We start from the raw sequence: 57,671 nt of genomic DNA, 5'->3' as shown, positions 1-57,671 counted from the left end.
TGTTTGGGTATGGGGAAGTGAATCAGTACAACCGCCACAGTACACTCATGTCAGCCTATAAAAATATTAAAGATGAAAACTTTAGATACTATATTTTAAAGCAAAAAGCAGACGTATTTCATGCGATGAAAAGCTTTTTTAGAGAAGAATCAGGTGAGAAAATGGCATAACCTCTTTTAAAGAGGTTATTTTTTTGTAAACTTTTTATTTTTCCATTTGACAATGATAATGAAAATCATTATCATTTATTCGAGAAATGATTACATTTCGAATTATATATTTCGGAGGAGATGTAAAGTTGAAACAAAATAAAAGAAAACGTATAAATGCAATGATTATAGTGGCGGCGTTATCACTTCCGTTTGCTGTTTATTCAACACCTGCTTTAGCGGCAGTAGCAATTGAGGCGAATAAAACTGGACAAGGTTTAGAAGATGGTACATATGACGCTGTAATTAAAGCGTATAAAGATAAAACGAATGAAGAGTCTATGGCAGCTGTTTATATAAAGGATCCGAAATTAACAATTGAGAACGGAAAGAAAATTGTAACAGCAACGTTAAGTGATAGTGATTTCTTTCAATACTTGAAAACAGAGGATATTCATAATCCAGATGTGTTTCATGATGTGAAAGTACTATCAGAAGATAAAAAGAAAAATGGAACGAAAGTGATTCAGTTTGAAGTAGGGGAATTAGGGAAAAGGTATAATATGCGGATGCATATTTATATTCCAACAATGGCCTATGACAATAAGTACCAAGTACAGTTTGAAGTAAATACATTGAATTTAGAGAACAAAGTTCCAGAAAAACAAAAGGAAAATAAAGAGGAACAACAAGATGAGAACGGAAATGTAATATTAGATAAGCAATTACAAAAATATATTAATAAATATAACTTAAATAGAGATAATGTAGATGCGCCAATCACAAAGAAAGATTTATTACAAATTAAAACATTATCCATTTATTCTGGTAAAGGAATAAATGAAATAACTGGTTTAGAGTATATGACAAATTTAGAGAAGTTGACGTTACGAGAGTCTAATGTAAAAGACATATCAGCCATCTCGAAATTGAGAGGTTTGAAGTACGTTGATTTAACGTCTAATTCAATTGAAAGTATTCACCCAATTGAGCAGTTAGAGAATATTAATAAGCTTTTTTTAAGAGATAATAAAATTTCTGATCTTACACCATTAAGTAAAATGAAAAAAATTAAAACATTAGATTTAATCGGTAATAACATTAAAGATATCCAGCCATTATTTATATTATCAACTATGAAACAATTATACTTAGCAAATAATCAAATCAGTGATCTTACGGGAATTGATCGATTAAATAATGTGGAACTATTATGGATAGGGAACAATAAAATTAATAATGTTGAATCTATTAGTAAAATGAGTAATCTTATTGAACTAGAAATTTCTGATAGTGAAATAAAAGATATATCACCATTATTTCAATTAGGAAATTTACAAGTGCTGAATTTAGAAGAGAATTATATCTCTGATATATCGCCGTTGAGCACCTTAACAAATTTACATGAGATAAATCTTGGAGCAAATGAAATTTCTGACGTAAGGCCTGTTGAGGAATTAGGTAAGCAAATTTCAATTGACATTCAAAGACAAAAAATCTTTTTAAATGAAGCAAGCGTAGATGAAGAAATAAAAATCCCAGTATACAACCTCAAAGGAGAGCCACTTCAAAATATTAATTTACAAAGTGAGGGGGCTACTCTGAATAACGGATTTATAAAATGGAATAGTCCTGGAGAAAAAATATATAAATTTAAACTAGATACTAATTCTACTGAAAGTAGAATTAGATTTAATGGCATGGTTATACAGAATATAGTTGAAAAACAAAAAGAAAGTCAAAATGTAATTCTCGATAAAACTTTACAACAACATATTAATAAAGAGAATTTAGGTAGAGAGGATTTAAACGCCCCTATCACAAAAGAAGATTTATTACAGATTAAAAAACTAGAGATATTTAAAGAAAAAGGAAATGAGATAAAAGATATAACAGGTTTAGAGTACATGACGAACTTAGAAAACCTTACTTTAGAAGGAGTAGGTCTGAAAAATATTGAGTTCATTTCAAACTTGAAACAATTGAATAATGTGAATGTATCTCATAATCAAATTGAAGATATAACACCACTATCTTCATTGGAAAATTTACAGTGGTTAAATCTTGCGGACAATCATATTAAAGATGTAATGGTTATTGGTTCCATGTTAAACTTATTTAGCTTAAATTTAGCTGGAAATGAGATTCGTGATGTAAGGCCATTAATACAATTAGGTCAGTGGTTTACAATTGATGTTAGAAGGCAAAAGGTCATTTTAGATGATGCAGAAATAAATAAAGAAGTGAAAATCCCTGCATATGATTTAGAGGGAGAGCCAATTGAAAAGATTATACTAAAGAGTGAAGGTGGAACGCTTACTGATGAGGGAATCATTTGGCGTACTTTAGGAGAAAAAATATATGAATTTGATTTAGATGCAGATCATTATGAGACTGGTATATTATATAGTGGCATCGTCATGCAGAAGATAGTAGAAAAATTAATATCGACAGAAGAAGTAAAAGAACCGATAAAAGAAGTTGAAGAAACAAAAGAAGAAGTGGACGAGCCAACGAAAGAAATTGAAGAAACAAAAGAAGAAGTGAAAGAACCGGTAAAAGAAGTTGAAGAAACAAAAGAAGAAGTGAAAGAACCGGTAAAAGAAGTTGAAGAAACAAAAGAAGAAGTGAAAGAACCAGTAAAAGAAGTTGAAGAAACAAAAGAAGAAGTAAAAGAGCCGGTAAAAGAAGTTGAAGGATCGAAAGAAGAAGTGAAAGAACCAACAAAAGAAGTTGAAGGATCGAAAGAAGAAGTAAAAGAAACGGCAAAAGAAATTGAAGGTTCAAAAGAAGCAGTAAATCCATCTGAAGTAGTCCAAGAACAAAACATGAATAATCAAGTTGTGAAAGAAAATAAACCAGTTGCTAATAAACAGGAAGAAAGTAAGAAATCATTAGGAGCAACAGGTGGACAAGCGAATACATCAAAGTTACTTTCAGGCGTAGTATTAGTTCTTTCAGCACTGAGTATGTTTGTATTTAGAAAGAGATTATTTAAGAAGTGAATAACGTTTTATCTTATTATATTGTAAATTGATTGTATAAGTTTTTGAGAAGACATTATCATGGCAGTTTCATTTTGAAATAGGCTTATGATAATGTCTTTTTTAAGGAGGATATAAATGGAAAAGGTGTTGGAGAGCGGTTATTATAAGGGGCAATTCAGTATATTTTCTCTTTCCAAGAGATGAAAGAGATAGAACTATGTTTGAATACGAATAATGATTGTGCGATGAAGTTGTACAAGAGAGTAAGTTTTGAGGAGAAGGCATGTTTACAAAACTATATAATAGAGTAAAAAACCCATTCATATGAATGGGTTTTATTAATTTATTTTTTCCTCATTTATCACGAATTTAAAAGTAATTTGATTCGCCAATCGTTACATAACTTTTTTTATTTTTTGAGATACTTCTTTCGTTTGCGAATTAACATCTTCTTTTTTTAACTCTTTAAAGAGCGAAGTGACCATAAGAATGACTACAATAGAAAATGGTAGCGCAGCAATTATAGCTGCGATTTGTAGTGCATTTAATCCTCCAGATTGTAATAAAATAGCGGCAATTATCGCGATTGTTAATCCCCATATAAGTTTTAAACTATTTTTCGGTGATAAGCTTCCGTTACTCGTTTGCATTGAAACAACAAATGTTGCTGAATCGGCAGAAGTAACGAAAAATGTGGCTACTAAAATTAACCCGATAATCGTTAAAAATGTAGAGAATGGTAGATGTGAAATAACAGCGAATAATCCAATCTCTGTACCATTTTTTGCAATTTCATCAGCTATTCCAAGCGATTGGAACATTTCCATATGGATTGCGGTACCACCAAATACTGCAAACCAAAATGTACAGATAAGAGTTGGGACTAATACAACTCCAAAAATAAATTCTTTTATTGTGCGTCCTTTAGAAATACGTGCGATAAATGTGCCGACGAATGGAGACCAAGAGATCCACCATCCCCAATAGAAAATAGTCCAGTTTTCAATCCAAGAAGAAGATTTTTCACTAAATGCTCCTAAATTTAATCCCATACTAGGTAAAGCCCCGATATAAGAACCGAGTGTAGATGTGAAATATTTCATAATAAATACAGTTGGGCCTAAAAGTAAGAAAGAGACGAGTAAAATACCTGCAAGAGAGAAATTCAAGTTACTCAAATATTTAATCCCACGATCTAAGCCAGTTTGTGCACTTGTTAAATATAAAACAGCGAAGATAGCTATAAGTACGAGCTGAGTAAGTAAAGTGTTATGAATGGAAGGGAATAAATAGCTTAGTCCTCCAGCAATTTGTTGAGCACCAATCCCAACAGATGGTACAATGCCAAATACTGTGGCTAAAACAGCTAAAATATCAACTGTTTTTCCGATACGGGAATTTTTCGATCGATTAAATAATGGAGTAACTGTAGCCCCGATAGTGCTACCTTTTTGTTTGCGGAATGTGAAATATGCAATTGTTAAAGCGACCATTGCGTATAGTGACCACGGAAAGAGTCCCCAGTGGAAAAATGAATATTGCATAGCAAGTTTGGCGCTTTCTTCTGTACCTGCTTTTCCTGTTAACGGATCTGTAAAATGTGAAATCGGTTCAGCGATTCCATAAAAAAGGAGTCCAATTCCCATTCCTGCCCCAAACAACATGGATAGCCAAGATGGATAATTATATTTTGGCTTTTCTCCATCTTTACCAAGACGAATAGAACCGTACTTAGAAAATGCTAAATAAGTGGCTAAAATAATCATTGCGGTCATAAGTAGAGAGTAAAACCATCCAAATTTATTGAGGATAAATGAATTTAAGGAAGAGGTAACACTTTGTAAATCATAGCCTTGTATCCAACTTACCGGGGTAATTCCCCATATGATGAATAATGTTGTTAGCAAGAAGGAGATATAAAATACACTGTTTTCTTTTTTTATCATAGAATCCCACCCTTATTTAATAAAGTTAACAATTATAATAATCATAACAATTAAGTTTTTAATTGTCAAAAAATTTCCTTTTTATAATGTGAAAGGATGCAATTTGTTTTAGGTAGGTAAAGAGCAATGTGTTCACGATATGTACAAATTATAGGAAGAAATAATATGAAATATTGCATTTTATATTGTTACATCCAGATTTTATGTTAAATTCTTGAATGGAATATTAAAATAGGGGGCAAGGATATGAACAAGAAATCAAAGATCAATAAAGTGATGCTTAGCATTAGTACAATGGCTTTATCGTTAGGCGCACTTCAAACTCATGCAGCAGCGGAAGAAAAAGTACCGTATAACGTGTTAAAAACGAAACCGGTTGGAATTGAAAAGTCGGTAGATGAAGTTGGACATATTTCAAAAGTTGATGAAACTTTATCATTTCAAGAACGTTTAAAAGTAGGAGATTTTTCACAGCGACCAGCATCTATTACGAAGAAAACTGCAGTAAAGCAGGTTAAAGAAAGCTATTCAATGGCTGATTTAAACAAAATGAATAACCAAGAATTAGTTGAAACGTTAGGCAGTATTAAATGGCACCAAATTACAGACTTATTCCAGTTTAATGAAGATGCAAAGGCTTTTTATAAAGATAAAGGAAAAATGCAAGTCATTATAGATGAATTAGCTCATAGAGGTAGTACATTTACGAAAGATGATTCAAAAGGAATTCAAACGTTTACTGAAGTGCTGCGTTCAGCTTTTTATCTTGCATTTTATAATAGTGAATTAAGCGACTTAAATGAAAGAAGCTTCCAGGATAAATGTTTACCTGCTTTAAAAGCAATCGCAAAAAATCCAAACTTTAAGCTTGGTACAGTTGAACAAGATACAGTCGTATCTGCGTACGGTAAATTAATTAGTAATGCTTCAAGCGATGTTGAAACGGTTCAATATGCATCGAATATTTTAAAGCAATACAATGATAATTATACTACTTATGTAAATGATCGAATGAAGGGACAAGCAATATACGATATTATGCAAGGTATTGACTATGATATGCAGTCGTACTTAACTGAGGCTCGTAAAGAAGCGAATGAAACGATGTGGTATGGAAAAGTAGATGGGTTTATTAATGAAATAAATCGTATTGCTCTTCTAAATGAAGTAACGCCAGAAAATAAATGGCTCGTTAATAATGGCATTTATTTTGCTAGCCGTTTAGGGAAGTTTCATAGCAATCCAAATAAAGGATTAGAGGTTGTTACACAAGCAATGCATATGTACCCGCGCTTAAGTGAACCGTATTTTGTTGCGGTAGAACAAATTACAACAAATTATAATGGTAAAGATTATAGCGGGAATACAGTAGATTTAGAGAAAATACGTAAAGAAGGAAAAGAGCAATACCTACCAAAAACGTATACATTCGACGATGGATCAATTGTGTTCAAAACAGGAGATAAAGTATCAGAAGAAAAAATTAAGAGACTATATTGGGCTGCGAAGGAAGTAAAGGCACAGTATCACCGTGTAATTGGAAATGACAAAGCGTTAGAGCCAGGAAATGCGGATGATGTATTAACGATCGTAATTTATAACAGTCCAGAAGAGTACCAATTAAATAGACAATTGTATGGATATGAAACAAACAACGGTGGAATTTATATTGAAGAGACAGGTACATTCTTTACATATGAGCGTACACCAGAGCAAAGTATTTATAGTTTAGAAGAGTTATTCCGTCATGAATTTACTCATTATTTGCAAGGGAGATATGAAGTTCCTGGTTTATTTGGAAGAGGAGATATGTATCAAAATGAAAGGCTAACTTGGTTCCAAGAAGGAAATGCAGAGTTTTTCGCAGGATCTACTCGTACGAATAACGTTGTACCAAGAAAGAGTATAATTAGCGGATTATCATCTGATCCTGCAAGCCGTTATACAGCAGAGCGTACACTATTTGCTAAATACGGTTCTTGGGATTTCTATAATTACTCGTTCGCATTGCAGTCTTACTTATATACGCATCAGTTTGAAACATTTGATAAAATTCAAGATTTGATTCGTGCGAATGACGTGAAAAATTATGATGCATATCGTGAAAATCTAAGTAAAGATCCTAAGTTAAATAAAGAGTATCAAGAGTATATGCAGCAGTTAATTGATAATCAAGATAAATATAATGTACCGGAAGTAGCAGATGATTATTTAGCTGAACATGCACCGAAATCGTTAACTGAAGTGAAAAAAGAAATTAGTGATACGTTGCCTATGAATGATACAAAAATGACAAAACATAATTCTCAATTCTTTAATACATTTACATTAGAAGGTACGTATACAGGTAGTGTCACAAAAGGTGAATCAGAAGATTGGAAAGCAATGAGTAAAAGAGTAAATGAATCTTTAGAACAATTGGCGCAAAAAGAATGGAGTGGCTACAAAACTGTTACAGCATACTTCGTCAATTATCGTGTGAATAGCTCAAATGAATTTGAATATGATGTAGTCTTCCATGGAATCGCAAAAGATGATGGAGAAAATAAAGCTCCAACGGTTAATATAAATGGCCCTTATAGCGGTCTTGTAAAAGAGGGAATTCAATTTAAAAGTGATGGCTCAAACGATGAAGATGGAAAAATTGTTTCTTATTTATGGGAATTTGGAGATGGAAGCACAAGTGTAGAAGTGAATCCAGTACATGTATATGAAAGAGAAGGTTCTTATAAAGTATCGTTAAGAGTAAAAGATGATAAAGGCAAAGAGAGCAGAAGCGAAACAACTGTTACGATTAAAGATGGAAGTTTAACAGAATCAGAACCAAATAATCGTCCAGAGGAAGCAAATCGTATCGGGCTAAATAGTACGATAAAAGGTAATCTTATTGGCGGGGACCACACTGATGTTTATACATTTAATGTAGCATCAGCGAAAGATATCGACATTTCTGTTTTAAATGAGTATGGAATTGGGATGACATGGGTACTTCACCATGAATCAGATATGAAAAATTATGCAGCTTACGGTCAAGCCAATGGGAATCATATAGAAGCGAAATTTAATGCAAAACCAGGCAAGTATTACTTGTATGTATATAAATATGATAATGGCGATGGAACGTACTCATTATCAGTAAAGTGAAACTTTAATCATTCATCCCCCAATGATTATTAGCCCACACCAATCGGGGGAAAATAAGTGATTTTCCAATGTATGTTTAACTTTACTTTTTGTGGAAAATAGTATATTATATAGATATATAATATATCGGTTATTTTCTAGGAGGAGCCTGTCACAATAGGTTTCTCCTGTTCTTTTTTAGGGGCCTGTTTTACAGGCTTTTCTTTAAAGAGTAAATAACTGAAAATTAAGAACTATAATCTTTGAAAGAGGTGGGGCATACACATAACAAAAAAGGGATTGTTTAAGAAAGGGGGATAAGAAATGGTCTTGTTTGGTTATCCACTTGAAACAATTTATTTATATGGATTTATTATTGCTACTATACTCACTGTTATTTATATCTTCTTTGGAGATATATTTGAATCGATATTTAGTTTTGGGGGCGGATCTGTATCCGTTGTTACTTTATTACTTAGTTTCTTCGCCATGTTATGTGGGCTTAGTTATATAGGAGAGTACTTATTTTCCTTTAATAGTATTACTATTTTCGGGGCTGCATTTGCTATATCTTTTATCGGTGTTTTCATCATGAAAATACTAATTTTAAAACCGATTGCAGAAGCAGAACAAAATACCGTACAACGTATGGATGAATTTATCGGTTGCAAAGGAGAAGTCATTACGACAATTCCTACAGAAGGATTTGGTGAAGTATTAATTTTATCCCAATTTGGAAGTAATGCAATCCCAGCTAAAACTGTTGGAAAAAAAGATATTTCGCAAGGAACAGAGGTTATTATCGAGGGAGTCCAAGATGGTGTTTTACTTGTACAAAACATCGCTTATTCTTTAAAAAAACCAAAATTATAAGGGGGAATTTACATGACGATTCCATTAATTATCGGTGGAGTTTTACTGGCAATTTTAATTCTACTCATTTTAGTATTCATTACGAAGTATCGTACGGTTGGTCCAGATGAAGCGTTAATTGTTACAGGGAACTGGCTTGGTGGAGGAAAGAATGTTGTTACCACTGATGATGGAAAGAAGATTAAGATTATCCGCGGGGGCGGTACTTTCGTAGTTCCAATTATGCAAAGAGCAGAGCCTTTAAGCCTATTAAACTACAAATTAGAGGTTGGTACACGTGATACGTATACGAAGCAAGGTGTTCCAGTTACAGTAAATGGTGTTTCTATTATTAAAGTAGGTTCTACAATTGAAGAAGTATCTACTGCAGCTGAGCAATATTTAGGAAAAGAAACAGAAGAGTTAAAAGTAGAAGCAAAAGAGGTTTTAGAAGGTCACTTACGTGCAATCTTATCTTCTATGACAGTAGAGGATGCGTATAGTAATAGAGAGCAATTTGCTCAAAAGGTACATGAAGTAGCTTCTACAGATTTAAAGAAGATGGGACTTCGCATTGTTTCTTTCACAATTAAAGAAATAATGGATAAAAACGGATACTTAGATGCGCTTGGTCAGCCGCAAATTGCGACAGTTAAGCGTGATGCAACAATTGCAAATGCAGAGCGTGAAAAAGAAGCACGTATTGAAAAAGCACGTGCTGAAAAAGAGGCAAAAGAAGCAGAATATCAACGTGATGCACAAATCGCTGAAGCTGAAAAACATAAAGAATTAAAAGTACAGTCCTATAAGAGAGAACAAGAGCAAGCACGTGCAGATGCGGATCTTTCTTACGAATTACAACAAGCGAAAGCACAACAAGGTGTTACAGAAGAGCAAATGCGCGTTAAAATCATTGAGCGTGAAAAGCAAATCGAGTTAGAAGAAAAAGAGATTGCGCGTCGTGAAAAGCAATACGATGCAGAAGTTAAGAAAAAAGCAGATGCAGATCGCTATGCTGTTGAGCAATCAGCAGAAGCAGAAAAAGTAAAACAAATTAAAAAGGCAGATGCGGATCAATATAAGATTGAAGCTGAAGCGAGAGCTCGTGCGGAAGAAGTACGTGTGGAAGGTTTAGCGAAGGCGGAAATCGAAAAAGCGCAAGGTCAAGCGAAAGCGGAAGTACAAAAAGCGCAAGGTACAGCAGAAGCAGATGTTATTAGATTAAAAGGTTTAGCAGAAGCAGAAGCGAAACAAAAAATTGCTGAAGCATTTGAATTATATGGTCAAGCGGCAATTATGGATATGGTTCTTAAAATGCTTCCAAGTTATGCGAAGGAAGTTGCAAGTCCGCTTAGTAATATTGATAAAATCACAGTTGTCGATACAGGCGGCGGTGGTAAAAATAGCGGGGCCGGAAAAGTTGCGGGTTATGCGACTGATTTAATGGCAACGATGCAAGAAACGTTAAAAGCTTCTTCTGGCATTGACTTAAAAGAGCTATTAGAAGGATTTGCAGGAAAAGGAGCGGTACAACAATTATCAAGCGATAAACCTGTTGTATCTGTAGTAGAAGATGAGAAAAAAGAAGTAGATAAAGAATAGTAAGGTGGAAAGAACCTCTAGTAAGTGAAATACTAGAGGTTCTCCTATGAATTATAATATTTCGAATAATATACATTTTTATACATTGTTTTAATTATTTAATTTATATAGAATGAAAAAGATATGTATCAATTCTTTAGATGTATAAAAAGATAGAGAGTCTCATTGATACATTTAAATCGTATTATTTTTATAGAAAGATTAAATGTTAATTAATTACATTTAAAACGGTATGGAGGGGTAGAAGTATGTTTCAAGGGAAATTAAGGAGTAGTAGTTTAAAAACAAAGTTACTTGTATCATTTATTATTATTTTAATTCTTCCAAGTATTGTAATTGGTTGGACGTCTTATCAACAGGCGAAGACGAATTTTAATGAAACGATTTTAAACTCGGCGAAAGATAATATAAAAATTTTGGATAATGTAATTAATAAGGAATTGGATAGTAAAAAAATAGATGCAACTTATTTTACGAAATTATTTACACAATCAAGTTACCAAGCAGATCAAATTCAAAACATACAAAATAAACTAGAAGAATACAATAAACTGCATCCAGAAATGGAAGCAATCTATACAGGATCTAGTAATGGACAGTTCATTCAATCACCAGCTATTCAGATGCCAGATGGATATAATCCTACAGAAAGAGATTGGTATAAAGAGGCAGTGAAGAAAAGCGGAGAAGTAATTGTAACTGCTCCATATAAGTCAAAAACGACAGGAAATATTGTTATTACACTAGCAAAACAAAACGAGGATAAAAGTGGAGTTCTTGGGATTGACTTAATCATTAATGATATTGTTACTACTTCTAAGATGGTTAATATCGGTAAGGAAGGATATGTAGCGATATTTGATCAAGATAAAAATGTAGTAGCGCACCCGAAAATGAAGCCAGGAGAGAAATTAGAAGAGAAACTTAGTAAAGAATTGTATAAACAGGAAGCTGGGGATTTTCATTATTCATTAGATGGTGAAGATCGCAATATCACTTTTAAAACGAATAAGAAAACTGGGTGGAAAATAGCAGGAATTATGCCTTCCAAAGAAATTATCGAAGCGGCTGAACCTATTTTCTATAAAACAATAACTGTTCTTGGAATTTCACTAATAATCGGTGGGATTGTAATTTACTTCATAATTGCGTCTATTATTAAACCGTTAAAACAACTTGTCATATCATCGAAGAAGATTAGTGAAGGTGATTTAACAGAGTCAATTACAGTTCATTCTAAAGATGAAATTGGACAGCTAGGAGAAAGTTTTAACGAGATGGCTGCATCGTTACAAAGTGTCATTTCCAATATAAACACTTCAGCAAGTCATGTAGCGGCATCTTCAGAAGAATTAACAGCTAGTATGAAGCAGACAAGCGAAGCAACGGAACAAATTACACAGGCGATAGAGCAAGTATCAAGTGGTGCAGAAATACAAACGAAAGAAGTTGAAGAAGGAGCAACATTGTTAGAAGAAGTTACAGAAGGAATTCAGCGTGTTGCAGATAGTTCTTCATTAGTATCTACAGCCTCTATGTATACGAAGAAAAAAGCTGAAAATGGTGGGAAGTTAGTTGAACAAACTGTGAATCAAATGCAATTAATTCATGAGTCTGTTTCACAGTCAGACAAAATCATTGGTTTGTTAGACGATAAGTCGAAACAAATTGGAGCAATCCTTGAAGTGATTCAACATATTGCAGAACAGACAAATTTATTAGCGTTAAATGCGGCAATTGAGGCTGCGAGAGCTGGAGAGCAAGGAAGAGGATTTGCAATTGTAGCAGATGAAGTGCGAAAGCTAGCAGAACAATCAGGACAGTCTTCTACGGAAATTGGGAAACTAGTGAAAGAGATTCAATTTGATATAAAAGAAACAGTAAGCTCTATGAATCAAGTTGGAGCAGAAGTACAATCAGGACTTGTAGTTGCAAATGAAACGAAGCAAAGCTTTGCCGAAATATTGAAGTCTACAAATGATACAGTTGTACAAATTGATAGCATGGTAGATGTAGCAAAACAAATGACGGTAGATGCAAAACAAGTAAGTGCATCTATTAATGAAATTGCAGCTACAATTGAAGAAAATGCAGCAAGCGTTCAAAATATTGCTGGTTCTTCAGAAGAACAATTAGCTTCAGTAGATGAAATAAATGCAGCAGCAGTCCATTTATCACAAATGGCAGAAGAATTACAAGAGATGATTAGTAAGTTTAAAGTGTAATAACAAATATTAAGAAACGAGGTAATAATTTTACTTCGTTTCTTTTTTTATGAAGAGAAAAAGAAAGAAATATAGAGTAACCGTGTTATGATTAAGTATAATTAAAGAGACTGTATATTCTTTAAATTCTATCTTTAATCATGTTAGGGGAATGGTTTTGAAATTTAAAAAATTAAAACTCCAACCGAGAATTACATTAACTATTAGTACACTTATTTTAGTGGTACTTCTGCTAACGAGTTATTTATTTTATTACATATTATCTGAAACGGTAGAAGAGCAAATTGGGAAACGGGCTTTGCATGTTGCGAAAACAGTTGCCGCGATACCAGAAATTCAGGAAGCTTTTCAAAAAGAAAATCCAGCTTCTATTATTCAGCCAATCGCAGAAAAAATTCGAATGGATACAGAGGCTGACTTCATTGTAGTTGGAAACAAAGAGGGGATTCGTTATGCGCATCCTGAACGAGATAAAATAGGAGAAAAAATGGTTGGCGGAGATAATAAAGGCGTTTTATTAGAAGGAAAATCATATGTTTCGAAAGCAACTGGATCATTAGGCCCTTCATTACGCGGAAAAGTTCCAATCCGTAATCAGGAAAATGAAATCATTGGTGTGGTGTCTGTTGGATTTTCAATGGCTGATATTCATGGAGCGGTAGAAGTGTATGGAAAGCGTGTATTTTGGATTACAATAATAGGGCTATTAATTGGAGTAATTGGCTCTATATATTTAGCGGCAAGTATAAAAAGAATGATGTTCGGGATGGAACCAGAAGAAATTTCATCTTTATATGAAGAGCATAGTACAGTGATTCAATCTGTACGTGAAGGGATTATTGTAATCGATAAAAATGGCATGATTAGTTTAGTCAATCAAGCAGCTTATGATATTCTTTCGCTAGATAAACAACAAAATATTATTGGGGAATTTATTTTAAATGTAATTCCTAATTCAACGATACTAGATGTACTTCAAACTGGTGAAGAACAGTTTGATCGCCAATTAAATATAAAAGGACAGGCTGTTATTGCGAACCGTCTACCTATTAAAGTAAAGAATAAAGTAACTGGCGTTGTATCGAGCTTACGTTTGAAATCTGAAATGGATCAGTTAACAGCAGAATTATCTCAGACGAAGCAATATACAGAGGCATTACGAGCGCAAGCGCACGAATATAATAATTTATTGTATACGCTTTCAGGTCTTATTCAATTAGAATCATACGAAGATGCTTTAGAGCTTATTCATAAGGAAACAGCGGTATATCAAGATTTTGTTCAATTTATTATGAAGCGGATTCAAAATCCATGGCTAGGTGGAATTTTAATTGGATTTTATAATAGAGCACGAGAGTTGAAGATTGATTTTATGCTAGATAGAGAAAGTGGTTTAGAAAAATTAAGTCCACATATTGAGAGTAATTATGTCGTTTCTATTTTAGGAAATTTAATTACGAATGCATTTGAAGCAATTGAAAAAAATGAAGAGAATGATAAGAAAGTAAGGATGTTTGTAACTGATATTGGAGAAGAAATATTAATTGAAGTGGAAGATTCAGGGCAAGGGATTCATGATGAAATAATTACTAGCATATTCTATAAAGGCTTTTCGACGAAAGAAGGAGGAGAGCGAGGATATGGATTAGCAAAAGTGAAAGAGTTAGTAGAAGATTTAAATGGAAGTATTGCAATTGAAAAAGGGGATTTAGGTGGTGCATTATTTATTATTGCACTACCGAAAGAGAGAGGCGAATAGTAATGGGTGAGGAGATAGAAGTATTAATTGTAGAAGATGATATTCGGATTGCTGACATTCATCGTCGTTTTACTGAGAAAATTGAGGGATTTAAAGTAATTGGAACGGCAACGACTGGAGAACAAGCGAAAGAATGGCTAGAGCTTGTGAAGCCACAGCTTGTTTTATTAGATGTGTACTTACCTGATATGCAAGGAACGGAACTTGTCACATATATTAGGCATCATTTGCACGATACAGATATTATTATGATTACAGCGGCATCGGAAACAGATGTAGTGAGGCACGCCCTGCGGGGCGGAGTAACAGATTATATCGTAAAGCCACTAATGTTTGACCGATTTAAAGCAAGTCTGGAAGGCTATCAAAAAAAGATTATACAGTTAAAGAAAAATAATCAATTATCTACGGAGCAAATTGAATATTTATGGTCTCAAAGAGGGGTGAAGGGAGATCAAATAGAATATGCCCCGAAAGGGATAGATCCTTTAACTTTAGCGAAAATAAAAAAGCATATGTTAACAGTTAATGAAGAAGGGATTACAGCAGAGGTGCTAAGTTCAATGGTAGGCGTAAGCCGATCAACTGCAAGGCGTTATTTAGAGTATTTGATATCTGGGAAGAAAGTCCACGCAGAGCTAATATATGGAAGTGTTGGGAGACCCGAGAGACGTTATTTTCTTGTTTCTTCATAATAAAAAACAGTAGAGGATTTTATTCCTTCTACTGTTTTTTTGCATCTTATATTGGAATAATCCCAATTACAATTCCGGTAATTAACATAACCATTGTCGTTCCAACGGCCCACAATAAAGTGAAGCGTTGATGTTCACCGAAATCAACTTTTGCCATTCCGACCAATAAATAAGTGGAAGCGACAAGAGGACTTAATAAGTGAACGGGTTGCCCAAGTAAGGAAGCACGTCCCATTTCAGCTGCACTAATTCCGTAAGTAGCAGCAGCTTTCGTCAAAATAGGTAATACCCCGAAGTAAAATGCATCATTAGACATGAAAAATGTGAATGGCATACTGAGAAGTGCTGTAATAATTGGCAATTGTGGTCCAAGTGCATCTGGTATAAGAGTTACTACACTGTTAGCCATTGCATCTACCATTTTTGTTCCAGATAAAATACCAGTGAAAATACCGGCAGCAAATACGAGAGAAACAACTGCTAATACATTCCCAGCATGAGAAGCAATACGTTCTTTCTGTTGCTCTAAGTTTGGATAGTTAATCATAACAGCGATAGCAAAAGCGACTGTAAATAAAACAGGTAATGGCATAACTTCTAGTATGAGACAGACAAGTAATGTGGCGGTTAATAAAAAGTTAATCCATAGAAGTTTAGGGCGTTTATGCACTGCTGCTTCGACAGTTGCAGCTTGCTCATCCATTGTTTGCATTTGTTTTAAATACTGTACATCCATAATTCCTAAACGTTTTCTTTCTTTTTTTCCAAGATAGTAGGCAACGAAAACAACCCAAATTGCACCAGCAATCATTCCTGGAATAAGAGGTGTAAATAATTCGGAAGCCTCAAGCCCAAGTGCGCTCATAACACGAGCTGTGGGTCCACCCCAAGGTGTAAGATTTGTTACCCCTGCCCCTAACATAACAACTCCAGCTAATATGAGGGGGTTCATTCCAAGGCGCTTATATAGTGGATACATTGCGGAAACTGTAATCATGTATGTTGTTGTACCATCACCATCTAGAGAAACGATAATAGTTAATATAGCCGTTCCGACAACGATTTTTAAAGGATCTCCTTTTACAAATTTTAAAATCTTACTAATGACAGGATCGAATAAACCGCTATCAATCATAATCCCAAAATATAAAATAGCGAACATAAGCATAATACCAGTAGGTGCTAATTTTTGGATCCCCTCTAACATCATAGGCCCCATATCGGCATAGAATCCGCCAATTAATGCAAAAACACTCGGAATTAATATTAATGCTACTAGCGCTGACATACGTTTCGTCATAATTAAAAACATAAAGACAAATACCATCGCAAATCCAAGTAGTGCTAACATGTAATTTCCCCCTCAAAAGAATGATTGCGCTTTCAAAATAGAATAAAAATTCAGAAAAAGGTTTTTTATTTATAATAAAAGCATCTATTCAAATGGTAAATAATTTGAAAAATAACATCATTAGAAGCATAATTTTTATTTTGTTCATTTTGTTCACGGTAGTTAATTTGAATTTTTAAAAAGTAAGCTGCTTCTCGTAAGAATGGTAGAATAAGATGAAAATAGTGAAGTGTGAAATAGGGAGTAGATGTTATATGAAAACGAGAATTGAAGAGATTTATAGCTCTTATGAAGGAAAAGTAGAGGAGATTTTTATTAATGAATCTTCTTACGTATATGAATGGGAAAAATTACTGATGATCCGAAAAAATGACGGTGAGCTTAAAAAAATTGCAGTCGGGATTAGTGGAAATATAAGATTGGTAAATGTAGAAGTTGGACAGGAAATTAGTGCGGATACATTATTAGTTAAATTAGAAGATGATTTGTTAATTACAGGTTGCGAGTGATGAAAGATGTGTAGAAATAACTACACATCTTTTTTTGTTTCCTATATTACAAAAAGCACATTGTTTTTTCACAAATCTCACACAACCTTTTGGTATTCTTTTCGTGGAGTATACGGTTTCTAGGGAGGAATATTGATGAAAGTAAAATATGTCGTACTTGCTATATGTTTATGTTTCGTATTTACGGTAGTCGGGTGTGGGAAAAAGGAAACAGCAGCTGTTTCCATTGATGAGAAACATGATAAATGTGATATTTGCCAAATTGGGGTAACAGATAATCAATTTGCAACAGAAATTATTTTAGAAAATGGAAAAGCGTTAAAGTTTGATGATATCGGTTGTATGTATAAATGGATGGAGATCAACTCAGATGAAAAGACGAAAGAGAAATTTGTCCGAGATTATGATTCGAAAGATTGGATTTCGTTAGAAGACGCTACTTACGTATATGATAAAACAATAACGACACCGATGGCTTATAATGTCATTTCATTTAAAAATAAAAAAGATGCAGAGAGCTTTGTATCTAACTATAAGGGGAAAGTTCTTTCGTATAAAGAGCTAGCAGAGCATAAATGGGAAATGAATAAAGAGATGATGGGGAAACCGAAAGCAGGAAATCATGGTGGACATCATTAATAGAAAAAGACAACTATGTAGTTGTCTTTTTCTATTATTACTCAGGTGCAAATATAGAAAAGGTGTAAAATTTTTAGCAGAACGGTTACAATGGAATATAGTAACCTAAAGCAATCATTTATGTACTTTTTAGAAATGTATACAAATGCGGTAAAAACGTGCTAAACTAATTGCTTCATAATGTTAATGATGGGGCCATCAGGCGTATCATTTCAATAGGTTGAGAAACATAGTATAAGCTTAAGATAATCCGATTAAAGAAGGAATCTAAAGGGCTTATGGATAAATGTACTCAAGAAGAGTTATTGTATGTGATGGAGGAATGGTTAAGAAAACATTATCTTTCATAGGAGCTGTAGTTGTGAGAAAACAAAAAATTTTATTATGTATTTTATTAGGACTTTTAATGACGGTAGTGGCTTGCGATAAGCAAGAAGAACCAGAATCGAAACCGGTTCATGTGAAAAATGAGAAGAAAAAAGATAAGCATAAAGAACAGGAAGAATCTAAAGAAGAGAAAAGTATAAATTTAATGGACAAACAGTTGTTACTTTCAGCTACTCTTGGAGACACAGAGACAGCTATGAAGTTGATTCAGGATGGAGCGAATATAAACGTAGAAGGTGACAACGGAGAAACGCCTGTCCTTGCAGCGACGTACCAAAATCATGTAGAGACAGTTAAAGCATTAATTGGTGCAGGTGCTAATATTGAAATTAAAGATGAGAAAAAAAGTAATCCACTTCTTTATGCAAGTAGAGAAGGATATACGGATATTGTAAAAGTATTAATTAATGCAGGAGTTAATACGAAAGAAACGACTAGGTCAGGTGGGACAGCACTTATTTCTGCATCTGAGCGTGGCCATGTAGAGGTTGTTAAAGAATTATTAGAGCATACAGATATTGATGTGAATTATAAAAATGAACGTGGTGGAACAGCGTTATTAGAAGCAATTGTATTAGGAAATGGTAGTGAAAACCATAAGAAAGTAATTCAATTACTTATTGATCACGGTGCAGATGTAAACATGGCTAACAAGGAACATCTGACGCCACTGCAATACGCTGAAAAAAGAGGTTTTAAAGATATTGTAAATATGTTGAGGGTAGCTGGAGCGAATGAAGTAGTACAGCCACAACAACCAGTAGAGTAAAAAACGAAAAATAATCCCATTTAGATAGACAGAATGAAGAAATCAGTTAGTATGATGGATTCAGTAATGTGTATTTGAATGGGATTTTTATTTTGAACATGAAAAATAGATTATGAATGGATGGTAAATGGAGTAAATAAGGAGGCAACCTTATTTGGCAATTGTAAAAAATGAAAAAGTAGTTTCTGTTTGTTGCAGTGCCAGAAGTACGCCCGTAGCTGCTGAGGCAAGTGTGGAAACTTTAGCGGAGTTTCAAGGGAACGGATATGGTACTGATGTTGTTACAGCCTGGGCCATATCAATACAAGAGAAAAGGCGCATTCCACTTTATAGTACTGCTTGGGATAACTTTAGTTTGCAAGCAGTGGCAAGCAAACTAAAAATCATTAACTATGGAATGAATTTACATATTGATTGAATTTTAAGTATTGTTTCGTTCTATTTATTTATATTTTAATATCTAGATTAATGTAAATAATGATATGGTGAATATTAACATTCGATTAACACCTAATTAACAATCTATCAAAACTGACTTAATAAATGCGTAATATAGTAAAGGTAACAAAATAACTAGGGTAGAGAACATTTGAGAACACCCACTTACATATAATGTGCCACTTTCTTAGGTGTGCTCTATTCCTTAGAGTTCAAATAAGGAGAAAGGCGTTCTATGTAAGTAGGTGTTTTTAGTTTGGATAAAAATAGAACAGTTAGGTGGAATAAATGTTTAAAGAACCTTATATTGCGATGATAAAGGATTGGAAAGGATACAAAGCATACAAAAAATTGCCGAAAACAGTTTTTCTTATGACTGGTTCAATGCTGGAATTACCAGAGCGTGTATATGAATTGCAGAAACATGAACATGATGTATTTCTTCATTGTGATTTTATACAAGGCTTAAATACGAATACAGAGGAAGCGCTTTTGTATATTCAAGATGTTATCGGGGCACAAGGTATTATTTCAACAAAGGGTTCAACAATTCGAAATGCTAATAAAATTGGATTGAAAACAATTCAACGTATTTTTATTGTAGATACTTTATCTCTTACTAAATCAATTGAAAATTGTAAAACGACTAAACCAAATGCAGTAGAGATTATGCCGGGGATTATGCCTTCTATTATTAAGCAGCTAGTAGAGGAAATAGAGTTTCCTATTATTGCAGGAGGGCTGATTCAAACGCGAGAAGATGCGGAAATTGCAATTCGTGCAGGAGCAAGTGCGATTTCAACAAGTCATTATGAAGTATGGATACAAGAAGAAAAAAGGAGTGCAACCTTGTGATTGAATTGAAAAATGTTTCAAAGGTATATAAAAATGCAGAAGAGACAGCGGTTAAAGGCGTATCGGTTCATATTAAGAAGGGTGAATTTTTTGTTTTAGTTGGACCTTCGGGATGCGGGAAAAGCACATTATTACGAATGATCGCTGGCTTAGAAGAGATTTCTTCAGGAGATTTAATTATTAATGAACGTGTTGCAAATGATCTAGAGCCGAAAGACCGTAATCTATCAATGGTATTTCAAAATTATGCATTATATCCACACTTATCTGTAGAAGAAAATATTTTATTTGGACTTAAGGTAAGAAAAGTACAAAAAGAAGAGCGACAAAAGCGATTAATGGAAGCTATTGAAATGGTAGGACTGAAAGAGTATGTGAAAATGAAACCAGGCCAATTATCAGGCGGACAAAGACAGCGTGTTGCACTTGCCAGGGCAATTGTGAGTCAAGCGCCAATCTGTTTAATGGATGAACCACTTTCGAATTTGGATGCGAAATTACGTGCGCAAATGAGAATTGAAATTAGAGAAATTCAGCAGCGATTAGGAATTACGATGATTTACGTTACCCACGATCAAATAGAAGCGATGACTATGGGTGATCGTATCATGGTTTTAAATAAAGGAAGTATACAGCAAGTTGGAACACCACTTAACATATATAACGAACCAGCAAACGAATTTGTTGCAAGCTTTATAGGTTCTCCTTCTATGAATATAAATGATGGGGAAGTAAATAAAGAAAAAGGTGTATTACATATAGGACAATTGCAAATTCCATTATCTATTAGACAGTTAAAGCAATTACCAGAAGGAACAATTCGCATAGGCATGCGCCCTGAGCATATTGCACTGTCTGAGGAGGGACAAGAAGTGACGTTGCAATCTGTAGAAGTATTAGGGAATGAATCTATATTGAACTTTGCGGTAAATGGAACAACTTGGAGTGCGAAAGTTATCGGACAGTTACTCCTGAACAAAGGTGACAAAGTAAAATTATTATTCTCGCAAGAAAAGTTATGCTTCTTTAACGAAAACACGAATGAACGCTTAAAAGTGGTAGGTGAAGAAGAGTTGAAAGTGGTGGCGAAATAATGATCGAAGTAAGTAAGTTACCAGTTCAAACAAAGGTGTCAAAAAAGAAAAAATTATGGGAGAGAACGAAAGATTTAAGAATAGGATTATTGTTTTTGGCGCCATCTATTTTGCTATTTTCGATTTTTCTGTTCTATCCATTGTTTAGGACGATTTATTATAGTTTTTATTTAACCGATATACATGGAGAAGCTAATCTTTTCGTTGGCTTAGAAAATTATCAATATTTATTCTCTGATCCAGCCTTCTACAAAAGTATAAAATCAACTTTATTATTTGTTTTATATACAGTTCCTACGAGTATTATATTTGCTTTGTTTCTTGCATTGATTGCAAATGGAAAGGTAAGAGGTATTGGGTTATTCCGAGTTCTGTTTTCTTCGACGATGGGAATATCAGTAGCTGCTAGTGCAGTGATTTGGCTATTTTTATTTCATCCAAGTGTAGGATTATTTAATAATATATTAGCCTCTATGAACCTTCCTGCAATCGCATGGTTAACGAGTCCGGACTGGGCACTATTCTCTGTATCAGTTACAACAGTTTGGGTGAATACAGGTTTTGCATTTTTAGTTATATTAGGTGGTTTACAAAATATTGATACGTCTTTATATGAGAGTGCATCTATAGATGGTGCTAGTTATTTATATAAGCTTCGCCGTGTTACATTACCGATGCTATCACCAACTTTATTTTTTATTGTAACAGTAACATTAATTAGTGCGTTCCAAAGCTTTGGACAAATTGATATTTTAACGCACGGTGGACCAAATGATGCAACGAATTTAATTGTGTACTCGATTTACAAAGAGGCGTTTGTGAATCATCAATTTGGAACAGCAAGTGCACAAGCGATGGTATTATTTGTTTTCATTTTCGTTGCTACATTACTTCAATTTAAGTTTGCTGAGAGAAAGGTGCATTATAAATGATTGTTAAACAGTGGAAACAAAATTTCCTATTATACATGCTACTCATTATTAGTGCAGTGATGGTATTTTTTCCTGTACTGTATGCATTTTTAATAAGCTTTATGACACCAGACGATATTCAAATGAGAAGGTTATTTCCGACCCAGTTTACTTTTGATAATTTCATTAATATTTTTCAAAAAGTACCGCTTTTTACATACTTATATAACAGTTTAATTGTATCGACAGTCGTTATGATTGGACAACTTATCGTATCAAGTTTAGCAGCTTATGCTTTTGTTTTTCTTCAGTTTAAAGGGAGAAACTTAATTTTCTTCCTGTTTATTTCAACGATGCTTATTCCGTGGGAAGCAACGATGGTGCCTAACTTTTTAACGATTCAAAACTTTGGCTGGATCAATAGTTTCGCCGGGATGACAGTGCCGTTTTTTGCAACAGCTTTCGGTATTTTCTTGTTACGTCAACATTTTATGACACTCCCGAATGAACTGAAAGAAGCTGCTTTTATTGAAGGGATTGGAAATATAAGATTTTTATTCAGCGTTGTAATACCGTATTGTAAAACGAGTTTTATTACGCTTGGAGTATATAGCTTTTTAACAACATGGAATATGTATTTATGGCCACTTTTAGTGACCACTGATGAAAAAGTAAGAACAGTGCAAATCGGTGTAAAGCAGCTTCAGTCTCAAGAAGTTGCAACTGATTGGGGAAGCGTAATGGCCGGTGTTACGGTTATCGTTATTCCAACATTGATTTTACTATTTTTAGGGCAAAAGCAATTACAACAAGGATTAACAAAAGGTGCAATTAAATAACTAAGAGAAGGTGAGATTTAAATGAGTCTAGTTAAAAAAGGTGCTGCTCTATTAATGGTAGCAACAATGGCATTATCTAGTGCAGCTTGTTCAAATAGTAAAACAGAGGGAAAACCTGAAGTACAGGCAAAAGTAGCACCTGTTGAAAAAAATGGTGATAAAACTGTAATTCGCTTCTGGCATGCGATGGGTGGAAAAACACAAGGAGTATTAGATGGTCTTGTTGCAGACTATAATAAGTCGCAAAATAAATATGAGATAAAGGCAGAGTTCCAAGGGACATATGAAGAGTCTTTAACGAAATTTAGAACGATGTCTGCAACGAAAGAAGCGCCAGCTCTTGTTCAATCGAGTGAAATTACAACGAAATATATGATTGATAGCAAAAAAATCACACCAATTGATAGCTGGATAAAAAAAGATAAGTACGATACGTCAAAATTAGAAAAAGCAATTACAAATTATTATTCAGTTGATGGAAAAATGTATTCTATGCCATTTAATTCATCTACACCAGTATTAATTTATAATAAAGATGCTTTTGCAAAGGCGGGCTTAGATCCAGAGAAAGCTCCAAAAACATATGCGGAATTACAAGAAGCAGCGAAAAAGTTAACGATTAAAGAAGGCGGAAATGTAAAACAATATGGATTCTCCATGCTTAACTACGGTTGGTTCTTTGAAGAATTGTTAGCGACACAAGGTGCTTTATATGTAGATAACGAAAACGGCCGTAAAGATGCTGCAAAGAAGGCGGTATTTAACGGTAAAGAAGGACAGAAAGTATTTGGAATGTTAGATGATTTAAATAAAGCTGGCGCACTTGGAAAGTATGGAGCAAGTTGGGATGATATTCGTGCCGCGTTCCAATCTGGACAAGTTGCTATGTATTTAGATTCTTCAGCAGGTGTTCGTGATTTAATCGATGCATCTAAGTTTAATGTAGGTGTTTCATATATTCCGTATCCTGAGGATTCGAAACAAAATGGTGTTGTTATTGGTGGAGCATCATTATGGATGACGAATATGGTTTCAGAAGAAACGCAACAAGGTGCTTGGGACTTTATGAAATATTTAACGAAGCCAGACGTACAAGCAAAATGGCATACTGCAACAGGTTATTTCTCAATTAATCCAGATGCATATAATGAGCCATTAGTAAAAGAGCAATATGAAAAATATCCACAGTTGAAAGTAACAGTAGATCAATTGCAAACGACGAAGCAATCTCCAGCAACACAAGGGGCTTTAATTAGTGTATTCCCAGAATCACGAGATGCAGTTGTAAAAGCATTAGAAGCGATGTATGACGGGAAGAATAGTAAAGAAGCGTTAGATGAAGCTGCCAAAGCAACAGATAGAGCAATTAGCGTTTCAGCTCGTACGAGTCAAAAATAAGAGAAAGCCGTATCCTTAAAAGGGATACGGCTTTCTTTATAGGGAGATAAGGGATCAAAGAAATGATGAAGTCTTATCTCTTTTATATGAGTAAAGGGTCTAGAGTGAATGTTGTCCTTTTCATTATTTATTTAACTCCATTGCGACTTGTTTACCATTTACGAAAACCTCTACTACCGCTACTACAACTTCCATTACTTTTTTCATCTCTCATCTCTCCTTATTTTTTGTTTCATTTCTTACTCTCAGTATAAGGAAATACAGTAATTACAACTATCGAATTGGATGACAAGAGACTTACATTGTTGTAAGGATAATAGTTTAGTTTGTAATAAAGTGAAACTGTAATCAGTGGGGGGCTTACTGCCCGTTAATGCTTGATTTTAATTCTGAACTTTCTGTCGTTTTGAACTATAATTAGAAAGAGGGGGGATAATATGAAAAGAATTCTTGTTATTAGTGATATTCATGGAGAGATAGAAAAGTTCGAACATTTATTGGAAGAAGCTCAATATGATGCGAAACAGGATCAATTAATCTTACTGGGAGATTATGTAGATCGTGGTCCAAATGCGCGTGCTGTAATTGAAAAGGTAAGAGAATTGAAAAAAGAGGGAGCACTCATTTTAAAAGGAAATCATGAAGATATGATGATTAAGGCGTTAAGGACAAATGAGGAACGTTCATGGAACCATTGGGTAAAAAGAAATGGTGGAGATAAGACATTATATAGCTATGGATTTGTAGAAGAAGATATTGCGGTTAATGAGAAAGACTTCCAAAAACCGATTTTACACTCTCGTGTATTAGAGGAACATATAAAGTTTATTCAAGAATTAGATCATTACATTGAAACAGAAGAGTATATATTTGTACATGCTGGGGTTGAACCGATGAAACGAGTTTCTGAATCTGAACCATATACATTAATGTGGATCCGTAATGAATTTCATAATGGATATAGCGGTGAAAAGGTTATTGTATTTGGGCATACGGAAACAAAAACGCTTCATGGTAGTGAGGATTGCGGAGTGTATTTTGGTAGTAATCGTATTATTGGGATTGATGGCGGGGCTGTGTATGGCGGTCAGCTAAATTGTTTAGAGTTGCCGAGTAAAAAGGTATATGTAATAAAAAATTGAAAGAGATAAGAGGAATCTTATTTCTTTCAATTTTTTATTAAGCTAAATTTAAGACAAAGTTTTTATAATAAAACTTCAAAATTTTAGAAGGAAATAGTTAAAAATGAAATTACGTAATGTAACTACATTCTTTTGTTATGAAGAGAAGAAATGTAATAATAAATAGAATTGAACTATTTGATGGAAGGTGAGAGCATGCGTTTACTTGTAGTAGAAGATAATGCTTCGTTATTAGAGTCTATCGTACAAATTTTACGTGATGAATTTGAAGTAGATACGGCAATAAATGGAGAAGATGGATTGTTTTTAGCTCTTCAAAATATATATGATGCAATTTTGCTGGATGTGATGATGCCAGGGATGGACGGATTTGAAGTGATTCAAAAAATACGAGATGAAAAGATTGAAACACCAGTCCTGTTTTTGACAGCGAGAGATTCTTTAGAAGATCGGGTGAAGGGATTGGACTTTGGTGGAGATGACTATATTGTTAAGCCATTTCAGGCCCCTGAATTAAAAGCGAGAATTCGTGCTTTACTACGCAGAAGTGGTAGTTTAACAACGCAGCAAACAATTCGCTATAAAGGCATTGAATTGTTCGGAAAAGATAAAGATGTTCAAGTAGATGGAAAAGGTATGAAGTTATCATTAAAACAATATGAGCTTCTAGAGTACCTTGTTCAAAATAGCGGAAAGATTTTAATGCGTGAACAAATTTTTGATCGCGTCTGGGGATTTGATTCAGATACGACAGTAGCGATTGTAGAAGTGTATGTGCATCATTTACGTAAAAAATTAGAGCCATTCGGTTATCAGAAAGATATTCAAACCGTTCGAGGTATTGGATACATATTAAAAGAACAATGAAAAAGGGAAGCATGTTTCAGAAGACGCGCATTCGATTGACTATAATAAATTCGTTAGTATTTATCATTTTGATAGGCGTATTAGGCAGTATTATTTATTCGTACACATACAAGCGTATTTATAGTGAAGTAGATCAATCTATAAAAATGATAGCTCAGTATAGAGAAAAATTAGATGTTAAAGTACCACCAAGAAAACGCATGGAGAATATCCAAATTGGAGATCCGCGAGTAACTAGAATAACTTGGAATGGGAAAATAGTGAAAATAGAGGGCGATAACCGTAAATTCCGTTCTATTTTTGAAGAGAATTTGGAAAGTTTTTCTCCCGAAAAATTAGAGGAGTTACAAGATATTGAAGTACAAGGACGATATTTTAGAGCATTTTCGCTTCAAAAAGATGGAGAAATAGTTCAAATCGTGCGAGATATAACAGCGGAAGAAGGAATGTTAAATACTTTATTTTTAATTCTCGTTATAGGTTGTAGCATAGGAAGCCTCTGTGCGATAGGTATTGGCTTTTTCCTAGCTGGTAGAGCACTTGTACCTATTCAAAGTTCATGGGAGAAACAGCAACAATTCGTTTCTGATGCATCACATGAACTCAGGACACCACTTGCAGTTATTCAATCAAAAACGGATGTTTTATTCCAGTCACCATCCGCTACGATAGAAGAAAAAGCGATGGATATTTCTACAATTTCAAAAGAATGTAGGCGGTTATCGAAACTCGTTAGTAATTTATTATTGCTAGCACGTTCTGATTCTAATCAAATTGAGATGGATAAGAAAACATTTGAACTTGATAAATTGTTAGAAGAAATAGTAGCTCCATATAAAGAGATTGCTTCTTATCAAGAAAAAGAAATGATGCTAAAAGTAGAACGTGGTGTATCTTTTATGGCTGATAGAGAGCGGATTCATCAAATGATGGTCATACTGTTAGATAATGCGATGAAGTATACAAACGAAGGTGGGCATATTCAAATTGATTGTACGCAAACGAGTAGTTCAATTCGCATACAGGTGAAAGATGACGGGATAGGAGTGAAAGAAGAAGATATTCCGAAATTATTTAATCGTTTTTATCAAGGGGATAAAGCAAGAAGTACGTCAGAAGGAGCTGGATTAGGTCTTTCAATCGCAAATTGGATTGTAGAAAAGCATTACGGAAAAATATCAGTAGAGAGCAAATGGGGAGATGGCACTTGTTTTGAAGTGATTTTCCCTAAAAACCAAAAAATATAAGTAAGAAGACGACCTTGTTTTTACAAGGTCGTCTTTTTTTAAGGGAAAGTTAAGAAACTATTTATATTATGTATGGCATAAAGAAAGTTCGTTACATGAAGAAGAGATTAGGTGTATGTGAGTGGGGTTTATCAATCATAATGTTATCTCAAGCAGCGATGAGATGTATGTATAGTATTAAAAAAACTAGGGGAATGATGGGAAAGAAAGTATAAGAGGGAGGAATTAATTTTGAAAAAGAAAATGATAACGGTATTCACTATTGGAGTAATGAGTTTAAGTATATTAGGGGGTGCCTCTCCTTCTGAAACACAAAAAGGAAAGACAGATTACACGCAGCGCAGTAAAGAACAATTGAACAATGGTAAGATACATGCAGTGCATACAGAAGAAAAAGCAGAGAAACTAGGTATTGAAACGGAAGGAAAAGAACAAATTACACTAGAAAAAGAAATTCATGAAACAGAAGTAGGAAGGGAAGCAGAGCAGTTAGGCATATCGATTGAAGGAAAAGATGTTGGGATGCTGTCAGAAGAAATCTATGAAACAAAAGTAAAGCAAGAAGCGTTAAAGCTAGGTATATCTATAGAGAATACATCAATTGTAGATTTAATTACTCAAATTAATGCGATTAAAATTAAAGATGAAGCAGATAAATTAGGTATTTCGACAGATGGAAAAGAAATCGAAGACATCGCGGAAGAAATCTACGGAAAGAAAGTAAGAGAAGAAGCAGGAAAGTTAGACATTTCTCAAAAAGGAAAAGAAATTGAAGAGTTAGCACAAGAAGTGTACGAACAAAAAGTACAGGAAGAAGCAAAAAAATATCATATTGATTTGTATGGTAAAGATATATATCAAATATTAAGAGAAATTAATGAACAAAAGGTGCTACAAATGGCAGATGAGCTTAATATGGATAAAATGAATATGAATATTCAAGAGTTAGCGGAAAAGATAAAAAAAGATCAGCCTGAAAAAGGAAAAGAACTAAATTTTGTACCGATGATACGAACGGATGCTGACGCATTTTATTCTTATTTAACGAATTAATAAGGACGTGAAAGCGATAAGAAAATTGAAGTGGTATATATGTATAGCTTTACTAGGTGCAGTAATATGGAGTGTATATACAAATGGAATTCCAAAGTATATAGAGAAGTTTACATTCTCAAATATACAAAGAGGAAAAGAAACGGAGTTTAGTAATAACGATGAAAAAGTCATCTTATCAAATGTTCCCTTAATTCGGCAGTTACCAGAATTGGATAGAGGCTGTGAAGTGACAAGCTTAGCGATGATGTTACAATACGCTGGTGTTTCAGTGGATAAGATGACATTAGCAAATGAAATAAAAAAAGTTGATTTTATAGATGATGGTGTGCGCGGGAATCCGAATGAAGGATTTGTAGGTAATATTTATACATTTTCTGAATCGGGATATGGTGTATATCATGGGCCACTTTTTCAGTTAGCGGAAAAATATTTACCTAATAAAGCTGTAGACTTAACAGGGAAGAATATAGAGGAAATTTATAAGAGTGTAAAAGCAGGACAACCGGTAGTTATGATTACGAATGCAACATTTGTACCGTTAGATGAAGATGAATTTACTACATGGGAAACAAATAGTGGAGATGTTTCTATTACGTATAATGAACATTGTGTTGTACTTATTGGATATGATCAGGAATCTGTATATATTCGAGATCCACTTGAGGATAGCTTAGATGTAAAAGTACCGAGAGAAACCTTTGAACAGGCATGGGTACAAATGGGAAGTCAGGCAATTAGTTATGTAAAGAGCGCCAAATAAATTAGGACGAAGAGTTTTAGTAATATGACTATAAGGCGAAGGGTAAAGATTTGAGGATTATAAGAGAAGTTTTGTAGAGTAGAAGCTGTTAAGAAATGAGAGAACTTTAGTATATATAATGCTAAAGTTCTCTTATTTTTATGATTAAAATACGTATAAGGAGTGAATATGCAAAAATGCATAATTGACGAAAAAATTACATGTTATCATTATATATTGTTTTATATATGTTAATTGTATAAAATGACACAAGTATCCACATTACATAAAGGAGGCTTATTATGCAAAAAATATTTAACTGGGTTAAATGTATGAGTATCAATAAAAAATTAATCATTTCATTTTTTATTATTTTAACTATACCAGGAATTATTATCGGTGGTGTTTCATATCAAACTGCCAAAACAAATTTTGAACATCAAATGACAGATAAAGCAAAGGAGAATATTTCGATTTTAAATACTGTTATTTCTCAAAATATAGAAGAGAAATTTGTTGATGCGACGTACTTTGCAGACATCTTAACAGAGGATACATATCCAAATGGACAAGAAGAAATAGTAAGAACGAAGTTAGCACAATATATAAAGCTTCATCCAGAAGTAGAAGGTATTTATATTGGAACAGAGACGGGAAAGTTTATAAGAGAACCATTTATTCAAATGGCTGATGGGTATAATCCAACAGATAGATCTTGGTATAAAGAAGCACATGAAAATAAAGGGAAAGTAATTGTTACTGCGCCATATCAGTCAGCATCTACAAAAAATATGGTAGTGACGATTGCGAAAGAAGTAAAAGATGGTAAAGGTGTTATAGGAATTAATTTAAACTTAGATAACATCTTAAAAATTTCCAAAATGATTAACATTGGTGAAAAAGGTTATGCAGTTATTTTAGATCAAAATAAGCAAATTGTTAGTCATCCATCTAGAAAACCAGGTGCAAAAGTTACTGATCCTTGGATTAAACCAATTTATGAAGATAAACAAGGAAATGTGTCTTATACAGAACAAGATGATAAAAAGAATTTAATCTTTGCAACAAATGAGAAAACGGGCTGGAAAGTAGTTGGAGTTATGTTCGATGAAGAAATTACCCAAGCTGCCAGTCCAGTGTTTTATAAGACTTTGATTGTCATTGCTATCGCTATTGCATTTGGTAGTATATTAATTTATTTCATTACAAAGTCTATTACAAGGCCATTACGAAAAATAGCTGAATCGGCATATAAAATTAGTAAGGGAGATTTAACAGAGAAAATTACAATCCATTCCAAGGATGACATAGGGAAATTAGGGAATTCATTTAATGAAATGTCTACGTCTTTACAAGATGTTATTACCCAAATTAGCTTTTCAGCAGAACATGTTGCAGCATCGGCAGAAGAGTTAACAGCGAGCGTACAGCAAGCAAATGATGCGACAGATCAAATTACAATTGCAATGGAACAAGTATCAGGTGGGGCTGAATCACAAAGTCAAGGTGTTGAAGAAGGTGCGGCTACATTGCAACAAGTAAATACAGCAATTCAAGATGTAACTGGAAGCGCAGAGTCAATTTCTATTTCCTCATTACATGCGCGAGAAAGAGCTGAAGAGGGAGAAGATTTAGTTGAACAAACTGCAAAACAAATGCAGTCTATTTCTAGGTCGGTATCCGAGTCAGATGCTATTATTAAACTGCTTGATGAGAAATCAAAGCAAGTAGGAGCTATTTCTGAAGCAATTCAAAACATCGCAACTCAAACAAACTTATTAGCTTTAAATGCGGCTATTGAAGCAGCAAGAGCAGGTGAACAGGGACGAGGATTTGCTATTGTAGCAGATGAGGTTAGAAAATTAGCAGAGCAATCAGGAGAGTCATCTGGAGAGATTGCAAATTTAATTGCAGAAATTAAGGCGGATATTGAACATACTGTTAAGGCGATGGATAATGTGAATGGAGAAGTTCAACAGGGCCTTGATGTTGTAACAAAAACGAAAGTAAGTTTTACGGAAATTTTAAGTTCTACTACACATATTGTTTCTCAAGTTAATCAAATGGTAGAAACAACGAAGAGAATTGCTGGAGATGCAAATGAAGTGACAAATGCTATTGATGAAATTGCAGCTGCTGCAGAAGAAAATACAGCTAGTATGCAAAGTGTTGCAGCTTCAACAGAAGAACAGGTTAATTCCATGGAGGAAATTAGTTCAGCTTCGCAAAACTTAGCTGAGATGGCAGAAGAACTACAAGCGATGACTAGTAAATTTAAAGTATAATAACAGCAGATAAGTAAGGTGAAAATAATATCACCTTACTTATTTTTCTATTCAGCAATTAGGGGAGTCATTAACGGGATGAAAAAAAGAAGAAGACTATGGAATTTATGGAAAACAATTACATTGTTAGTTTGTACAGTTGTAATTTTTTCTTTACTTGTGACAGATATATTAATTAGTCATAATGTAGAACGGACGACGGAGGATAGCCAAGCAGAGAAGGCAAAAACAATTGCACACATTGTGGCGAATGATTCGATTGTAATCGATGGTTTGGTTGGGAAAGCAGATACCTCTGCAATCCAAACGTATACAAATAGAATATTACAAAACACAGGTGTTCAGTTTATTGTAGTTATGGACATGAATGGAATAAGAAAGTCACATCCAAATCCTCAAAAAATAGGGCATCATTTTATTGGGGGAGATGAAGGGCCTGCATTGAAAGGAAAAGAACATGTATCGTTAGCAGAAGGAACTTTAGGTATTTCCATGCGAGTGTTTGTACCAATATTTTCTGAAACAGGTGAACAACTTGGAGCTGTGGCTGTTGGTATTTCAGCAGATAATGTAAAAGAGAGAGTTAAGGAAAGTAGACATATCATTTATATTGGTGTCGGAGTTGGTGTATTAGTCGGAATTATAGGAGCAATATTGCTAGCTAGACATATAAAGAAAAGTTTATTCGGTCTTGAGCCGCACAGGATAGCAAAAATTCTTGAAGAAAGAAATACGATGCTACAATCTGTAAAGGAAGGTATTATTGCTGTAGATAAAGAGGCTAGAGTAACATTAATTAATAATGAAGCGAAACGTCTATTTAAAAAAAGCGGACTTGAAGAAGATTTTATCGGTAAAGATGTTGAGTTGTATATGCCAAATTCACGTATAAAAGAAGTATTGCAAACGGGAGAAGTACAATTAAACGAAGAACAAAATATTTATGGAATTACGATTGTGACGAATCGAGTTCCTTTATATGTAAAAGGAGAAATAGTTGGTGCAATTGCAACATTTCGTGATAAAACAGAGATTAGAAAACTAGCAGAGGAACTAACTGGTATTAGACTATATGCAGAAGCATTACGGGCACAATCTCATGAGTTTATGAATAAGATGCATGTCGTATTAGGGCTTACACATATGAAGCAGTATGAAGAATTACAGAAGTATATAAGCGGCATGGTATCAGAGCATCAATATGAAATTGGTGGAGTTATGAAAAGAATAAAAAGTCCAGTATTTGCTGGTTTTTTACTCGGGAAGCTCAGCTATGCTAGAGAGAAAAATATAAAATTAATTATAAGTGAAGATTCTTATATGCCGGAAATAGATGATGAAAGTATTACTCATGAACTTATTACGATTGTCGGAAATTTAATTGATAATGCATTAGAGGCAGTTACGAATTGTGAAAAGAAGCGAGTTGAAGTTAAGATAAAACATGGGGATATACTAACTATTACAGTACAAGATACGGGAAAAGGTATACAAGAAAAAGAAATAGAGGAATTATTTACGAAAGGTTATTCCACAAAGGGAGATAACCGCGGTTATGGTTTGTATCTTGTAAAAGAAAGTATACAGCGAATAAATGGGGAAATTCATATGCATTCATTAGTAGGTAAGGGAACAACGATAACAATTGAAATACCTAAAGGTAGGGATGAGAGGCAAATATGATTAAAGTTTTAATTGTAGAAGATGACCCGATGGTAGCAATGCTAAATAAGCATTATTTAGAGCAAGTAGGAGGATTTGAACTTGTTCAAGCAGTGAATTTGGTAAAATCGGCGATAGAAGTATTAGAGGAATCACGAGTAGATTTAGTATTACTTGATATTTTTATGCCTGAAGAGACTGGATTTGAGCTTTTAATGTATATTCGGAACCAAGAAAAAGAAATCGATATTATGATGATTTCAGCTGTACATGATATGGGGAGTATTAAAAAAGCATTACAATATGGCGTAGTAGATTATTTAATTAAACCATTTACATTTGAACGATTTAAAGAAGCATTAACTATATATCGAGAAAAACTTACTTTCATGAAAGAACAACAAAAAATTAGTCAATCGGAATTAGATTCGTTAATTTTGCAAAAAGAAAAAAGAGAACCTACTGTCATGAAAGAGCTTCCGAAAGGATTAACGAAGCAAACGATGCAATTAATTTGGAAGAAGATCGAGTCGTTGAATGGACGAGCGTTTACAACAGATGAAATGGCGCAATTAGTTGGTGTTTCAAGAGTTTCTATTCGAAAGTATGTAATGTTTTTGACAGAAATTGGAGTGTTAGAAAACGAAATGGTGTATCAACATGTAGGGAGACCGGTGAGTAAATTAAGATGTATTGACCAAAATAAAATAGAGTTTTACGTATAAGCGACTTAATATAAGTCGCTTATACTTTTTTTAATTACAAAATCAATTACAAAACTTACAAAAACTATTTTTACTATTGAAAGCGTTTTAATATTGTTATTAAGAAAACGAGGGGGTGCCATATGGGAATTCAAAAGAATGTGGAAGCGGTATCATTTTCTGAAGGAAATGAAGTACAAAGAGAATCTTTCGCTTCTAAAATTATGAATGTAAAAATCGGTGTTATACCTTTACCGTTATATGTAGTATTGGCTGCTATTATTTATGGGGCATCTGTATATAATAAATTGCCAGCAGATATGATTGGTGGATTTGCAGTTATTATGATCATGGGGATTTTCTTAGGCGATATTGGGATGAGAATTCCAATTTTAAAAAATATCGGCGGTCCAGCAATACTTTCGTTATTTATTCCATCATTACTTGTATTTTTTAACTGGATGAATCCAGCTTCAATGGAAGCTGCGACTATGTTAATGAAAAAATCGAACTTTTTATATTTATATATTTCTTGTTTAGTAGTCGGAAGTATTTTAGGAATGAACCGTAAAGTGTTAGTACAAGGTTTCGTTCGCATGTTTATTCCTTTAGTAGTAGGGACGTTAGCTTCTGTAGCAGTAGGGTTATTGGTCGGTTCATTATTTGGATTTGAAATGAAGCACACATTCTTCTTTATCATCGTACCAATTGTGAGTGGTGGTATCGGGGAAGGGATTTTACCATTGTCGCTAGCTTATAGTGATATTTTAAATGAATCATCAGCGACGTTTGTATCACAGCTTATTCCAGCAGCTATTATTGGAAATATGTTCGCAATTGTAAGTGCAGGGTATATGAAGCGTTTAGGTGAGAAGAAACCGGAGCTTAGTGGTAACGGTGTATTAGTGAAAACAGACAATCAAGCAGAATTATTAAAAGAACAAAATACAGAGAAGCCAATTGACTTCTCATTAATGGGAGCAGGTTTATTAATTGCGTGTACGTTCTTCATCTTTGGAGGATTTGCTTCTAAGTTCATCGGTATTCCTGGGGCAATCATTATGATTTTTTCAGCAGCACTTGTGAAATACTTTAAATTAATGCCAGCAAAAATGGAGCAAGGAGCATTCCATTTATATAAATTTATTTCGAAGAATTTAACTTGGCCTTTAATGGTTGGATTAGGATTGCTATATATTCCGTTAAAAGACGTAGCAGCAGTTCTTTCAGTAGGATATGTTGTTGTGTGCGCATCGGTTGTTCTTACAATGGTAGCATCAGGTTTTCTTGTAGGGAAAGTGATGAAGATGTATCCAGTTGAATCGGCGATTGTAACTGGATGTCATAGCGGTTTAGGCGGAACTGGAGATGTTGCTATTTTATCGGCTTCAAATCGTATGGAATTAATGCCGTTCGCGCAAATTTCAACTCGTTTAGGCGGGGCGGCAATGGTTGTAACGGCGACAATATTATTAAAAATGTTTTCATGATCAAACAAGCTAGCTATATTCATATAGCTAGCTTGTCAAATTAAGGGGAGATTATAAGTATGTTAGCAAATCAAATTAATGAAAGATCATTGTTATTGCATAAAGAATTAGTAGGGAAAATTGAAATTACAAGTAAAGTGGAGGTAAATTCAGCGGATGATTTAAGCCTGACGTATACACCAGGTGTAGCGGAGTCGTGTAAAGCAATTGCGGCAGATGAAGAAACAGTGTATGACTATACAGCACGTGGCAATATGGTGGCAGTTGTTTCAGATGGAACAGCGGTACTCGGTTTAGGAAACATTGGACCGAAAGCGGCTATGCCTGTTATGGAAGGAAAAAGTATTTTGTTTAAGAAGTTTGCGAATGTAGATGCTTTCCCATTATGTTTAGGCACAACGGATGTAGATGAAATCGTTACCCTTGTAAAAAATTTAGAGCCTACATTTGCAGGGATTAATTTAGAAGATATTGCAGCACCGCGTTGTTTTGAAATTGAAAAACGATTAAAAGAAGAAACGAATATTCCTGTATTCCATGATGATCAACATGGAACAGCTATTGTCGTTTTAGCAGCTGTTATTAATGCATTAAAAGTTGTTAGCAAACAAATGGATAATGTGAAAATCGTTATTAACGGTGCGGGTTCGGCAGGAATTGCAATTGGAAAATTATTATTAAAGGCTGGTGCAAAGCACATTACGTTAGTTAGCCTAGAAGGTATTGTTTGTGAAGGTGAAACATGGATGAACGAAGCACAAATTGAAGTTTCAAAAAAGACAAATCGTGAACATGTGCGTGGAACGTTAAAAGAAGCAATTCACCAAGCTGATATTTTTATTGGCGTATCTGCTCCTAACGTATTAACGAAAGAACTTGTACAGACGATGAATGAGAAAGCAATTGTGTTTGCAATGGCGAATCCAATTCCAGAAATCTTCCCTGAGGATGCATTAGAGGCTGGGGCAGCTGTAGTAGGAACTGGACGCTCGGATTATGCGAATCAAGTAAATAATGTATTGGCGTTTCCCGGAATATTCCGCGGTGCGTTAGATGTGCGCGCAACTGATATTACAGAAGAGATGAAATTAGCGGCAGCATATGGGATCGCTAACATCATTACTGATGAAGAACGTAATGCGAATTATGTAATCCCGAATCCATTAGATAAAAGAGTTGTTCCAAGTGTTGCAGAAGCAGTAGCGAAAGCAGCTATTGATTCAGGCGTGGCACAAATTACGAAAATACCACGTTATTAATAGCGAAAAGCAGTGCCTAAAAGGCACTGCTTTTTTGAGATAAGAAATCAAAATAATGAAGAAGTGTAGAATTATTTATGTTTCTTCATTATTTATTTAATTCCATTGCAACTTGTTTACCATTCACTAAAACCTCAGTTACTGCTACGATCACTTCTATCATTTTTTTCATCTCTCATCTCTCCTCGTTTCATTTCTTACTTTAAGTATAAGAGAAGAGAGATAATTCAACTATCGAAGTACATGACGTAGAAATTACATTGTTGTAAGAAAGTGGTTTATTTTTGTCACTTTACTCAGCAGTGATTACAAACTGATCATAATATTTTTCATTCACATATATATTTAATAACCATAATCCAGATGAAGGTAGTGACATAGTGAGAGGGAGTTCGTTTGTAGTAGAATCGATTGTATTTGAAGTAGTCCAAGTTTGTTTGGAAGTTTTTTTTGGAAAGAGTACTTGTGTCGGAGTTACAGATCCTTGTTTTAGCGCAATAATAGACAATTTTCCAGTTGGTATTTCAGAATCTAGAAAGTGCCACATTATTTCATTTTGTTCATTTGCGATAATAGGACTATCAGCCATTGCGACTTTACCTTCGATGCCTTTTAAAGGCATTTTTCCTTCTACGAAAGAAGGTGTTTCTTCCCAATTTACATCTTTTAAAACACTAAGGTGAAAGAAGGAAGGTGCGTTCACTTGAGTGGATGACGTTGCTATTACGTCTTTTTTTTGTTCTTTTGAATCCGATTGCGTTTGTGTGCATCCAGTGATGAGGAAGGAGAGAAGTAGCATAGTTCCGATTTTTTTCATGGTGCCACACTCCTAGTTTTTATTGTTAGTGTAATTGTATTTGCTAGAAGGCGGGACAATTCCTTTAAAGTATAAAAAGAGGTCGTAAGTTTTGTACGACCTCTTTTGACATTTTTATCCCGTAAAAGCCCGATTGGTGTAGGTTAATAATTAGTGGGAGATAGTCCCCACTAATTAAAGTTTCATTTTATATTTGTTCCGTTGTATAGGTTGGTTCGGTTTCTTTTTGAGGCATCGTCAAAAAAATAACGGACAGAACGATACATACGCCGCCTAATAATTGATATGTTCCAAAAGATTCATTTAGCCAAGTGATTGAAACGATGGCAGCTACAAGGGGTTCAATGCTAGATAAAATGCTTGTTTCTGTTGCTGCTAAATATTTAAGACTACCGATATATAGAAGGAAAGAAAGGGTACCACTAATAATGATAAGAATAAGCATAGAAAAAGTTTTTAGTGTAAGGGTTTGTGAAAATTGATTCCACCCGAATGAACGATTATAAATAAGTAGTGCAATTCCTCCGATTAACATCCCCCAACCAATTACTACAGTTGTCCCGCATTCTTTAATGAGAGAAGCCGGATGAAGGGTATAAAATGCAAATCCGATTGCTGTTAATAGTCCAAAAATAATAGCTTCTTTGGATAAAACAATATTTTCAATTGAGCCATTTGTAATAATAAAGTATGTTCCTATTAGCGCGGCTATAATTGCGAATAGTTGCATGGAAGCAGGGAATTTTCTTTGTTCAAATGCAACATACATGGTAATAAGAACAGGACCTAGAAATTGAAATAGCGTTGCTGTGACTGCATTACTAATATGAACCGTTTCGATAAAGGCGTATTGCGCACCGAGCATGCCGAGAATAGAAAAAATAATAAGTTGTATAGAATATCTAGGGTGTTTCCAAATTTGAAATATGTTTTGTTTCTTTATAAGTAAGAAAGACAAAATAAATATTCCTGCAAGCAACAATCGAATTGTTAAAAAATCAATTGAGGATACATTAGTATGCTGAAATAGCCACTGAATCATTGGACCAGATAATCCCCATAATGTAGCCCCTGTAATAATCATAATAAGTCCGATACGTCTACCATTTTTCATTATCATGTTTCTCCTCTCCGGTATTTGATTTTTTATGTGTGACATGATAAAAGGAATTATATATAAAATCTGGTACTGTAAAAAGTATCAGATTTTAGTTTTATTAAGGGGTCAGATATTATGTTAGAATTAACGCCTAATTTAAATATGAATAGTAAAAAGGCATTGTATGTGCAATTGTATGAGTATATAAAAAAAGAGATTAAAGATGGATCGATTGTCCCTTTTACGAAATTACCGGCTAAGCGAAAGTTAGCGATACATTTACAAGTAAGTAAAAATACAGTAGAGGCAGCGTACGAACAATTACTTGCAGAAGGTTATATTGAGTCGATATCGAGAAAAGGTTATTTTGTATGTAAAATTGAACAAATGATTGATGTAGAAGGACGCGAAGCGAAAGTAGAAGAAATACCGTTTCGGGAGGAGAACTATACATTTGATTTCACACAAACAGGGGTAGATACAAATACTTTTCCTTTCACTATGTACCGTAAGCTTATAAATGATGTATGGCAGCCACATAATAATGATTTGCTTTTTCTTGGACACCCTCAAGGGGAATTGAGCTTACGAGAGGAAATTGCGAACTATTTGTATGAATCTAGAGGTGTGCGTTGTTCAGCTAGTCAAATTGTATTAGGGGCGGGAACACAAATATTAGTGAAGTTACTTTTTCAATTGTTGAAGGGAAGTAATTATGCTGTTGAAAATCCAGGTTACCATAGGAAAATGGTCGTTTTTGAACAGGGAGAAAAAAAGGTTCAAATGTTATCTTTAGATAAGGATGGCATTTGTATGACGGATTTAGAAAATAGCGATGCAAATGTTGTATTTGTAACTCCCTCTCATCAATTCCCATATGGAATGATTATGCCTATTACGAGAAGGACGCAGCTTTTACAATGGGCGAAGAAAGAAGAGAGCAGGTATATTATTGAAGATGATTACGATAGTGAATTTCGCTATTCTGGAAAGCCTATACCGGCGCTGCAAGGGTTAGATACAGAGGGGAAAGTTATTTATATGGGGACGCTATCTAAAGCATTATTGCCATCGCTACGGATGAGCTATATGGTGTTGCCGAAGAAATTAATTAAAAAGTATCAACAGCAATATTTATTTTATACACAAAGTGTTTCAAGAATGGACCAAGAAGTGATTAGAAGATTTTTAAATGAAGGCCATTGGGAAAAACATATTCATAAAATGCGTGTCGTCTACCGAAAGAAGAGAGATCGACTTGTTTTTGAAATAGAGAAGTATTTCTCTAATCGTGTTGAAGTGATAGGAGAAGATTCGGGATTACACATTTTATTAAAAGTGCATAATGGAATGCGGGAAGAAGAATTAATTCAAGAAGCTGCGAAACATAGTATCAAAATATATCCTGTGTCTACGTACTATAAAGACGATACTGCACCTGAAAATGTAGTTTTACTTGGGTTTGCGATATTATCAGAGGAAGAAATTGCGAAAGCGATTCAATTATTACACACGGCATGGTTTACAAGAAAGTAAAAAACATCCTCCAAACATGAGGATGTTTTTTATTATTTATTTTCATCTAAGAATAAGACCATATGCTCTTCGTCCCAATATTGTCCGTTATATTTTAATGAACGTTCTTGTACACCGAATGTTTTAAAACCTAATGATTCATAAAGTTTTTTCGCTCCATCGTTGCCAACAACAACATCAAGCATAACTTGTTCTACTTCTAAAGATTTAGCAAGCTCAAGACATTCTTTAATAAGTGCTTTTCCTGCTCCAAGTCCGCGCGCTTTTGGAGATACATATACAGAACCGATTTTAGCTTTATGTTCTTGTTTTACATATGGTTTCGTTTCCAGTGTTGCAACCCCGATTAATTTTCCATCTTTAAATGCACCTAGCGTATAGTTTTCATCTTGTGCTAATTTTTGTGCTTTATATTCAATCGCACAATCTTTATTAATAATATCTTCATAAGAAGAGCTGAATGCTTCAGGGTTTTGCTTTAATCCTTCTACGCGAAGTTCTAAGTAAATTTCTGCTTCGTCTTTTGTTAATACATGGATATCCAATTATATCACCCTCCAAATCTTTGCAAATGTACCTTTATTTTATATTGAAATAAGAATAATTTCAAAAGCTTAGCTTATATGAGCTGTTGTTATGAACAAAATAACACCAGTAGTGTTTACTACTACTGGTGTTTTCACACGCATATTATTCAAAAGGTAGCTCGATTATAAAGTTTGTTCCCGCTCCTAATTGGCTTGTTACTAGAATAGAACCGTTATGCAATTCTACAATTTCTTTTGCAACAGCTAGCCCGATGCCTTTTCCGCCTGTAGCTCGTGTTCTGGATTTATCAACACGATAAAAACGGTCAAAAATATGCGGGATATCTTCTTCAGGAATACCTTCACCTTCATCTTGTACACTTATTGTAAAAGAATCTGTTTCCATGAGTACACGTATCGTAATGGATGTGTTTTCTGGCGAATGTTGATAAGCGTTGTGTAATAAATTTAACATAACTTGTTCCATACGTCTTTCGTCTATGCAAACTTCTAAATCATCTTTGCAATATACATGAAGTTGCATTTGCTTATTCGTTAATGTTGTTTTTGTTTTTTCAACCATTCGTTCTAAAAATGGCTGAAGAAGCACTTTTTGTTTTTTTATAACAAATTGGTGTTGTTCTAATTGTACAAGCATAAATAAATCTTGGACGAGATCGGTTACACTATCCGTTTCATCCTCAATAATTTGTAAGTATTCTTCTCGCTCCTCTTTTGTTAAAGAGTCTCTCTTTGCTACCTTCGCATAACCTTTCATATAGGTCAATGGAGTTAATAGTTCATGAGCGACACTAGCGAGAAATTCATTGCGCTCTTTTTTCATATACGTAAGTTCACTCGATAAATCTTCAATTGTTTTTGCTAAACTTCCGAGTTCATCATTTCGTTTAATGCCTAATTGAATTGGCTTGTTTAATTTTGACATTTTTTCTGTCGCTCTCTTCATTTTTACAAGTGGTTCTGTAATAACGCGTGAAAAAACAAAGACAGAAATTGTTGTTAAAATAATTGTTAAAACGCTAATGATAAGAAATTGGTTCATGAGTTTAAGTAACATATTTTCTAGGAAAGATGTTTTTAATAACATATATAGCTTTCCTTGAAACTTTGTTGTGTTAAGTGGGCTTACTGTTGTGATGAACTTTGATTTTTTCCAGTTCCTTTCAACGACCAATCCGCCGTCTGGGACAGTTTCTGTTTTACAAGTAAGTTGTTTTTGCATATCTTTTGTTACGGGTTCTGAGGTGGAAATAATTTTGCCGTTATGGTCAGTAATAATGATAGCTATATCGGAGTTAGAAATTGATTCCGATTCAACTAAGTGTGCAGCCTCATTCGTAATATCGAACTCAGGGTACACAGGACGTTTAGGATTTTTATTATGTTCAGCGTGTTTCATTTCTTTATAATATTCATCCCGTCTCTCGCGGCTTTTAATTTTTTTACTATAGCGATTACCTTTCTCTAAAAGAGCATCTGTTTCCTCTACAATACGCATTTTTGAAAGGCTTTTATAAAAAGATACGAAAGCAATTGTTTCAATACATAAAGCTAATATTAAAAAGTATGTCCCAATTTTAAGGGAAAGTTTACTCATTTTTTCACCATACCTTATTCATAATAAAGAGTCAGTGGTATACGATTTCCCACTGACCGAAGTAATTATTCACTTTTCCATTTATATCCGACTTTATAGACCGTTTCTAGGTAATCTTCAATCGGAAATCCTTTTTTGCGTAGTTTATCACGGATATTACGAATGTGTGAATCAATTGTTCTATATTCGATGTCTGTTTCATAGCCCCAAATTTTTTCGATTAAATCATCTCGGCTATAAGCACGGTTTGTATTTTGTAAAAATAGTCCGAGTAACGAAAATTCGATAGGAGTTAATGAGATTTTTTCATCATAAACTGTGACAGTATGTTTCGTTTTATCCCACTCAATACCATTGAAACTAACAAAGCCATCTTTTTTTGTACGGCGTAATATAGCCTCGATTCGTGCGACTAATACATGCTCATCAAATGGTTTTGTAATATAATCATCTGCGCCCATCGTGAGGCCTTTCACCATATCGTAGTTTTGGTTGCGAGCTGTTAACATAATGATAGGAACGTTGGAAATTTGACGAATTTGATAGCAAGTATCCCATCCATCCATACTTGGCATCATAACATCTAATAAAATAATATCGAATTCTTTTTGTTCGATTAATTTTAGTGCTTCAAGGCCAGAGGTAGCTTTCATACAAAAATAGCCGCGAGGGCTTAAGAACAGATCTAATAATCGTAACATACGTTCTTCATCGTCTACTAATAAAATTTTTACCATAATCTTGTGCACCCCAAACTGTTCATTCTACTTGTATAGTTTACATGAAAATAATAAAAAACTCTTTTTATGTGATTGAATGGAGGGCTGATTTTTTCGCTCAGAGTAATTGACATAAAAAATGCACTAGTTTTGCACAACTATTTTTTATAATAGAAAACGTAGCGACACAAAATACCCTATGTTGCGACATAACGTCATGTCATTTTATTTATAAAATGACAATTCCATTCTATTGTGTATGTGAGATAGAGAGGGTTTTCGTATTCACCTCGCATCGGATAAGAAAAATTTCCTATCTCACACTTTTTTTAAAAGGAGATCATACACATGAATTCAAAAGAAGAAATTTCAAAAAAAGAAAAGCAAGATCGTAATACGGTTGTCATGTGCGTTGCCGTATCTATGGTTATTATTATAAGTTGCGTAAATAAAATTTTGGGGATTTTATAATATAAAAAAAGCTGATTGCTTCTTAAGAAGCAATCAGCTTTTTTCATTGTTAGGGGGAGTATTTCTATATAATAAACCAAGGTAAAATTGCTAATCCAGAAGTTACAATTGCTGTAGTAAATATTAAAAGCATAGCTCGTTTGTTTTGTTTCATGTCACATTCTCCTCTACATATCAAGTACATGCGATCAGTGTGAGATGTGGTTCCCCACTGAGTAAAGTTTCACTTTATATTTTTAGTATAATGAATGGAAAGGTTTGGTACGATCGATAAAGGTGACATGAAGATTACATTGTTGTAATGAAAAAAACATCTTTCTTATTAAGAAAGATGCTTTTGGAAAACTATATTGAAGTATTAATCATTTAAGAACAGAACCATATGTTCCTCGTCCCAATATTGACCGTTATGTTTTAATGAACGCTCTTGTACGCCGTAAGTCTGGAAACCTAATGATTCATATAATTTTTTGGCACCAGCGTTACCAACTACAACATCGAGCATAAGTTGTTCTACATGTAATTTATCGGCATTTTCAATAATTGCTTTAATAAGAGCTCGTCCTGCTCCAAGGCCACGCGCTTTTGGGGAAACGAAAACGGAACCGATTTTTGCTTTATGTTCTTGTTTAATAAAAGGCTTTGTTTCTAAAGTAGCAATGCCGATTAAATCATCATCTTTGAAGACCCCTAGAGTATACTTATCCGGATTGCTTAATCGTTTTGCCATAGCAGCTACAGGATCCTCATGTTTAAGAACATCTTCATAAGAAGAGCTAAAAGCTTCCGGGTTCTTCGTTAAACCTTCCATACAAACTTTTAAATATATTTCTGCGTCCTCTGTCGTTAATAAGCGAATTTCCATCGTTGTAACCTCCTTGGTCGATTTTAAATAAAATAAATCCATTGCTTTTATAAGAATGTGTATGCGTTTTGTTAGCAGTCTCTTTTAATTTGTAAAAGAATGAAAAGATATATGCTACAATGTTTTGTTTTAATTATGTAATGAAATTATATATTAACTTTATTAACTATTCAAGTGTTTAATATGTTACATTTTTATAACTAAAATAACTCCTCGATTGAGGAGTTATTTTTTAAACATTGGATTGATAGCCATCAATTCGTTTTGGATGTGTGTAAATATTACAAGAGTCATTTCTAATAAACCCTACGACTGTAATGCCTAAATCATGGGCAAGTTGCAATGCTAGTTTTGTTGGGGCAGATTTAGATAGAACAATTTCACATCCGATTTTTGAAACTTTGAGTAAAATTTCAGATGAAATACGTCCGCTAAATGCGATAATTTTTCCTTTAACAGATATATCATTGCGTAAACAATGACCGTATATTTTGTCTAATGCATTATGTCTTCCGATATCCATTCTTGATAGAAGGATATTATTTCGATCACATAGCGCGGTATTGTGAACACCACCAGTTTGGCGAAAGGTAGTGGAAGATTGTTGTAAAGTATTCATTAAGTAAAAACATTCTTCAGGAGTAATTTTTACATGTATATCATGTAAGTCTTTTGCTTTTGCCGCATCGTTTACGAAAATAAAACCTTGTCTACCTTTTCCGCAGCAAGAAGTGATGTATCGTTTATTATATAAAGTTTGATAGAGCGGATTCACTTTTGATGATTTTACATGGACAATTCCGTTATCTTTTTGAACCCATATTTCTTCAACATCGTTATAGGAAGAAATAATCCCCTCAGAAATTAAAAAACCAATTACCATATCTTCAATATAATTTGGTGTGCATACGACTGTTACATATTCCTCACCATTCAATTTAATAGTAATAGGAGATTCTGTAACAATCTCATCAAGTTGTTTTGAAAATGTACCAGATTGATAACGTACAATTGTATAAGTCTCTTGCGTAGGCCCCATATTTAATTCCCCTTTTATATGTATTTCTCTCCCACATTTATCATAAAACAATGGGAAAAATAAAAACACCTATTAACAAGAAGATCACAGATTATTTTGGTTATTATTGTATATGTACGATATAATAGAACTGTAGAATAGTGATATTTTCAAGCTTTCGTAGTTATACCTTATAACATCTAGAATCGACTTCATAAGAAAGTATTTGGTAGAGCGTTTCAAAAATATGTACAGTAATGCGGTTTTGAAAACGGATTCATAATTGTGTTGTACAGTTGGTTGTAAGGAGAGGGGAAACTATGGCAGAACAGACAGTCCGTGTAACCGTCGATGGTAAAGAATTTTCTGCATCAGGTGAAAAGACGATACTACAATTATTTAACGAGAGTAATTTGGAACATCCTCAAATTTGTCATGTACCAGAAGTAGATCCAATTCAAACTTGTGATACGTGTATTGTAGAAGTAAATGGAAAGTTATTGCGTGCTTGTTCAACGAAATTAGAGAACGGTATGCATATCGAAAGACAGTCCCAGCGTGCAAAAGAGGCACAGACTGAGGCAATGGATCGAATATTAGAGAATCATCTACTGTATTGTACCGTTTGTGATAACAATAATGGTAACTGTAAAGTCCACAATACAGTACATATGATGGGAATTGAGGAACAGAAATATCCGTATGAGCCAAAAGTAAGTGCGTGTGAAGTGGATATGTCACATCCATTTTATCGATATGATCCAAATCAATGTATTGCTTGTGGACAGTGTGTAGAAGTATGTCAAAACTTACAGGTTAATGAAACAATATCGATAGACTGGAGCTTAGACCGTCCACGTGTTATATGGGACAATGGTGTAAGTATAAATGACTCATCTTGTGTAAGTTGCGGGCAATGTGTAACAGTATGTCCATGTAATGCGTTGATGGAGAAATCAATGTTAGGTGAAGCTGGATTCATGACTGGATTGAAACCGGATGTGTTAGATCCGATGATTGATTTTGTAAAGGATGTAGAGCCGGGATATAGTAGTATTTTAGCAGTTTCAGAAGTAGAGGCTGCGATGCGTAAGACGAAAGTGAATAAAACAAAAACAGTTTGTACATTTTGTGGTGTAGGTTGTTCATTTGAAGTATGGACGAAAGACCGCCACATTTTGAAAGTGCAGCCTGTTTCAGATGCGCCGGTTAACGGTATTTCCACATGTGTAAAAGGCAAATTTGGATGGGATTTTGTAAACAGTGAAGATCGTATTACAAAGCCATTAATTCGCCAAGGAGATATGTTTGTTGAAGCTTCATGGGAAGAGGCTCTTGAAGTTGTTGCATCCAATATGCAGCATATTAAATCAGAATATGGAAGTGATGCATTTGGATTTATTTCTTCTTCGAAAGTAACGAATGAAGAAAATTATCTTATGCAAAAACTAGCCCGTCAAATATATGGAACGAATAATGTAGACAACTGTTCCCGTTATTGTCAATCTCCAGCAACAGATGGTTTATTTAAAACTGTCGGTATGGGAGGGGACGCTGGGACAGTGAAGGATATTGCGGAAGCAGGCCTTGTCATTATCGTTGGAGCAAATCCAACGGAAGGACATCCTGTACTTGCAACGCGTGTAAAACGTGCTCATAAATTACATGACCAAAAATTAATTGTGGCGGACCTTCGTAAACATGAAATGGCAGAGCGTGCGGATTTATTCATTCATCCGCGCCAAGGAACTGATTATGTATGGCTCGCTGGTATTACGAAATATATTATTGATCAAGATTGGCACGATAAAAAGTTCATAGCTGAAAATGTGAAGAATTTTGATGAATATAGCAAAATGGTAGAAAAGTATACGCTTGATTATACAGAAGAAATTACGGGGATTTCGAAAGAAAATCTGAAAGAAATGGCTCGTATGGTATATGAAGCAGATGGTACTTGTGTACTTTGGGGAATGGGTGTAACGCAAAATACTGGAGGAAGTACAACTTCAGCAGCAATTTCAAATCTATTGCTTGTTACGGGTAATTATCGTCGTCCTGGTGCAGGAGCATATCCATTACGCGGACATAATAACGTACAAGGCGCTTGTGATATGGCAACATTACCAAACTGGCTTCCAGGTTACCAAGCGGTTTCAGATGATGCGCTCCGTGCGAAATTTGAAAAAGCATACGGTACTACAATTCCGAAAGCACCAGGCTTAAATAATATTGCAATGTTACTTGCGGCAGATGAAGGAAAACTGCGTGGTATGTATGTTATGGGTGAAGAAATGGCTTTAGTAGATTCGAATGCCAACCATGTACAACATATTTTAGCGAATTTAGATTTCCTTGTTGTTCAAGATATGTTCTTATCGAAAACAGCTCGTTTTGCTGATGTTATTTTACCGGCAGCACCAAGCTTAGAAAAAGAGGGAACATTTACGAATACAGAGCGCCGTATTCAAAGATTATATGAAGTATTGAAGCCGCTTGGTGATTCAAAGCCAGACTGGTGGATTTTACAAAAAGTAGCTCGTGCGCTTGGCGGGGACTGGAATTATGAAAGTCCAAGTGAAATCATGGATGAAATTGCATCGCTTGCACCTTTATATTCTCAGGCAACATACGATCGTTTAGAAGGATGGAATAGTTTATGTTGGGGTAGCCATGATGGTAGCGATACACCGCTATTATATGTGGACGGATTTAACTTCCCGGATAAACTAGCTCGTCTATCATTAGATGAATGGGTACCACCAGTTGTAGCGCCAGATGAGTATGATTTACTTTTAAATAATGGTCGTATGTTAGAACATTTCCACGAAGGGAATATGACGAATAAATCGGCTGGTATTTTATCTAAAGTATCTGAAGTGTTCGTTGAAATCTCGCCTGAACTTGCCCTAGAGCGCAATGTGAAAGATGGTGGCCTTGTAGAATTAGCATCACCATTTGGGAAAATTAAAGTACAGGCACTTGTTACAGATCGTGTAACGGGGAAAGAGCTATATTTACCGATGCATGCAACGGTAAATGAAGAGGCAATCAATATTTTAACTGGAACGGCGACAGATCTTTATACGTGTACACCAGCGTACAAACAAACGATGGTAAAGATGCGTGTACTACGTGAAAAAGGGAATCGTCCGTTACCATCTTCAAACCCGAGAGATAAAAAGCGTAATCCGCAAAACGGTGTTGAAATCCAGCAAAAATGGCAAAGAAAACAATACGTATCACTTGTGGACTAGGGGGCGGAGATAGTGGCGAAAGAAATTACTGTAATTAAAAAGAAAGTTGTAACAGAGGAAGAACAGAAACAGCAAGTAGCAGATGAACTTCTAAATGAGCTATCTAATAATCGTGAAGCAGTAGAAGAAACGATGCAGCTTTTAGCACAGTTGCAGAAGGCTGGTATATTAGATGCGGCAATTAGTTTACTTGCTGCGAAGGAAGATGTTTCAAAAATCGCTGTGGAGCAATTAAATCGTGAACCTGTTAAAAATGCGTTAAATAATATGATGGGGGCAGGAGAAGCGTTATCTTCAGTTGACCCAGAAATAACGAAGCAAATTACGTCAAGTTTAGTTACAGGATTGCAATTTGCAACAGATGAATTAAATAGTGGTAAAAAAACAAAAGTGATGGATTTCTTTAAAGTATTAAAAGATCCAGATATCAATAGAGCTATTACATTCGGTTTTAGCTTCTTGAAAGCATTTGGACAAGGGCTAGAGAAAAAATAGAATAAATGAAAAAGTGATGGGAAGTAGCCATCACTTTTTTCATTATATGTATAAGTGTGTTCATGTTAAGCGGAATATATTATTATTAAAAAGATGGATTAGAACTCGAAATATGGAATCCATCTCAAATACCGTTTTAGAATTTGGAGGAATATATGCAACACCGTAAAAAACTATCTATACCAGGAGTAATGAGACATTCCTTTCAAACAGTTAAATTTGCCTTTTGGAATGTATTAACTTTTCAACTTGCTTATAAATTATTAGCAGCGATTGTGTTTGTTCCGCTATTTGGAATCATTTTTAATAAGTTATTGTATTTTGGTGGTTATGCAAATGCGACAAATGATGAATTATTAGCGTTTTTAAAGACGCCTTATGGCATCTTAGCAATCGTAATTTTATCATTGTTAGCACTGTTTCTTATCTTTACAGAATTTGCGGTGCTTATTATTATTTCGTATTTCGCTCATAAAAGACAGAAGGTGAAATTACGTCCGATTTTATATAAAACGGTAACGTATTTACCTACTCTTTTCACATATTGCTTACCAGGATTTATTTTATATGCTGTCGTATTGTTGCCTCTTTTAAATATGGGATATGAAACGGCATTAATCCCGCAAATTCAAATTCCTAACTTTATTACAGGAGAACTGTTTAAGACAACGATGGGGCAAGTTGGTTATTACACGTTCTTTGCTGTAGTCGCGTATTTGAATCTTCGATGGATTTTCGTTCTACCTATTGTTGTTTTAGAGCAAAAACCATTTCGCGTGGCAGCACGTAAAAGTGCAACTTTAGTAAAGGAAAGCTTTTTTAAAGTACTATTCTTTTTAGTAGGATTTTTTATCTCAATTGGAATTGTATATGTCGTGTTTTTGGGAATGTATTTATTGTGCCTATGGGGTGTTTATGAATTTACAAACCCGAAAGGAACATTTGCATTATTAGCTGAATCAACGATTTCTGTATTTTTAACGAGTACATTGTATTTATTCAGCTTTATCGTGACGCCATTTTATATTATGGCGATTACGCGATTATACTTACAAAAGGTTCCAGTTGAGGATGTCTTATTAGAAGAAGGATTAGATTATTCGAAAACGAAAGCAGATAAATGTTTCTTCCAAAAACATCGTTGGAAATTCATTGGCGTATACATTGTAGGAATTATTACTGCGGGAATGGTCGTTGCCTTCATTGTAACGTTTATTTCAAATTCGTATAAAGAACCGATTATTATGGCGCACCGCGGGTATATATCAAAAGGCGTAGAAAATACGAAAGAAGCTGTGCAAGGTGCTATTGATGCAAAAGCAGACTACGCTGAAATAGATGTATTACAAACGAAAGACGGTGAACTAGCGGTTATACATGATTTGAAGCTGAAACGTCTCGCAAATGCCAATGTGCATGTGTCAGATTTAACGATGGCGGAGTTAAGGCAGCTTACCCTTAGTCAAGATGGACTTTCAGGACAAATAAGTACACTTGATGAAATCATTAAGCTAGCAAATGGCAAAATCAAACTTAATATAGAAGTGAAGCTTCATGGGGGCGAAAAAGATTTTGTAAACAAAGTCTTAAAAACGATTAAAGATAATGAATTTGAGAAGCAATGTGTAATTCAAACGTTACACTATCCACTTATTAAAGAGTTTAAGCGTGCAAATCCAGATATAAAAGTAGGGTATATACTGTATGCAAGTAGAGCTAACTTAAAGAATGTGAAGGCTGACTTTTACGTAGCGGAAGAATATATGTTAAATAAGAAATTAGTAAAAGAAGCAAGGAAGTTAAACAAACCAATTTACGTATGGACAGTAAATGATATGGAAAATTTAAAGGCATATTATAAGTTAAACGTAGATGGTATTATAACCGATTACCCTGAAGATGCACGTGAAACAATTAAGATGTTAAAAGAGCAAGAAGCGGAAGAAAGTGATCTGTTTGATAAAATTACTGAAACGACAGATGATTTATTTTCTAAGTTATTTATAAGTTACCCAGCTGCTAGCTAAATGCTAGCAGCTGTTTTTTTGTGAAAAGAATATATCTCTAAAGTATTGAGTAAAGTAATAACTGTATATGTATACGTTATCGCTTAGGTTTCTTACATTGTTAAATTATTGTCAAATAATAAATGATTGCTATTTATTTTGAAGCAGTATAATAAAAATAGAGTGAAAGATAATGGAATGACACGAAACCCCTAATAGAATCAATGTTTTATATATTTACACTATTCTAAATATAAAAACTTTAGGAAAATGATATGTTAGCGTTTTCATAACTTTTAAGTTATGCTAGAATAAGGACATAAGTTATTAATTATTACAAAAAGAAAAAAGAATCTCTTTTTTCTGTTAATTATAAGGGGGCATTTCATTATGCGTATTGGGGTACCAGCAGAAATTAAAAACAACGAAAACCGTGTGGCAATGACACCAGCAGGTGTTGTACATTTAATTCGTAACAATCACGAAGTATTCATTCAAAAGGGTGCAGGTTTAGGGTCTGGTTTCACAGATGCTCAGTATGTTGAAGCGGGAGCAAAAATTGTTGATACAGCTGAAGAAGCTTGGAATATGGAAATGGTTATGAAAGTTAAGGAACCAATTGAAAGCGAATACAAACACTTCAGTGAAGGCTTAATCTTGTTCACATACTTACACTTAGCTCCAGAGCCAGAATTAACAAAAGCTTTAATCGAGAAAAAAGTTGTTTCTATCGCATATGAAACAGTACAATTAGAAAACCGTTCATTACCATTACTTGCACCTATGAGTGAAGTAGCTGGTCGTATGGCTGCACAAATTGGTGCACAATTCCTTGAGAAAAACAAAGGCGGTAAAGGTATCTTACTTGCAGGTGTTCCAGGGGTTAAACGTGGTAAAGTAACAATCATCGGTGGTGGACAAGCTGGTACAAATGCTGCTAAAATTGCAGTTGGACTAGGTGCGGATGTAACAATCATCGACTTAAGCGCAGAACGTCTTCGTCAATTAGATGACATTTTCGGAAACCAAGTAAAAACTTTAATGTCTAATCCTTACAATATTGCAGAAGCTGTTAAAGAGTCTGATCTTGTAATCGGTGCAGTATTAATCCCAGGTGCAAAAGCTCCAAAACTTGTAACAGAAGAAATGATTAAATCAATGGAACCAGGTTCTGTTGTTGTAGATATCGCGATTGACCAAGGTGGTATTTTCGAAACAACTGACCGTATTACAACTCATGATAACCCAACTTACGAAAAACACGGCGTTGTTCATTATGCAGTTGCAAACATGCCAGGTGCGGTTCCACGTACATCAACTCTTGCATTAACAAACGTAACAGTACCATATGCAGTACAAATTGCTAACAAAGGCTACAAAGAAGCTTGCCTAGGCAACTCTGCATTACTAAAAGGTATTAACACATTAGATGGCTATGTAACATTCGAAGCAGTTGCAGAAGCTCACGGTGTAGAGTACAAAGGTGCTAAAGAATTATTAGAAGCAGAAACAGTATCTTGCTAATAGAAGCATTATACAAAACAAAATCGAACAATATATAAAACAACATGATAAGAGCTAAGAGTGAAGATCTCTTAGCTCTTCTTGGCAAAAGGGGGCATACATCGTGGCCAACCTATTTAAAAAGAAATCCGTTACGCAATTGTTAGGGGAAAGTAAAAGTAAAACTTTGACGAAAACGCTAGGGGCATTTGACCTAACAATGCTAGGGATTGGTGCGATAATTGGTACAGGAGTTCTAGTATTAACTGGATTAGTAGCAGCAAGAGATGCTGGTCCAGCAGTTATTTTTTCATTCATGATTGCAGCCATCGTTTGTGGATTTGCAGCATTATGTTACGCAGAGGTTGCTTCTACACTTCCTGTTTCAGGTAGTGTGTACACATACTCATATGCAACAATTGGTGAGTTTGTAGCTCATTTAATGGGATGGACATTACTATCCGTATATGTTGTAACGACTGCCGCAGTAGCTGGCGGATGGACTGGTTACTTCCATAACTTAGTGAGTGGATTAGGGCTTGAAATTCCAAAAGCACTGCTAACGATTCCGTCTCAAGGTGGTATGGTGAATTTACCAGCAGTTATCGTTACATTAGTTATAACTTGGTTATTATCAAGAGGTACGAAAGAAAGTAAACGCGTGAATAACATAATGGTATTAATTAAAATTGGTATCGTTGTTTTATTCATTGCAGTTGGTGTATTCTACGTGAAACCAGAAAACTGGATACCATTTGCACCGTACGGTTTAAGTGGAGTTTTCGCGGGGGGAGCAGCAGTATTCTTTGCTTTCTTAGGATTTGATGCATTAGCAACTTCTGCTGAAGAGGTAAAAAATCCGCAACGTGATCTACCGATTGGTATTATCGCTTCGTTAGTCATTTGTACAATCATTTATGTTGTAGTTTGTCTCGTTATGACGGGTATGGTTTCTTATAAAGAATTAGATGTACCAGAAGCTATGGCATATGTGTTAGAAGTTGTAGGACAAGATAAAGTAGCAGGTGTAATCGCAATTGGAGCTGTAATTGGTATTATGGCAGTAATTTTTGCTTACATTTATGCAACGACACGTGTATTCTTTGCGATGAGCCGTGACGGTTTATTGCCAGAATCTTTCGCGAAAATTAATAAAAAGACAGAAGCGCCAACATTTACAGTTTGGTTAACAGGAATTGGTAGTGCTTTAATTGCTGGATTTATCGATTTAAAAGAATTGTCGAATTTAGCGAATATTGGAGCGTTGTTAACATTTGCGATGGTTGGTGTGTCAGTTATTATTCTTCGTAAAACACATCCAAAATTACAACGTGGATTTATGGTACCACTTGTACCGATCTTGCCGATTATTTCGATTGCATGTTGTCTATTCTTAATGGTAAATCTACCATTAAAAACATGGATGTACTTCGGTGCTTGGTTAGCAATTGGAGTAGTTGTATACTTTGTTTATTCGAAAAAACATAGTCATTTAAAAGACGATGGAAGTTCGCAGGATAATTTAGAACAAGCTAATTAAAAGCTTAATTAAAAGGGATATAAGTATAGTAAGCCTTGTGCGTCTAGGGAGCGCGCAAGGCTTTTTCTTTTGTTGAAATAAAGGGAATATATATTACTTTGTTGAATTTTTATGTCGGAATATGAAAAAAGGGTGTACGAATTGTGCATCCTTTTTTGTATGAGAATATAGAGGATGCGAAAAATATGTATATGACTTATTAAAATGTGAACGGAAAGTTCATAAAAAAAAATCAGATTTCATTGACACATATGAGTAGGCGCTCATATAATAAGAGTATAAGATATATGAATGATTGTTCATATGTTCAATTAAAGAGGTGAGCTATAATGGCTGGAAATAAAGTAGAAACACCACAAGAGACATGTTCTCAAACGATAATTCATGAAGAAGTTGTAGAGCAAGTAAAACAAACAATTCCAACTGATGAAAGTTTAAGTAAAGTAGCAGAACTATTTAAAGTGTTAGGTGACCGTACACGTACGAGAATATTACATGCGCTATTTGAAGCTGAAATGTGCGTTTGTGATTTAGCTTATTTATTAGGAATGACACAATCATCTATTTCGCATCAGCTTCGTGTGTTAAAGCAAGCGAAACTTGTGAAGAATCGTAAAGAAGGAAAGGTTGTTTATTATTCGTTAGCTGACCAGCACGTAATTCATATCTTCGAGCAAGCGTTTGAACACGTAAACGAAGAAGAATAAAAAGAACGCGAGGAGGGAGAACGATGGCTGAAGCGTTAGTGAAAAAGAAACTGATGTTAGAAGGTTTAGATTGTGCAAACTGTGCAATGAAAATTGAAAAAGGTGTTGGGAGTATAGAAGGAGTAAATTCTTGCTCTGTAAACTTTGCAACAAAGACAATGATTTTAGAAACGGCACAAAATAAAGAAAACGAAGTTGTTACGGAAGCAAAACAACTCGTTACAAAATTAGAACCGCATATTAAAGTGCAAGAAGAACAAAAAAATAAAATTGCTAAAGAAGTATTTATATTAGAAGGTTTAGATTGCGCGAACTGTGCAATGAAAATTGAAAATAAAGTGAAGGAAATGCCAGCTGTCTCAGAAGCAACTGTTGATTTCGTATCGAAGAAACTACGAGTAGAAGTTGCGAATAAAAGAGAACTAGAAGCGACTGTAGCAAATATAACAAATGTCGTTCAAAAGTTAGAGCCAGACGTGAAAGTTGTTCGTGAAGAGAAGAACGGTCATGACCACGGGCATAGTCATGATCATGGTGAAGCAAATGTGAAAAAGATGGTAGGGAGATTAGTGGTCGGCGGAATTTTGACAGCGATTGCTGCATTAGCGGACTTACCACAAATGGTAACAATTCCGTTATTCGTCCTTGCTTATTTATTAATAGGTGGAGATATCGTTTGGAGAGCGGTAAGAAACATAACTCGTGGCCAAGTATTTGATGAAAACTTCTTAATGGCAATTGCAACTGTAGGGGCTTTTGCAATTCAACAATACTCAGAAGCTGTAGCAGTAATGCTATTTTATCAAGTAGGAGAACTATTCCAAAGCATTGCGGTAAACCGCTCTCGAAAATCAATTACTTCATTAATGGATATTCGTCCTGATTATGCGAATGTAAAGGTTGGAAATGAAACGAAACAAGTATCACCAGAAGATGTACAAATTGGCGATTATATTATCGTTAAGCCAGGTGAGAAAGTGCCGTTAGACGGAAAAGTAATTGAAGGAACATCAATGGTAGATACTTCAGCATTAACAGGTGAATCTGTACCACGTGAAGTTGAAGTTGGAAATGATGTATTAAGTGGCTTTGTGAACCAAAACGGTGTGTTGACAATTGAAGTTACAAAAGAATTCGGTGAATCAACTGTATCGAAAATTTTAGATTTAGTTCAAAATGCAAGCAGTAAAAAAGCACCGACGGAAAACTTTATTACGAAGTTTGCACGTTACTACACTCCAGTTGTAGTTATTACAGCGGCAATCATGGCGTTTATTCCACCACTTATTTTAGAAGGAGCTACATTCTCTGAGTGGATTTATAGAGCTTTAGTGTTCTTAGTAATCTCTTGTCCGTGTGCGTTAGTTGTATCCATTCCTCTTGGATTCTTTGGAGGTATTGGTGGTGCATCTAAAAGTGGTGTGTTAGTAAAAGGTAGTAACTATTTAGAAGCTTTAAATGATGTGAAATATATTGTTTTTGACAAAACAGGAACATTAACAAAAGGTGTTTTCAAAGTTACAAAAATGGAACCGAGCGAAGGTACTACAAGTGAAGAGTTATTAGAGTATGCGGCATTTGCTGAAGTATATTCTAACCATCCAATTGCCCAATCTATTCGAAAGGCATATGGAAAATCAATTGATGAAAAAATAATCGATGATTATAACGAAATTTCTGGTCACGGTACAGTCGTAAAAGTACAAGGAAAAGAAATTTTTGCAGGTAATGCAAAATTAATGAGAAAAGAAAATATTGAATTTAAGCAACCAGAAACAGTAGGTACATTAGTTCACGTTGCTGTAGATGGAAGATATGCAGGTTATATTGTTATCTCTGATGAGGTAAAAGAGGATTCGAAACAAGCGATTCAAAAGTTAAAAGAACTAGGTATTAAAAAGACAGTAATGTTAACTGGTGATGCAAAACCAGTTGGTGAAGCTGTTGGTAAAGAATTAGGCTTAGATGAAGTTCATGCGGAATTACTACCGCAACAAAAAGTAGAAGAGATTGAAAAAATTGATGCAGCGAAGCACGGAAAAGAAAAAATTGCCTTCGTTGGTGACGGTATTAACGATACACCAGTATTAGCCCGTGCAGACGTTGGTATTGCGATGGGTGGTTTAGGGTCAGATGCAGCAATTGAAGCGGCAGACATCGTTATTATGACTGATGAGCCTTCAAAAATTGCGACAGCTGTAAAAATTGCAAAACGCACAAGAAGTATAGTGTGGCAAAATATCATCTTTGCTCTAGGTGTAAAAGGGATCGTTTTATTACTTGGTGCCTTTGGTATTGCAACAATGTGGGAAGCTGTTTTCTCAGATGTTGGTGTGACACTACTTGCAGTGTTAAATGCAATGCGTGTATTACGAGTGAAAGATTTATAAAAAAGAGGACGCGAACTGGTATTATCCCCTATAGGTAGACAGTAAAAAAAGAGTCCATCTGATATGATGGACTCAATACTGTTTTATCTGGAGGGGATTTTTTTATGGCAAGAAAAGGACAATC

Annotated in this window: 44 protein-coding genes and 4 pseudogenes (1 of these 48 running past the window's edge); 39 read left to right on the top strand and 9 right to left on the bottom strand. The window is 34.6% G+C overall.

What is annotated here, in order from left to right; genetic code table 11:
* From yhbH to MR136_RS25330, 3 genes and pseudogenes are all read left to right on the top strand, one after another.
* A protein-coding gene (yhbH, locus tag MR136_RS25340; RefSeq protein WP_000503518.1) for a sporulation protein YhbH crosses the window boundary here: on the top strand, window positions 1-170 show its final stretch. 1,006 nt of this gene lie to the left of the window's left edge; 170 of the gene's 1,176 nt are visible here — the last part of the coding sequence; its start codon lies beyond the left edge, outside the window; its stop codon occupies window positions 168-170.
* A gap of 128 nt (window positions 171-298) precedes the next feature.
* The gene (locus MR136_RS25335) at window positions 299-3,154 is read left to right on the top strand and encodes a leucine-rich repeat domain-containing protein (protein WP_242259665.1); all 2,856 of its coding nucleotides are present in this window, start codon (window positions 299-301) and stop codon (window positions 3,152-3,154) included.
* Window positions 3,155-3,261: 107 nt separating this feature from the next.
* Window positions 3,262-3,447, top strand: a pseudogene (locus MR136_RS25330) (GNAT family N-acetyltransferase); the annotation flags it as partial.
* A gap of 84 nt (window positions 3,448-3,531) precedes the next feature.
* Here the strand turns inward: MR136_RS25330 and opuD are convergent.
* Window positions 3,532-5,082 carry a glycine betaine transporter OpuD gene (gene opuD / locus MR136_RS25325; protein WP_242259664.1) on the bottom strand — a complete coding sequence of 517 codons (1,551 nt, stop codon included), beginning with the start codon at window positions 5,080-5,082 and terminating at the stop codon, window positions 3,532-3,534.
* A gap of 246 nt (window positions 5,083-5,328) precedes the next feature.
* Here opuD and colA point away from each other — a divergent pair, with 246 nt between their 5' ends.
* The 7 genes and pseudogenes from colA (at window position 5,329) to MR136_RS25295 (ending at window position 15,338) form a co-directional block, all read left to right on the top strand.
* Window positions 5,329-8,226: a collagenase ColA gene (gene colA, locus MR136_RS25320; protein WP_017674233.1), complete on the top strand. Its 2,898-nt coding sequence runs from the start codon at window positions 5,329-5,331 to the stop codon at window positions 8,224-8,226.
* A gap of 303 nt (window positions 8,227-8,529) precedes the next feature.
* Window positions 8,530-9,078, top strand: a complete 549-nt coding sequence (locus tag MR136_RS25315) for an NfeD family protein (RefSeq protein ID WP_000242445.1) — start codon at window positions 8,530-8,532, stop codon at window positions 9,076-9,078.
* Window positions 9,079-9,090: 12 nt separating this feature from the next.
* Window positions 9,091-10,659 carry a flotillin family protein gene (locus MR136_RS25310; protein ID WP_000155016.1) on the top strand — a complete coding sequence of 523 codons (1,569 nt, stop codon included), beginning with the start codon at window positions 9,091-9,093 and terminating at the stop codon, window positions 10,657-10,659.
* Window positions 10,660-10,907: 248 nt separating this feature from the next.
* Window positions 10,908-11,942: pseudogene (locus tag MR136_RS28710) on the top strand (HAMP domain-containing protein); the annotation flags it as partial.
* Window positions 11,937-12,884, top strand: a complete 948-nt coding sequence (locus tag MR136_RS28705) for a methyl-accepting chemotaxis protein (protein ID WP_370445030.1) — start codon at window positions 11,937-11,939, stop codon at window positions 12,882-12,884. The pseudogene MR136_RS28710 and the gene MR136_RS28705, both read left to right, overlap by 6 nt.
* Window positions 12,885-13,035: 151 nt before the next feature.
* Window positions 13,036-14,643 (top strand): ATP-binding protein, encoded by a 1,608-nt coding sequence (locus MR136_RS25300; protein ID WP_002040620.1) that lies wholly within the window; start codon window positions 13,036-13,038, stop codon window positions 14,641-14,643.
* A gap of 2 nt (window positions 14,644-14,645) precedes the next feature.
* Window positions 14,646-15,338: a response regulator gene (locus MR136_RS25295; protein WP_000503461.1), complete on the top strand. Its 693-nt coding sequence runs from the start codon at window positions 14,646-14,648 to the stop codon at window positions 15,336-15,338.
* Between the two features lie 46 nt (window positions 15,339-15,384).
* On the opposite strand, the gene MR136_RS25290 is transcribed toward MR136_RS25295, so the two are convergent.
* The gene (locus MR136_RS25290) at window positions 15,385-16,689 is read right to left on the bottom strand and encodes a CitMHS family transporter (RefSeq protein WP_000880464.1); all 1,305 of its coding nucleotides are present in this window, start codon (window positions 16,687-16,689) and stop codon (window positions 15,385-15,387) included.
* Window positions 16,690-16,943: 254 nt separating this feature from the next.
* Between MR136_RS25290 and MR136_RS25285 the strand changes: the two genes are divergently transcribed.
* The 20 genes and pseudogenes from MR136_RS25285 to MR136_RS25195 all read left to right on the top strand — a co-directional run bounded on the left by MR136_RS25285 (window position 16,944) and on the right by MR136_RS25195 (window position 36,979).
* On the top strand, window positions 16,944-17,198 hold the full coding sequence (locus MR136_RS25285) for a hypothetical protein (RefSeq protein ID WP_000857376.1): 255 nt from the start codon (window positions 16,944-16,946) through the stop codon (window positions 17,196-17,198).
* Between the two features lie 135 nt (window positions 17,199-17,333).
* The gene (locus MR136_RS25280) at window positions 17,334-17,837 is read left to right on the top strand and encodes a nitrous oxide reductase accessory protein NosL (protein ID WP_017674235.1); all 504 of its coding nucleotides are present in this window, start codon (window positions 17,334-17,336) and stop codon (window positions 17,835-17,837) included.
* Window positions 17,838-18,123: 286 nt separating this feature from the next.
* On the top strand, window positions 18,124-18,993 hold the full coding sequence (locus MR136_RS25275; RefSeq protein ID WP_017674236.1) for an ankyrin repeat domain-containing protein: 870 nt from the start codon (window positions 18,124-18,126) through the stop codon (window positions 18,991-18,993).
* 142 nt (window positions 18,994-19,135) lie between these two features.
* Window positions 19,136-19,411: pseudogene (locus tag MR136_RS25270) on the top strand (GNAT family N-acetyltransferase); the annotation flags it as partial.
* A gap of 308 nt (window positions 19,412-19,719) precedes the next feature.
* Complete coding sequence (locus MR136_RS25265; RefSeq protein ID WP_006925062.1) at window positions 19,720-20,286, top strand: glycerol-3-phosphate responsive antiterminator; 567 nt, start codon at window positions 19,720-19,722, stop codon at window positions 20,284-20,286.
* Complete coding sequence (locus MR136_RS25260) at window positions 20,283-21,380, top strand: ABC transporter ATP-binding protein (protein ID WP_000571391.1); 1,098 nt, start codon at window positions 20,283-20,285, stop codon at window positions 21,378-21,380. Before MR136_RS25265 ends, MR136_RS25260 begins: the two co-directional genes overlap by 4 nt.
* Window positions 21,380-22,312 (top strand): carbohydrate ABC transporter permease, encoded by a 933-nt coding sequence (locus tag MR136_RS25255; protein WP_000573797.1) that lies wholly within the window; start codon window positions 21,380-21,382, stop codon window positions 22,310-22,312. The genes MR136_RS25260 and MR136_RS25255 overlap by 1 nt, the downstream gene beginning before the upstream one ends.
* Window positions 22,309-23,130, top strand: a complete 822-nt coding sequence (locus tag MR136_RS25250) for a carbohydrate ABC transporter permease (protein ID WP_000635946.1) — start codon at window positions 22,309-22,311, stop codon at window positions 23,128-23,130. Before MR136_RS25255 ends, MR136_RS25250 begins: the two co-directional genes overlap by 4 nt.
* 21 nt (window positions 23,131-23,151) lie before the next feature.
* Window positions 23,152-24,528: an ABC transporter substrate-binding protein gene (locus tag MR136_RS25245; protein WP_017674237.1), complete on the top strand. Its 1,377-nt coding sequence runs from the start codon at window positions 23,152-23,154 to the stop codon at window positions 24,526-24,528.
* A gap of 437 nt (window positions 24,529-24,965) precedes the next feature.
* Window positions 24,966-25,670: a metallophosphoesterase family protein gene (locus MR136_RS25240; RefSeq protein WP_017674238.1), complete on the top strand. Its 705-nt coding sequence runs from the start codon at window positions 24,966-24,968 to the stop codon at window positions 25,668-25,670.
* A 195-nt stretch (window positions 25,671-25,865) separates the two neighbouring features.
* On the top strand, window positions 25,866-26,537 hold the full coding sequence (locus MR136_RS25235; RefSeq protein ID WP_001238621.1) for a response regulator transcription factor: 672 nt from the start codon (window positions 25,866-25,868) through the stop codon (window positions 26,535-26,537).
* Window positions 26,534-27,784 carry a sensor histidine kinase gene (locus MR136_RS25230; protein WP_305037709.1) on the top strand — a complete coding sequence of 417 codons (1,251 nt, stop codon included), beginning with the start codon at window positions 26,534-26,536 and terminating at the stop codon, window positions 27,782-27,784. Before MR136_RS25235 ends, MR136_RS25230 begins: the two co-directional genes overlap by 4 nt.
* Window positions 27,785-28,015: 231 nt before the next feature.
* Window positions 28,016-28,837, top strand: coding sequence for a hypothetical protein (locus MR136_RS25225; RefSeq protein WP_017674240.1), 822 nt, complete (start codon window positions 28,016-28,018; stop codon window positions 28,835-28,837).
* A gap of 7 nt (window positions 28,838-28,844) precedes the next feature.
* Window positions 28,845-29,600, top strand: a complete 756-nt coding sequence (locus MR136_RS25220) for a C39 family peptidase (protein ID WP_242259662.1) — start codon at window positions 28,845-28,847, stop codon at window positions 29,598-29,600.
* 281 nt (window positions 29,601-29,881) lie between these two features.
* Window positions 29,882-30,925, top strand: a pseudogene (locus MR136_RS28805) (HAMP domain-containing protein); the annotation flags it as partial.
* A complete protein-coding gene (locus MR136_RS28800) occupies window positions 30,917-31,864 on the top strand; it encodes a methyl-accepting chemotaxis protein (protein ID WP_433846465.1) in 948 nt (315 codons plus the stop codon). The pseudogene MR136_RS28805 and the gene MR136_RS28800, both read left to right, overlap by 9 nt.
* Window positions 31,865-31,942: 78 nt before the next feature.
* Window positions 31,943-33,547 (top strand): sensor histidine kinase, encoded by a 1,605-nt coding sequence (locus MR136_RS25210; RefSeq protein WP_242259660.1) that lies wholly within the window; start codon window positions 31,943-31,945, stop codon window positions 33,545-33,547.
* On the top strand, window positions 33,544-34,251 hold the full coding sequence (locus MR136_RS25205) for a response regulator (RefSeq protein WP_078420939.1): 708 nt from the start codon (window positions 33,544-33,546) through the stop codon (window positions 34,249-34,251). The genes MR136_RS25210 and MR136_RS25205 overlap by 4 nt, the downstream gene beginning before the upstream one ends.
* A gap of 122 nt (window positions 34,252-34,373) precedes the next feature.
* Window positions 34,374-35,720, top strand: coding sequence for a 2-hydroxycarboxylate transporter family protein (locus MR136_RS25200; RefSeq protein WP_000512722.1), 1,347 nt, complete (start codon window positions 34,374-34,376; stop codon window positions 35,718-35,720).
* A 59-nt stretch (window positions 35,721-35,779) separates the two neighbouring features.
* Window positions 35,780-36,979 carry an NAD(P)-dependent malic enzyme gene (locus MR136_RS25195; protein WP_000880780.1) on the top strand — a complete coding sequence of 400 codons (1,200 nt, stop codon included), beginning with the start codon at window positions 35,780-35,782 and terminating at the stop codon, window positions 36,977-36,979.
* A 292-nt stretch (window positions 36,980-37,271) separates the two neighbouring features.
* Here the strand turns inward: MR136_RS25195 and MR136_RS25190 are convergent, their stop codons facing one another.
* Both MR136_RS25190 and MR136_RS25185 read right to left on the bottom strand, forming a co-directional pair.
* Entirely contained in the window at window positions 37,272-37,796 is a 525-nt protein-coding gene (locus MR136_RS25190; protein WP_016125448.1) for a DUF4871 domain-containing protein, read from the bottom strand.
* A 187-nt stretch (window positions 37,797-37,983) separates the two neighbouring features.
* Window positions 37,984-38,910 (bottom strand): DMT family transporter, encoded by a 927-nt coding sequence (locus tag MR136_RS25185; protein ID WP_161520016.1) that lies wholly within the window; start codon window positions 38,908-38,910, stop codon window positions 37,984-37,986.
* A gap of 120 nt (window positions 38,911-39,030) precedes the next feature.
* On the opposite strand from MR136_RS25185, the gene pdxR reads away from it, so the two are divergent.
* The gene (gene pdxR / locus MR136_RS25180) at window positions 39,031-40,431 is read left to right on the top strand and encodes a MocR-like pyridoxine biosynthesis transcription factor PdxR (RefSeq protein WP_242259659.1); all 1,401 of its coding nucleotides are present in this window, start codon (window positions 39,031-39,033) and stop codon (window positions 40,429-40,431) included.
* A gap of 32 nt (window positions 40,432-40,463) precedes the next feature.
* Here the strand turns inward: pdxR and MR136_RS25175 are convergent, their stop codons facing one another.
* From MR136_RS25175 to MR136_RS25165, 3 genes are all read right to left on the bottom strand, one after another.
* Window positions 40,464-40,976 carry a GNAT family N-acetyltransferase gene (locus MR136_RS25175; protein ID WP_000351209.1) on the bottom strand — a complete coding sequence of 171 codons (513 nt, stop codon included), beginning with the start codon at window positions 40,974-40,976 and terminating at the stop codon, window positions 40,464-40,466.
* A gap of 145 nt (window positions 40,977-41,121) precedes the next feature.
* Window positions 41,122-42,576: a HAMP domain-containing sensor histidine kinase gene (locus tag MR136_RS25170; RefSeq protein WP_000041024.1), complete on the bottom strand. Its 1,455-nt coding sequence runs from the start codon at window positions 42,574-42,576 to the stop codon at window positions 41,122-41,124.
* 65 nt (window positions 42,577-42,641) lie between these two features.
* Entirely contained in the window at window positions 42,642-43,313 is a 672-nt protein-coding gene (locus tag MR136_RS25165) for a response regulator transcription factor (protein WP_000238957.1), read from the bottom strand.
* A 330-nt stretch (window positions 43,314-43,643) separates the two neighbouring features.
* On the opposite strand from MR136_RS25165, the gene MR136_RS28480 reads away from it, so the two are divergent.
* Window positions 43,644-43,766 (top strand): hypothetical protein, encoded by a 123-nt coding sequence (locus tag MR136_RS28480; protein ID WP_001085006.1) that lies wholly within the window; start codon window positions 43,644-43,646, stop codon window positions 43,764-43,766.
* A 358-nt stretch (window positions 43,767-44,124) separates the two neighbouring features.
* Here the strand turns inward: MR136_RS28480 and MR136_RS25160 are convergent, their stop codons facing one another.
* Both MR136_RS25160 and fdhD read right to left on the bottom strand, forming a co-directional pair.
* The gene (locus tag MR136_RS25160; RefSeq protein WP_000405868.1) at window positions 44,125-44,631 is read right to left on the bottom strand and encodes a GNAT family N-acetyltransferase; all 507 of its coding nucleotides are present in this window, start codon (window positions 44,629-44,631) and stop codon (window positions 44,125-44,127) included.
* 232 nt (window positions 44,632-44,863) lie between these two features.
* Window positions 44,864-45,670, bottom strand: a complete 807-nt coding sequence (fdhD, locus tag MR136_RS25155; protein WP_000529233.1) for a formate dehydrogenase accessory sulfurtransferase FdhD — start codon at window positions 45,668-45,670, stop codon at window positions 44,864-44,866.
* Between the two features lie 299 nt (window positions 45,671-45,969).
* Between fdhD and fdhF the strand changes: the two genes are divergently transcribed.
* From fdhF to MR136_RS25120, 7 genes are all read left to right on the top strand, one after another.
* A complete protein-coding gene (fdhF, locus tag MR136_RS25150; RefSeq protein WP_000840663.1) occupies window positions 45,970-48,906 on the top strand; it encodes a formate dehydrogenase subunit alpha in 2,937 nt (978 codons plus the stop codon).
* Window positions 48,907-48,918: 12 nt separating this feature from the next.
* Window positions 48,919-49,401 carry a helical membrane plugin domain-containing protein gene (locus MR136_RS25145; RefSeq protein WP_001040540.1) on the top strand — a complete coding sequence of 161 codons (483 nt, stop codon included), beginning with the start codon at window positions 48,919-48,921 and terminating at the stop codon, window positions 49,399-49,401.
* A 155-nt stretch (window positions 49,402-49,556) separates the two neighbouring features.
* Window positions 49,557-51,428 carry a glycerophosphodiester phosphodiesterase gene (locus tag MR136_RS25140; RefSeq protein WP_001164717.1) on the top strand — a complete coding sequence of 624 codons (1,872 nt, stop codon included), beginning with the start codon at window positions 49,557-49,559 and terminating at the stop codon, window positions 51,426-51,428.
* Between the two features lie 369 nt (window positions 51,429-51,797).
* Window positions 51,798-52,931 carry an alanine dehydrogenase gene (ald, locus tag MR136_RS25135; RefSeq protein ID WP_001219742.1) on the top strand — a complete coding sequence of 378 codons (1,134 nt, stop codon included), beginning with the start codon at window positions 51,798-51,800 and terminating at the stop codon, window positions 52,929-52,931.
* Window positions 52,932-53,034: 103 nt separating this feature from the next.
* Window positions 53,035-54,450 (top strand): amino acid permease, encoded by a 1,416-nt coding sequence (locus tag MR136_RS25130; RefSeq protein ID WP_001284893.1) that lies wholly within the window; start codon window positions 53,035-53,037, stop codon window positions 54,448-54,450.
* A gap of 329 nt (window positions 54,451-54,779) precedes the next feature.
* A complete protein-coding gene (locus tag MR136_RS25125) occupies window positions 54,780-55,157 on the top strand; it encodes an ArsR/SmtB family transcription factor (protein ID WP_000918378.1) in 378 nt (125 codons plus the stop codon).
* A 23-nt stretch (window positions 55,158-55,180) separates the two neighbouring features.
* Window positions 55,181-57,547, top strand: a complete 2,367-nt coding sequence (locus tag MR136_RS25120) for a heavy metal translocating P-type ATPase (RefSeq protein WP_017674244.1) — start codon at window positions 55,181-55,183, stop codon at window positions 57,545-57,547.
* Window positions 57,548-57,671 lie beyond the last annotated feature (124 nt).

Source organism: Bacillus cereus group sp. BfR-BA-01311, assembly GCF_022664295.1.
In the GTDB taxonomy this organism is placed as follows: Bacteria; Bacillota; Bacilli; order Bacillales; family Bacillaceae_G; genus Bacillus_A; species Bacillus_A cereus.
This window is presented reverse-complemented; position numbering and strand designations above follow the sequence as displayed.

What these genes read in the sequence shown, in the direction of transcription:
- opuD (WP_242259664.1), bottom strand. Translation starts at nt 5,082, where the DNA reads ATGATAAAAAAAGAAAACAGTGTATTTTATATCTCCTTCTTGCTAACA.
- colA (WP_017674233.1), top strand. Translation starts at nt 5,329, where the DNA reads ATGAACAAGAAATCAAAGATCAATAAAGTGATGCTTAGCATTAGTACA.
- MR136_RS25315 (WP_000242445.1), top strand. Translation starts at nt 8,530, where the DNA reads ATGGTCTTGTTTGGTTATCCACTTGAAACAATTTATTTATATGGATTT.
- MR136_RS25310 (WP_000155016.1), top strand. Translation starts at nt 9,091, where the DNA reads ATGACGATTCCATTAATTATCGGTGGAGTTTTACTGGCAATTTTAATT.
- MR136_RS28705 (WP_370445030.1), top strand. Translation starts at nt 11,937, where the DNA reads ATGGCTGCATCGTTACAAAGTGTCATTTCCAATATAAACACTTCAGCA.
- MR136_RS25300 (WP_002040620.1), top strand. Translation starts at nt 13,036, where the DNA reads ATGGTTTTGAAATTTAAAAAATTAAAACTCCAACCGAGAATTACATTA.
- MR136_RS25295 (WP_000503461.1), top strand. Translation starts at nt 14,646, where the DNA reads ATGGGTGAGGAGATAGAAGTATTAATTGTAGAAGATGATATTCGGATT.
- MR136_RS25290 (WP_000880464.1), bottom strand. Translation starts at nt 16,689, where the DNA reads ATGTTAGCACTACTTGGATTTGCGATGGTATTTGTCTTTATGTTTTTA.
- MR136_RS25285 (WP_000857376.1), top strand. Translation starts at nt 16,944, where the DNA reads ATGAAAACGAGAATTGAAGAGATTTATAGCTCTTATGAAGGAAAAGTA.
- MR136_RS25280 (WP_017674235.1), top strand. Translation starts at nt 17,334, where the DNA reads ATGAAAGTAAAATATGTCGTACTTGCTATATGTTTATGTTTCGTATTT.
- MR136_RS25275 (WP_017674236.1), top strand. Translation starts at nt 18,124, where the DNA reads ATGTACTCAAGAAGAGTTATTGTATGTGATGGAGGAATGGTTAAGAAA.
- MR136_RS25265 (WP_006925062.1), top strand. Translation starts at nt 19,720, where the DNA reads ATGTTTAAAGAACCTTATATTGCGATGATAAAGGATTGGAAAGGATAC.
- MR136_RS25255 (WP_000573797.1), top strand. Translation starts at nt 21,380, where the DNA reads ATGATCGAAGTAAGTAAGTTACCAGTTCAAACAAAGGTGTCAAAAAAG.
- MR136_RS25250 (WP_000635946.1), top strand. Translation starts at nt 22,309, where the DNA reads ATGATTGTTAAACAGTGGAAACAAAATTTCCTATTATACATGCTACTC.
- MR136_RS25245 (WP_017674237.1), top strand. Translation starts at nt 23,152, where the DNA reads ATGAGTCTAGTTAAAAAAGGTGCTGCTCTATTAATGGTAGCAACAATG.
- MR136_RS25240 (WP_017674238.1), top strand. Translation starts at nt 24,966, where the DNA reads ATGAAAAGAATTCTTGTTATTAGTGATATTCATGGAGAGATAGAAAAG.
- MR136_RS25235 (WP_001238621.1), top strand. Translation starts at nt 25,866, where the DNA reads ATGCGTTTACTTGTAGTAGAAGATAATGCTTCGTTATTAGAGTCTATC.
- MR136_RS25230 (WP_305037709.1), top strand. Translation starts at nt 26,534, where the DNA reads ATGAAAAAGGGAAGCATGTTTCAGAAGACGCGCATTCGATTGACTATA.
- MR136_RS28800 (WP_433846465.1), top strand. Translation starts at nt 30,917, where the DNA reads ATGTCTACGTCTTTACAAGATGTTATTACCCAAATTAGCTTTTCAGCA.
- MR136_RS25210 (WP_242259660.1), top strand. Translation starts at nt 31,943, where the DNA reads ATGAAAAAAAGAAGAAGACTATGGAATTTATGGAAAACAATTACATTG.
- MR136_RS25205 (WP_078420939.1), top strand. Translation starts at nt 33,544, where the DNA reads ATGATTAAAGTTTTAATTGTAGAAGATGACCCGATGGTAGCAATGCTA.
- MR136_RS25200 (WP_000512722.1), top strand. Translation starts at nt 34,374, where the DNA reads ATGGGAATTCAAAAGAATGTGGAAGCGGTATCATTTTCTGAAGGAAAT.
- MR136_RS25195 (WP_000880780.1), top strand. Translation starts at nt 35,780, where the DNA reads ATGTTAGCAAATCAAATTAATGAAAGATCATTGTTATTGCATAAAGAA.
- MR136_RS25190 (WP_016125448.1), bottom strand. Translation starts at nt 37,796, where the DNA reads ATGAAAAAAATCGGAACTATGCTACTTCTCTCCTTCCTCATCACTGGA.
- MR136_RS25185 (WP_161520016.1), bottom strand. Translation starts at nt 38,910, where the DNA reads ATGAAAAATGGTAGACGTATCGGACTTATTATGATTATTACAGGGGCT.
- pdxR (WP_242259659.1), top strand. Translation starts at nt 39,031, where the DNA reads ATGTTAGAATTAACGCCTAATTTAAATATGAATAGTAAAAAGGCATTG.
- MR136_RS25170 (WP_000041024.1), bottom strand. Translation starts at nt 42,576, where the DNA reads ATGAGTAAACTTTCCCTTAAAATTGGGACATACTTTTTAATATTAGCT.
- MR136_RS25165 (WP_000238957.1), bottom strand. Translation starts at nt 43,313, where the DNA reads ATGGTAAAAATTTTATTAGTAGACGATGAAGAACGTATGTTACGATTA.
- MR136_RS28480 (WP_001085006.1), top strand. Translation starts at nt 43,644, where the DNA reads ATGAATTCAAAAGAAGAAATTTCAAAAAAAGAAAAGCAAGATCGTAAT.
- MR136_RS25160 (WP_000405868.1), bottom strand. Translation starts at nt 44,631, where the DNA reads ATGGAAATTCGCTTATTAACGACAGAGGACGCAGAAATATATTTAAAA.
- fdhD (WP_000529233.1), bottom strand. Translation starts at nt 45,670, where the DNA reads ATGGGGCCTACGCAAGAGACTTATACAATTGTACGTTATCAATCTGGT.
- fdhF (WP_000840663.1), top strand. Translation starts at nt 45,970, where the DNA reads ATGGCAGAACAGACAGTCCGTGTAACCGTCGATGGTAAAGAATTTTCT.
- MR136_RS25140 (WP_001164717.1), top strand. Translation starts at nt 49,557, where the DNA reads ATGCAACACCGTAAAAAACTATCTATACCAGGAGTAATGAGACATTCC.
- ald (WP_001219742.1), top strand. Translation starts at nt 51,798, where the DNA reads ATGCGTATTGGGGTACCAGCAGAAATTAAAAACAACGAAAACCGTGTG.
- MR136_RS25125 (WP_000918378.1), top strand. Translation starts at nt 54,780, where the DNA reads ATGGCTGGAAATAAAGTAGAAACACCACAAGAGACATGTTCTCAAACG.
- MR136_RS25120 (WP_017674244.1), top strand. Translation starts at nt 55,181, where the DNA reads ATGGCTGAAGCGTTAGTGAAAAAGAAACTGATGTTAGAAGGTTTAGAT.